At 54.0% G+C, this 57,671-nt stretch carries 52 protein-coding genes and 1 pseudogene (2 of these 53 only partly in view); 31 read left to right on the forward strand and 22 right to left on the reverse strand.

The features are described from left to right. From bcsC to H7R58_RS01380, 4 genes are all read left to right on the forward strand, one after another. Positions 1 to 432, forward strand: the end of a protein-coding gene (bcsC, locus tag H7R58_RS01365; RefSeq protein WP_182929858.1) for a cellulose synthase complex outer membrane protein BcsC. Its footprint begins 2,865 nt before the window's first position; 432 of the gene's 3,297 nt are visible here — the last part of the coding sequence; its start codon lies beyond the left edge, outside the window; it ends in the stop codon at positions 430 to 432. Positions 433 to 578: 146 nt separating this feature from the next. Beyond that, positions 579 to 2,588, forward strand: a complete 2,010-nt coding sequence (gene hmsP, locus H7R58_RS01370) for a biofilm formation regulator HmsP (protein ID WP_182934575.1) — start codon at positions 579 to 581, stop codon at positions 2,586 to 2,588. Positions 2,589 to 2,739: 151 nt separating this feature from the next. Further along, complete coding sequence (locus H7R58_RS01375) at positions 2,740 to 4,026, forward strand: dicarboxylate/amino acid:cation symporter (protein WP_182929860.1); 1,287 nt, start codon at positions 2,740 to 2,742, stop codon at positions 4,024 to 4,026. Positions 4,027 to 4,253: 227 nt separating this feature from the next. Then, a complete protein-coding gene (locus H7R58_RS01380; RefSeq protein WP_182929861.1) occupies positions 4,254 to 5,744 on the forward strand; it encodes a M16 family metallopeptidase in 1,491 nt (496 codons plus the stop codon). A gap of 131 nt (positions 5,745 to 5,875) precedes the next feature. On the opposite strand, the gene H7R58_RS01385 is transcribed toward H7R58_RS01380, so the two are convergent. Further along, positions 5,876 to 6,805 (reverse strand): 2-dehydro-3-deoxygluconokinase, encoded by a 930-nt coding sequence (locus tag H7R58_RS01385; RefSeq protein ID WP_182929862.1) that lies wholly within the window; start codon positions 6,803 to 6,805, stop codon positions 5,876 to 5,878. A gap of 227 nt (positions 6,806 to 7,032) precedes the next feature. Here H7R58_RS01385 and pdeH point away from each other — a divergent pair, with 227 nt between their 5' ends. Next, on the forward strand, positions 7,033 to 7,806 hold the full coding sequence (gene pdeH / locus H7R58_RS01390) for a cyclic-guanylate-specific phosphodiesterase (protein ID WP_182934576.1): 774 nt from the start codon (positions 7,033 to 7,035) through the stop codon (positions 7,804 to 7,806). A 37-nt stretch (positions 7,807 to 7,843) separates the two neighbouring features. Here pdeH and H7R58_RS01395 read toward each other — a convergent pair whose 3' ends face one another. The 3 genes and pseudogenes from H7R58_RS01395 to H7R58_RS01405 all read right to left on the reverse strand — a co-directional run bounded on the left by H7R58_RS01395 (position 7,844) and on the right by H7R58_RS01405 (position 11,456). Further along, a complete protein-coding gene (locus H7R58_RS01395) occupies positions 7,844 to 9,166 on the reverse strand; it encodes an MFS transporter (RefSeq protein ID WP_106925038.1) in 1,323 nt (440 codons plus the stop codon). A 257-nt stretch (positions 9,167 to 9,423) separates the two neighbouring features. After that, positions 9,424 to 10,371, reverse strand: a pseudogene (yhjD, locus tag H7R58_RS01400) (inner membrane protein YhjD); the annotation flags it as partial. A gap of 185 nt (positions 10,372 to 10,556) precedes the next feature. Continuing rightward, the gene (locus H7R58_RS01405; RefSeq protein WP_182929863.1) at positions 10,557 to 11,456 is read right to left on the reverse strand and encodes a LysR family transcriptional regulator; all 900 of its coding nucleotides are present in this window, start codon (positions 11,454 to 11,456) and stop codon (positions 10,557 to 10,559) included. A 119-nt stretch (positions 11,457 to 11,575) separates the two neighbouring features. On the opposite strand from H7R58_RS01405, the gene H7R58_RS01410 reads away from it, so the two are divergent. Together H7R58_RS01410 and H7R58_RS01415 are read left to right on the forward strand one after the other, a co-directional pair. After that, complete coding sequence (locus H7R58_RS01410; RefSeq protein ID WP_106925040.1) at positions 11,576 to 12,334, forward strand: SDR family NAD(P)-dependent oxidoreductase; 759 nt, start codon at positions 11,576 to 11,578, stop codon at positions 12,332 to 12,334. A gap of 348 nt (positions 12,335 to 12,682) precedes the next feature. Then, positions 12,683 to 13,309 carry a response regulator transcription factor gene (locus tag H7R58_RS01415; protein ID WP_182929864.1) on the forward strand — a complete coding sequence of 209 codons (627 nt, stop codon included), beginning with the start codon at positions 12,683 to 12,685 and terminating at the stop codon, positions 13,307 to 13,309. On the opposite strand, the gene H7R58_RS01420 is transcribed toward H7R58_RS01415, so the two are convergent. Together H7R58_RS01420 and H7R58_RS01425 are read right to left on the reverse strand one after the other, a co-directional pair. Beyond that, entirely contained in the window at positions 13,286 to 13,729 is a 444-nt protein-coding gene (locus H7R58_RS01420) for a lysozyme (protein ID WP_106925042.1), read from the reverse strand. The two genes, H7R58_RS01415 and H7R58_RS01420, sit on opposite strands and share 24 nt — an antisense overlap. 53 nt (positions 13,730 to 13,782) lie before the next feature. Beyond that, complete coding sequence (locus H7R58_RS01425) at positions 13,783 to 14,328, reverse strand: GNAT family N-acetyltransferase (protein WP_106925043.1); 546 nt, start codon at positions 14,326 to 14,328, stop codon at positions 13,783 to 13,785. 136 nt (positions 14,329 to 14,464) lie between these two features. On the opposite strand from H7R58_RS01425, the gene H7R58_RS01430 reads away from it, so the two are divergent. Continuing rightward, on the forward strand, positions 14,465 to 16,057 hold the full coding sequence (locus tag H7R58_RS01430) for an STY4199 family HEPN domain-containing protein (RefSeq protein WP_182929865.1): 1,593 nt from the start codon (positions 14,465 to 14,467) through the stop codon (positions 16,055 to 16,057). A gap of 32 nt (positions 16,058 to 16,089) precedes the next feature. On the opposite strand, the gene H7R58_RS01435 is transcribed toward H7R58_RS01430, so the two are convergent. The 5 genes from H7R58_RS01435 to H7R58_RS01455 all read right to left on the reverse strand — a co-directional run bounded on the left by H7R58_RS01435 (position 16,090) and on the right by H7R58_RS01455 (position 20,907). Continuing rightward, positions 16,090 to 16,977, reverse strand: a complete 888-nt coding sequence (locus tag H7R58_RS01435; RefSeq protein ID WP_106925045.1) for a bestrophin family protein — start codon at positions 16,975 to 16,977, stop codon at positions 16,090 to 16,092. A gap of 4 nt (positions 16,978 to 16,981) precedes the next feature. Next, complete coding sequence (locus tag H7R58_RS01440; protein ID WP_106925046.1) at positions 16,982 to 17,401, reverse strand: hypothetical protein; 420 nt, start codon at positions 17,399 to 17,401, stop codon at positions 16,982 to 16,984. Between the two features lie 55 nt (positions 17,402 to 17,456). Continuing rightward, positions 17,457 to 18,344 (reverse strand): LysR family transcriptional regulator, encoded by an 888-nt coding sequence (locus tag H7R58_RS01445; RefSeq protein WP_182929866.1) that lies wholly within the window; start codon positions 18,342 to 18,344, stop codon positions 17,457 to 17,459. Positions 18,345 to 18,743: 399 nt separating this feature from the next. Then, positions 18,744 to 19,829, reverse strand: coding sequence for a YncE family protein (locus H7R58_RS01450; protein WP_182929867.1), 1,086 nt, complete (start codon positions 19,827 to 19,829; stop codon positions 18,744 to 18,746). Between the two features lie 133 nt (positions 19,830 to 19,962). Then, entirely contained in the window at positions 19,963 to 20,907 is a 945-nt protein-coding gene (locus H7R58_RS01455) for a LysR family transcriptional regulator (RefSeq protein WP_182934577.1), read from the reverse strand. A gap of 118 nt (positions 20,908 to 21,025) precedes the next feature. Between H7R58_RS01455 and H7R58_RS01460 the strand changes: the two genes are divergently transcribed. Then, entirely contained in the window at positions 21,026 to 21,766 is a 741-nt protein-coding gene (locus tag H7R58_RS01460; protein WP_182929869.1) for a MipA/OmpV family protein, read from the forward strand. Between the two features lie 106 nt (positions 21,767 to 21,872). Here the strand turns inward: H7R58_RS01460 and gorA are convergent, their stop codons facing one another. Together gorA and H7R58_RS01470 are read right to left on the reverse strand one after the other, a co-directional pair. Then, positions 21,873 to 23,225 (reverse strand): glutathione-disulfide reductase, encoded by a 1,353-nt coding sequence (gorA, locus tag H7R58_RS01465; RefSeq protein ID WP_182929870.1) that lies wholly within the window; start codon positions 23,223 to 23,225, stop codon positions 21,873 to 21,875. Positions 23,226 to 23,330: 105 nt separating this feature from the next. Next, complete coding sequence (locus tag H7R58_RS01470; RefSeq protein ID WP_106925052.1) at positions 23,331 to 24,173, reverse strand: 23S rRNA (adenine(2030)-N(6))-methyltransferase RlmJ; 843 nt, start codon at positions 24,171 to 24,173, stop codon at positions 23,331 to 23,333. Positions 24,174 to 24,366: 193 nt separating this feature from the next. Between H7R58_RS01470 and prlC the strand changes: the two genes are divergently transcribed. Both prlC and rsmJ read left to right on the forward strand, forming a co-directional pair. After that, on the forward strand, positions 24,367 to 26,409 hold the full coding sequence (gene prlC / locus H7R58_RS01475; protein WP_106925053.1) for an oligopeptidase A: 2,043 nt from the start codon (positions 24,367 to 24,369) through the stop codon (positions 26,407 to 26,409). An 8-nt stretch (positions 26,410 to 26,417) separates the two neighbouring features. Further along, the gene (rsmJ, locus tag H7R58_RS01480; protein ID WP_106925054.1) at positions 26,418 to 27,167 is read left to right on the forward strand and encodes a 16S rRNA (guanine(1516)-N(2))-methyltransferase RsmJ; all 750 of its coding nucleotides are present in this window, start codon (positions 26,418 to 26,420) and stop codon (positions 27,165 to 27,167) included. 106 nt (positions 27,168 to 27,273) lie between these two features. On the opposite strand, the gene H7R58_RS01485 is transcribed toward rsmJ, so the two are convergent. Continuing rightward, a complete protein-coding gene (locus H7R58_RS01485) occupies positions 27,274 to 28,473 on the reverse strand; it encodes an NAD(P)/FAD-dependent oxidoreductase (protein WP_182929871.1) in 1,200 nt (399 codons plus the stop codon). A 232-nt stretch (positions 28,474 to 28,705) separates the two neighbouring features. Here H7R58_RS01485 and H7R58_RS01490 point away from each other — a divergent pair, with 232 nt between their 5' ends. Further along, a complete protein-coding gene (locus H7R58_RS01490; RefSeq protein ID WP_106925056.1) occupies positions 28,706 to 29,215 on the forward strand; it encodes an RrF2 family transcriptional regulator in 510 nt (169 codons plus the stop codon). Positions 29,216 to 29,259: 44 nt separating this feature from the next. On the opposite strand, the gene uspA is transcribed toward H7R58_RS01490, so the two are convergent. Continuing rightward, a complete protein-coding gene (gene uspA / locus H7R58_RS01495; RefSeq protein WP_106925057.1) occupies positions 29,260 to 29,697 on the reverse strand; it encodes a universal stress protein UspA in 438 nt (145 codons plus the stop codon). Between the two features lie 380 nt (positions 29,698 to 30,077). On the opposite strand from uspA, the gene uspB reads away from it, so the two are divergent. Next, positions 30,078 to 30,413: a universal stress protein UspB gene (gene uspB, locus H7R58_RS01500; RefSeq protein WP_035894834.1), complete on the forward strand. Its 336-nt coding sequence runs from the start codon at positions 30,078 to 30,080 to the stop codon at positions 30,411 to 30,413. A gap of 61 nt (positions 30,414 to 30,474) precedes the next feature. Here uspB and pitA read toward each other — a convergent pair whose 3' ends face one another. Beyond that, complete coding sequence (gene pitA, locus H7R58_RS01505) at positions 30,475 to 31,962, reverse strand: inorganic phosphate transporter PitA (RefSeq protein ID WP_106925058.1); 1,488 nt, start codon at positions 31,960 to 31,962, stop codon at positions 30,475 to 30,477. A 230-nt stretch (positions 31,963 to 32,192) separates the two neighbouring features. Here pitA and H7R58_RS01510 point away from each other — a divergent pair, with 230 nt between their 5' ends. Further along, positions 32,193 to 33,395, forward strand: coding sequence for a BaiN/RdsA family NAD(P)/FAD-dependent oxidoreductase (locus tag H7R58_RS01510; RefSeq protein WP_182929872.1), 1,203 nt, complete (start codon positions 32,193 to 32,195; stop codon positions 33,393 to 33,395). A gap of 213 nt (positions 33,396 to 33,608) precedes the next feature. On the opposite strand, the gene H7R58_RS01515 is transcribed toward H7R58_RS01510, so the two are convergent. Together H7R58_RS01515 and H7R58_RS01520 are read right to left on the reverse strand one after the other, a co-directional pair. After that, positions 33,609 to 34,640: an IS630-like element ISEc33 family transposase gene (locus tag H7R58_RS01515; protein WP_001395480.1), complete on the reverse strand. Its 1,032-nt coding sequence runs from the start codon at positions 34,638 to 34,640 to the stop codon at positions 33,609 to 33,611. Positions 34,641 to 34,988: 348 nt separating this feature from the next. Beyond that, the gene (locus tag H7R58_RS01520) at positions 34,989 to 35,438 is read right to left on the reverse strand and encodes a copper resistance protein (RefSeq protein ID WP_001023257.1); all 450 of its coding nucleotides are present in this window, start codon (positions 35,436 to 35,438) and stop codon (positions 34,989 to 34,991) included. A gap of 234 nt (positions 35,439 to 35,672) precedes the next feature. Between H7R58_RS01520 and pcoA the strand changes: the two genes are divergently transcribed. The 6 genes from pcoA to pcoS are packed head-to-tail and all read left to right on the forward strand — an operon-like array spanning position 35,673 to position 41,872. Further along, positions 35,673 to 37,490, forward strand: coding sequence for a multicopper oxidase PcoA (gene pcoA / locus H7R58_RS01525; protein WP_044865869.1), 1,818 nt, complete (start codon positions 35,673 to 35,675; stop codon positions 37,488 to 37,490). Between the two features lie 5 nt (positions 37,491 to 37,495). Beyond that, complete coding sequence (pcoB, locus tag H7R58_RS01530; protein ID WP_074133539.1) at positions 37,496 to 38,386, forward strand: copper resistance outer membrane transporter PcoB; 891 nt, start codon at positions 37,496 to 37,498, stop codon at positions 38,384 to 38,386. Positions 38,387 to 38,425: 39 nt separating this feature from the next. Next, the gene (gene pcoC, locus H7R58_RS01535) at positions 38,426 to 38,806 is read left to right on the forward strand and encodes a copper resistance system metallochaperone PcoC (protein ID WP_000025662.1); all 381 of its coding nucleotides are present in this window, start codon (positions 38,426 to 38,428) and stop codon (positions 38,804 to 38,806) included. Positions 38,807 to 38,861: 55 nt separating this feature from the next. Beyond that, the gene (gene pcoD, locus H7R58_RS01540; protein WP_320108689.1) at positions 38,862 to 39,740 is read left to right on the forward strand and encodes a copper resistance inner membrane protein PcoD; all 879 of its coding nucleotides are present in this window, start codon (positions 38,862 to 38,864) and stop codon (positions 39,738 to 39,740) included. Between the two features lie 54 nt (positions 39,741 to 39,794). After that, entirely contained in the window at positions 39,795 to 40,475 is a 681-nt protein-coding gene (gene pcoR, locus H7R58_RS01545; protein ID WP_001188930.1) for a copper response regulator transcription factor PcoR, read from the forward strand. After that, positions 40,472 to 41,872 carry a copper resistance membrane spanning protein PcoS gene (gene pcoS, locus H7R58_RS01550; protein ID WP_064673678.1) on the forward strand — a complete coding sequence of 467 codons (1,401 nt, stop codon included), beginning with the start codon at positions 40,472 to 40,474 and terminating at the stop codon, positions 41,870 to 41,872. The genes pcoR and pcoS overlap by 4 nt, the downstream gene beginning before the upstream one ends. Positions 41,873 to 42,006: 134 nt before the next feature. On the opposite strand, the gene H7R58_RS01555 is transcribed toward pcoS, so the two are convergent. Next, a protein-coding gene (locus tag H7R58_RS01555) for an IS3 family transposase (protein WP_094333936.1) occupies positions 42,007 to 43,235 on the reverse strand; the annotation gives its coding sequence in 2 pieces (ribosomal slippage) (positions 42,007 to 42,920 and positions 42,920 to 43,235; 1,230 coding nt in all). A gap of 240 nt (positions 43,236 to 43,475) precedes the next feature. On the opposite strand from H7R58_RS01555, the gene tnpA reads away from it, so the two are divergent. Further along, the gene (gene tnpA / locus H7R58_RS01560) at positions 43,476 to 43,895 is read left to right on the forward strand and encodes an IS66-like element accessory protein TnpA (protein WP_182934578.1); all 420 of its coding nucleotides are present in this window, start codon (positions 43,476 to 43,478) and stop codon (positions 43,893 to 43,895) included. On the opposite strand, the gene H7R58_RS01565 is transcribed toward tnpA, so the two are convergent. Continuing rightward, positions 43,882 to 44,993, reverse strand: a protein-coding gene (locus H7R58_RS01565; RefSeq protein WP_110198830.1) for an IS3 family transposase whose coding sequence is annotated in 2 segments (ribosomal slippage) — positions 43,882 to 44,732 and positions 44,732 to 44,993 — 1,113 coding nt in all. Because the reading frame shifts where the segments join, the coding sequence is not laid out codon by codon here. The genes tnpA and H7R58_RS01565 overlap by 14 nt on opposite strands. A gap of 88 nt (positions 44,994 to 45,081) precedes the next feature. Here H7R58_RS01565 and tnpB point away from each other — a divergent pair. The 3 genes from tnpB (at position 45,082) to H7R58_RS01580 (ending at position 47,526) form a co-directional block, all read left to right on the forward strand. Then, entirely contained in the window at positions 45,082 to 45,429 is a 348-nt protein-coding gene (gene tnpB / locus H7R58_RS01570) for an IS66 family insertion sequence element accessory protein TnpB (protein ID WP_000612626.1), read from the forward strand. 48 nt (positions 45,430 to 45,477) lie between these two features. Next, positions 45,478 to 47,016 (forward strand): IS66 family transposase, encoded by a 1,539-nt coding sequence (gene tnpC / locus H7R58_RS01575; RefSeq protein ID WP_115074996.1) that lies wholly within the window; start codon positions 45,478 to 45,480, stop codon positions 47,014 to 47,016. A gap of 75 nt (positions 47,017 to 47,091) precedes the next feature. Beyond that, the gene (locus tag H7R58_RS01580) at positions 47,092 to 47,526 is read left to right on the forward strand and encodes a hypothetical protein (RefSeq protein WP_000723070.1); all 435 of its coding nucleotides are present in this window, start codon (positions 47,092 to 47,094) and stop codon (positions 47,524 to 47,526) included. Positions 47,527 to 47,783: 257 nt separating this feature from the next. Here the strand turns inward: H7R58_RS01580 and H7R58_RS01585 are convergent, their stop codons facing one another. After that, positions 47,784 to 48,905: a nickel/cobalt efflux protein RcnA gene (locus tag H7R58_RS01585; protein WP_023331513.1), complete on the reverse strand. Its 1,122-nt coding sequence runs from the start codon at positions 48,903 to 48,905 to the stop codon at positions 47,784 to 47,786. Between the two features lie 122 nt (positions 48,906 to 49,027). Here H7R58_RS01585 and rcnR point away from each other — a divergent pair, with 122 nt between their 5' ends. After that, entirely contained in the window at positions 49,028 to 49,300 is a 273-nt protein-coding gene (rcnR, locus tag H7R58_RS01590; RefSeq protein WP_000019951.1) for a Ni(II)/Co(II)-binding transcriptional repressor RcnR, read from the forward strand. Positions 49,301 to 49,724: 424 nt separating this feature from the next. Here the strand turns inward: rcnR and H7R58_RS01595 are convergent, their stop codons facing one another. Beyond that, a complete protein-coding gene (locus H7R58_RS01595) occupies positions 49,725 to 50,591 on the reverse strand; it encodes a LysR family transcriptional regulator (protein WP_106925186.1) in 867 nt (288 codons plus the stop codon). A 99-nt stretch (positions 50,592 to 50,690) separates the two neighbouring features. Between H7R58_RS01595 and H7R58_RS01600 the strand changes: the two genes are divergently transcribed. From H7R58_RS01600 to arnT, 6 genes are all read left to right on the forward strand, one after another. Beyond that, complete coding sequence (locus H7R58_RS01600; protein ID WP_106925060.1) at positions 50,691 to 51,197, forward strand: phenolic acid decarboxylase; 507 nt, start codon at positions 50,691 to 50,693, stop codon at positions 51,195 to 51,197. Between the two features lie 384 nt (positions 51,198 to 51,581). Continuing rightward, positions 51,582 to 52,721 carry a UDP-4-amino-4-deoxy-L-arabinose aminotransferase gene (gene arnB / locus H7R58_RS01605; RefSeq protein WP_182929876.1) on the forward strand — a complete coding sequence of 380 codons (1,140 nt, stop codon included), beginning with the start codon at positions 51,582 to 51,584 and terminating at the stop codon, positions 52,719 to 52,721. A 1-nt stretch (position 52,722) separates the two neighbouring features. Beyond that, positions 52,723 to 53,703, forward strand: coding sequence for an undecaprenyl-phosphate 4-deoxy-4-formamido-L-arabinose transferase (gene arnC, locus H7R58_RS01610; protein ID WP_106925062.1), 981 nt, complete (start codon positions 52,723 to 52,725; stop codon positions 53,701 to 53,703). Beyond that, on the forward strand, positions 53,703 to 55,688 hold the full coding sequence (arnA, locus tag H7R58_RS01615; protein ID WP_182929877.1) for a bifunctional UDP-4-amino-4-deoxy-L-arabinose formyltransferase/UDP-glucuronic acid oxidase ArnA: 1,986 nt from the start codon (positions 53,703 to 53,705) through the stop codon (positions 55,686 to 55,688). The genes arnC and arnA overlap by 1 nt, the downstream gene beginning before the upstream one ends. After that, complete coding sequence (arnD, locus tag H7R58_RS01620) at positions 55,685 to 56,587, forward strand: 4-deoxy-4-formamido-L-arabinose-phosphoundecaprenol deformylase (protein ID WP_182929878.1); 903 nt, start codon at positions 55,685 to 55,687, stop codon at positions 56,585 to 56,587. Before arnA ends, arnD begins: the two co-directional genes overlap by 4 nt. Then, positions 56,584 to 57,671 carry the 5' portion of a lipid IV(A) 4-amino-4-deoxy-L-arabinosyltransferase gene (gene arnT / locus H7R58_RS01625; RefSeq protein WP_106925065.1) on the forward strand. 568 nt of this gene lie beyond the right edge of the window, so 1,088 of the gene's 1,656 nt are visible here — the first part of the coding sequence; its start codon is at positions 56,584 to 56,586; the stop codon falls past the right edge of the window. The genes arnD and arnT overlap by 4 nt, the downstream gene beginning before the upstream one ends.

Consider the following 57,671-nt stretch of genomic DNA (forward strand, 5'->3'; position numbering starts at 1 on the left):
AGCGGTTATACGTTAGGTCAGGGCGGTTACTACAGTCCGCAGGAGTACGTTTCCTTCGCCGTGCCGATAAACTGGCGTCAGCGTACGGAAAACTGGTCGTGGGAGCTGGGCGGTTCCGTCTCCTGGTCGCATTCGCGTACCCGTACTGAACCGCGTTATCCGCTGATGAATCTGATACCTTCGCAGTGGCAGGAAGATGCCAGCGATGACGTCAACCACGGCGGCAGCAGCCAGGGCTATGGCTATACCGCGCGGGCGATTATCGAACGTCGCGTGACGTCCAACTGGTTTATCGGCGCCGGCGTGGATATTCAGCAGGCGAAAGACTACACCCCAAGCCATGCGTTGCTGTACGTCCGTTACTCTGCCGCAGGCTGGCAGGGTGACCTCGATATGCCGCCCCAGCCGCTTGTGCCTTACGCCGACTGGTAATTCGTCTACCCGGATTAGGTATTCGTCTTATATAACCCGGCATCACGCCGGGTTATAATTATTGCGCCGGAGTCCATTTTGACTTTGGCGCCAGCCTCGTTATTCTCAATGCCTGAGCAATACGTTCGTACCTGTGGAGAGCTCTTTTGCGCGTCAGCCGTTCACTTACTATAAAACAAATGGCCATGGTAGCTGTGGTTACCATGTTGTTTTTATTTATTTTTTGCTTCATTTTACTGTTCCACTTTGTGCAGCAGGATCGCTATAACACGGCCACGCAGTTAGAGAGTATCGCGCGCTCCGTACGCCAGCCCCTGTCGGCTGCCATTCTTAAGGCTGATATTCCCGAAGCCGAAGCCATTCTTGGCCGTATTCAGCCGTCGGGTATTGTCAGCCGGGCGGATGTCGTCCTGCCCAACCAGTTTCAGGCGCTGCGCATGAGCTTTATTCCGGAGCGTCCCGTGCCGGTGAACATCACGCGAATTTTCGAGCTGCCGGTGCAGATTTCGCTGCCGCTCTATTCGCTGGAACGCCCGGCAAATCCGCAGCCCTTGGCGTATCTGGTGCTTCAGGCTGACTCCTGGCGCATGTATAAGTTTGTGATGAGCGCCCTGGCAACGATAGTGACTGCTTACTTCCTTTTAGTTCTGATCCTCACCGTTGCGCTGACCTGGTGCATCAACAGGCTGATCGTCAGGCCGCTGCGCAGCATTGCCTATGAAATTCACGATTTGCCGGGGGCCGATCGTATCGGGCACCAGCTCGCGCTGCCGCGCCTGCACCATGACGATGAGATCGGTACGCTGGTACGCAGCTATAACCGCAACCAGCAGGCGCTGTTGCGCCAGTATGACGAGCTGAGCAGTCAGTCAACGCGATTCCCGATCTCGGATCTGCCGAATAAAGCCTTCTTGCTGGGGCTGCTGGAGCAGAGTCTGGCACGCAAATCACCGGTTGCGCTGCTGGCCATCGCCTGCGAAACGTTGCAGGACACCGCTGGCGTGTTGAAAGAGGCGCAGCGCGAGATGCTGCTGCTGACGCTGGCTGAGAAAATTAAGCAGGTGATCACCCCACGTATGGTGTTGGCACAGGTCAGCGGCTACGATTTTGCGATTCTGGCCTACGGCATCAAAGAACCGTGGCATGCAATTACGTTAGGTCAGCAAGTGCTCACTACCATAAATGAACGGTTGCCGCTGCAGGGCATTCAGCTACGCCCGAGCGCCAGCATTGGTATTGCCATGTACAACGACGGCCTGACGGCGGAGCAACTCTATCGCCGCTCGCTTTCCGCCGCCTTTACCGCGCGGCGCAAGGGGAAGAATCAGATTGAATTCTTCGACCCGGAACAGATGGCCAATGCGCAGAAACGGCTCACCGAAGAGAGCGATATTCTGACGGCGCTCGATAACCAGCGGTTTTCTCTCTGGCTTCAGCCGCAGGTTGAAACGGCCACCGGTAAAGTCTGTAGCGCCGAGGTGCTGCTGCGCCAGCGCCAGCCGGACGGCAGCTGGGCGCTGCCGAACGATTTGATTGATAGCATTGAATCCTGCGGGCTGATGGTTACCGTTGGTCACTGGGTGCTGGAAGAAGCCTGTCGTCAGCTGGCGGTATGGCAATCGCGCGGGATTATGCTGCCGCTGTCGGTGAATATTTCTGCTTTGCAGCTGCTGCATCACGATATGGTGTCCGACATGCTGGCGCTGCTTAACCGCTACCGCATCGCGCCGGGCACTCTGGTACTGGAAGTGACCGAGAGCCGCCGCATTGACGATCCGAAAGCAGCGGTCGCTATTCTGCGTCCGTTACGCAATGCCGGAGTACGCATTGCGTTGGATGATTTCGGCATGGGTTATGCCGGGCTGCGTCAGCTCCAGCATATGAAGTCGGTTCCGGTCGACATCCTGAAAATTGATAAAATCTTTATTGATACGCTGCCGGAGGACGCCAGCATGGTCGCGGCCATCATCCAGCTGGGGCGCAGCCTTAACCTGAGAATGGTTGCTGAAGGCGTTGAAAACGAAGAACAATATGCCTGGCTGCGTGCCGCAGATGTCGATGTCCTACAGGGATTCTTATTTGCCCGCGCGGTGCCGATGGAGGTGTTTGAGCAGGATTATCTGGGCCAGGAGAAATCACTGCTGCCGAGCGACTGAAGATTGTGATTGTGCGTGTCAGCTCAAAGATTTAACAATTAAGTATCAAATAAACGTACAAATATTTCGATTATGTTTCTTGGATGTTATTTTGTGCGCACAGGCGAAAATAAACCCTACTTTTCCTGTGTCTATAGCTTAAGGACATCCTATGAAAACCTCTTTCTTCAAAAGCCTCTATTTCCAGGTGCTGACCGCGATAGTGATCGGTGTGCTGCTCGGTCACTACTACCCGGAAATTGGCGCGCAAATGAAACCGCTCGGCGATGCCTTCGTCAAACTGATTAAAATGATTATCGCGCCGGTTATCTTTTGTACCGTGGTGACCGGGATCGCTGGCATGGAAAGCATGAAGGCGGTGGGCCGTACCGGTGCGGTGGCGCTGCTGTATTTTGAAGTGGTCAGTACTATTGCTCTGATTATTGGCCTGGTGATTGTTAACGTGATTCAGCCCGGTGCTGGCATGAACGTTGATCCGTCGACGTTGGATGCAAAAGCGGTGGCAATGTACGCGGAACAGGCGAAAGATCAGGGAATTATCGCTTTCCTGATGGACGTTATCCCGTCAAGCGTCATCGGCGCGTTTGCCAGCGGTAACATCCTGCAGGTGCTGCTGTTCGCGGTGATGTTTGGTTTTGCGCTGCACCGTCTGGGCAGTAAAGGTCAGCTGATTTTCAACGTGATTGAAAGCTTCTCACAGGTGATCTTCGGCATTATCAACATGATTATGCGCCTTGCGCCGATTGGTGCCTTCGGCGCCATGGCCTTCACCATCGGGAAGTACGGGGTGGGTACGCTGGTGCAACTGGGGCAGCTGATTATCTGTTTCTACATCACCTGTATCCTGTTTGTGGTCGTGGTACTGGGCTCTATTGCCCGGGCGACGGGCTTCAGCATTTTCAAATTTATCCGCTACATCAAAGAAGAGCTGCTGATTGTGCTGGGGACCTCGTCTTCGGAATCGGCGCTGCCGCGTATGCTCGATAAGATGGAGAAGCTGGGCTGCCGCAAGTCGGTGGTGGGGCTGGTTATTCCAACCGGCTATTCGTTTAACCTCGATGGCACTTCGATTTATCTGACGATGGCGGCGGTGTTTATCGCCCAGGCGACCAACAGCCACATGGATATCTTCCACCAGGTGACGCTGCTGGTGGTGCTGCTGTTGTCTTCAAAAGGCGCGGCGGGCGTTACCGGCAGCGGCTTTATCGTACTGGCGGCCACCATTTCGGCGGTAGGGCATTTGCCGGTGGCGGGTCTGGCGCTGATTCTGGGGATTGACCGCTTTATGTCTGAAGCGCGTGCGCTGACCAACCTGATTGGTAACGGCGTGGCGACCATCGTCGTTGCCAAGCGCGTGAAGCAGCTTGATGCGAAACAGATGGACGACGTGCTCAATAACCGTCCGACCGCGAACAAATCGCACGAATTATCCTCTTAATCCCTCCTGTTACGCCCGTACTCCCTTGCTGGAGTGCGGGCTCCTGCGCATAATTAGGCGGCGTCATTGATTGGCCGTGATAGCCTGGGGCTGTCGCGCATTTTATTTTTATCAGCCATGTGACGTTTTCGCGATCGTGTGGTCTAACTGACGTATTTACTTCATTATTTTAGGCAATCGCCGCGTGCGGTTGCCTTTGTAACCAGGAACGTTCATCAGGGGTTCACATGCAGGGCACAAAAATTCGACTTTTAGCCGGTGGTTTGCTGATGATGGCAGCAGCCAGCTATGTGCAGGCAGAAACGCTCCAGCCGGACCCGGCCTGGCAACAAGGTACGCTGCCTAACGGCTTCCAGTGGCAGGTTCTGGCCACGCCGCAGCGCCCGAGTGACCGTGTCGAAATCCGGCTCTCGGTTGATATTGGCTCGCTTAATGAAAGCGCGCAGCAAATTGGCTACAGCCACCTTATTCCTCGTATCGCGCTGACGCAAAGCGGCGGTTTGCCAACCATGCAGGCGCGTTCTCTGTGGCAGCAGAGCATTGACCCAAAGCGCCCGCTGCCGCCGGCGATTGTTTCGTATGATTACACCCGTTTTAACCTGAGCTTGCCTAACAGCCGCAGCGACCTGCAAAAAGAGGCGCTGAACTGGCTGTCCAGTTCGCTGGGTAAGCTCGAGATCGACCAGAAAACCGTCAGCTACGCGCTGGGCGTGCAGGATATGGTGGCAACCTGGCCGCAGGATACCAAAGAAGGCTGGTGGCGCTATCGCCTGAAAGGCTCCACCATGCTGGGGCACGATCCGGCTGAGCCGCTGAAAATGCCGGTGGATGCCAAACAGGTCGCGGAGTTTTACCAGAAATGGTACACCCCGGACGCGATGACGCTGATCGTGGTGGGTAACGTCGACAGCCGTGCAACCATCGAGCAAATCAGCAAAGCCTTCGGCGGGCTGAAGGGCAAACGCGAAACGCCGGCGGCCGTGCCGACGCTGTCGCCGCTGCGCCCGGAAGCGGTCAGCATTATGACCAATGCCGTGCGCCAGGACCGTCTCTCGATTATGTGGGATGCGCCGTGGCAACCGATTCGTGAGTCGGCAGCGCTGCTGCGCTACTGGCGCGCAGACCTGGCCCGCGAGGCGCTGTTCTGGCACGTTCAGCAGAAGCTGAGCCGCACTAACATGAAGGATATCGGCCTCGGCTTTGACTGCCGCGTGCTGTACCTGCGTGCGCAGTGCGGTATTAATCTCGATTCTCCGGGTGAAAAACTGGAAGGCAATCTGGGGCTGGTGGCGCGCGAGCTGGCTGAGGTCCGTGAGAACGGCCTGCCGGAAGATGAGTTTGATGCGCTGGTGGCGCAGAAAAAGCTGGAGCTGCAAAAGCTGTTTACGACCTACGCGCGTATGGATACCGACGTGCTGATTAGCCAGCGTATGCGTTCGCTGCAAAATCAGGTGGTGGATATCGCGCCGGAGCAGTACCAGAAGCTGCGTCAGAGCTTCCTTGACTCGCTGACGCTGGAGATGCTGAATCAGGATCTTCGCCAGCAGCTGTCGCAGGATATGGCGCTGATTTTACAGCAGCCGACGGGTGAGCCCGAGTTCAATATGAAGGATCTACAGAGCACCTGGAACAAGATCATGCTGGCCATCAAACCGGAAGGCGGGGCGGTGACGGAGGATAGCCACCTGGATGTGACGGATATTCCGCCGGCGCAGTGAGCACGCGGTATCCCCTCACCCTAACCCTCTCCCCAAAGGGGAGAGGGAACCGAGCGTGCAAATTCCTGGCACTCCCTCCAGACGAAAAAAAACCTCTCCCAACCGGAAGAGGTTTTTTTATACCCGAAACCTTAAGCAGGCATCGCGTCGCGTGGAATAATCGCTCCGCGGTGCTGGATCACGGTACTCGCCGTCAGGTGACCGCGTTTTGCCGCCGCAGCGGCATCGCCGCCGGTCAGACGCACGGACAGGTAGCCCGCACTGAAGGAGTCGCCAGCGGCGGTGGTGTCGACGACTTTCTCTTTCGGCAGCTTAACTGCCGGGACATCGACCAGCGCTTCGCCCTTGATGGCGACCAGGCATGAATCTGCACCGCGTTTCACGACGACTTCACTCACCCCAGCGGCGTGCGTGCGGGCAATCACTTCTTCTACCGGCTTCTCGCCCCACAGCGCGTCTTCATCGTCGAGGGTCAGGAAAGCGATATCGGTGCATTGCAGCATCTGCTGGTAAACCTGCTGGGTCTCTTCTTTGCTAGCCCACAGACGCGGACGGTAGTTGTTGTCGAAGATAACCTTACCGCCGTTGGCGCGGCACTGTTTCAACAGCGCCAGCAGCTTGTCACGGCTGAACGGGCTGAGGATCGCCAGGCTGATGCCGCTCAGATACAGGTAGTCAAAGTTCGCCAGCTGCTCGCAGATAGCGGCAGACTGCTCGCTCTCCAGCCAGAATTTGGCGGCTGCTTCGTTACGCCAGTAGTAGAAGGTGCGCTCGCCGGTGTCATCGGTCTCGATGTAGTACAGGCCCGGCATACGGTCATTCATGCGTTGAATCAGGTCAGTTTTAACGTTTTCTGCCTGCCAGGCGTCCATCATCTGCTGGCTGAAAGTGTCGGTACCCAGCGCGGTGACGTAGCTGACGCTGAGTTCTGCAGGGGAGACCTGACGCGCAATATAGACGGACGTATTTAAGGTGTCGCCGCCAAAGCCGCGGTTAACTTGTGCGCCCTTCTCGGACAGTTCAATCATGCATTCGCCAATCACGGCAATTTTTTTAGACATAGTCATCAACCTGATTCGGTAAATTTTTCGTAGTGTGCGCTGTGGCTAATCGGTGGTCAACTATATTAAAACAACGTTCCATTATTTTTTTTGAGCTAGCGCGTATTACGACGTATTTGTCATCGTCTACGAAAAATAAAATGGCGACATTGAACATAAAGTTCTCAATCGGCACGCCGATAACCTAAACACCAGACCCTCTGACCCTCTATTCACAGGAAGCTTAAATGACGTTAAAGCAGGTGAGCCAGCGGGCGAGAGTTCCTGATGCGGAGCGAGAAAGCCTCGAGCAGCTGCGTTATTGGCAAGAGTGTGAGCGCGTCTATACCTACCAGCCTATCTACTCCACCCAAGGCCGCCTGATGGCGATCGAAGTGCTAACGATAGTGACCCATCCCTCTCAACCGCAAAAGCGTATTGCCCCGGATCGTTACTTTGCCGCCGTCTCTATCGGCCAGCGGATCCACGTCATCAAAGAACAGGTGGCGATGCTGGCAAAAAAGAAACACTTTTTTGTGCAGAACAAGGTGCTGGCGTCGGTTAACGTCGACGCGCCGACGCTGTTGGAAATGCGCCAGGACAGGATCCTGAGAACGATGATTGAAACGCTGCCGTGGCTGCGTTTTGAGCTGGTTGAACATATGCCGCTGCCGCAGGACTCAACGGTTGCGTCGCTGTGCGAATTCGGCCCGCTGTGGCTGGATGACTTTGGTACCGGGATGGCGAACTTCTCGGCGCTCAATGAGGTGCGCTACGACTATATCAAGGTGGCGCGCGATCTGTTCATCATGCTGCGCAAAACCCCGGAAGGTCGCAAGTTGTTTATCCTGCTGCTGGAGCTGATGAACCGCTACTGCGAAGGCGTTATCGTTGAAGGCGTTGAAACACTGGAGGAGTGGCGAGAAGTTCAGCAATCGCCGGCGCATGCGGCACAGGGCTATTTTCTGTCCCGGCCGGTGCCGATGTCGACACTGGACACGCTGATGATTGATTTAGGATGACGCTGGCCCACGCCGTCGTAGGCCAGCGGAGAGGTGCTTACAGGGATTCGTGACGCGTTTCGTGCGTCAACAGCAGTGCGATTAAGGTCAGTGCCGCCATGGCGGCCAGATACACACCCACGTAGAACAATCCGTAGTTGCTTTGCAGCCAGGCCGCGATATACGGTGCCACGGATGCGCCCAGAATAGACGACACGTTGTAGGAGAAGGAGGCTCCGGTATAACGGACTTCTGTCGGGAACAGCTCCGGCAGCAGCGCCCCCATAGGACCAAAGGTCAGACCCATCAGGCTCAAGCCCACCAGCAGATACAGCATAATCAGCGCCGGATTACCGGAGCCCAGCAGCGGCTGGAAGAGGCACAGGGCAAAGAGGATGATCAGGCTGGTGATGACGATCATGCTTGGGCGACGGCCAAATCGGTCCGCCAGCAGGCCTGCAATCGGCACCATCACGCCAAAACCAATCACCGCCAGCATCAGCATCCACAGAACTTCGTTACGCGGCAGCCCCAGACCGTTCGGTGCGGCAGCCGTACTGTAGGTCATTGAATAGACGGTCATAATATAGAACAGCGTATAGGTCGCCAGCATGATGAAGGTGCCGAGTACGGTCACGCGGACATGTTTGCTGAGCAGCGTGCCCATCGGCACTTTGACCTGTTTCCCGGCGGCGGCCACTTTGGCAAACACCGGCGTTTCGTGCAGCGATACGCGTACGTACAGGCCGATGAGCACCAGCACCGCAGAGAAGATAAACGGCACGCGCCAGCCCCAGGACATGAACTGCTCGTCGGTCAGCAGCCATGAAAGCAGCAGGAAGGTCCCGTTGGCGAAGAAGAAGCCGATTGGCGCACCCAGTTGAGGGAATGAGCCGTATAGTGCGCGCTTACGCGCCGGGGCATTTTCGGTGGCCAGCAGCGCCGCGCCGCCCCATTCACCGCCCAGCCCCAGGCCCTGACCAAAACGCGCCAGCGCCAGCAGTACCGGTGCCAGGATGCCGATGGTTTCATAACTCGGCAGCAGGCCGATCGCCACGGTTGAAATGCCCATGGTCAGCAGCGAGGCAACCAGCGTGACTTTACGCCCCACGCGATCGCCGAAATGGCCGAATAGCGCGGAGCCAATAGGGCGAGCGACGAAGGCGATAGCGAACGTTGCCAGCGATTGCAGCGTTGCCGCCGTCGGATCGCCCTGCGGGAAGAAGATATGGGGGAATACGATTACCGCTGCGGTAGCGTAGATATAGAAGTCGAAGAACTCAATGGCAGTGCCGATGAGTGAAGCGACGACGACCTTATTACGCGAGTTAACCGGTACGGTGGCCTGTTCGTTGTCGAGTGTTGTGCTGGTCATAGTGATTTCTAATATTTATAGCGAACGAAAGGCCATATTAGACATAGCAAAAGCGACATTTCAATCTGTAACAGGATTGTAAAATGGCGTATAACGGGCGAAAAAGTGGATAATTTTTATACCGGGAATTTAGCATCCATGAAATGCTTCACATTTTTTATAACTTGGATGATAAAACTGGTTTTTGGTTAAATAAAAGTTACTAACTGGATTTATATGCTAAAACGAAGCGCTGGACTGAAATTTTCAGCCCAGCGGCGCCGTTAACGCTGGGGTTTTCCCGGCATGCGCGGGTCGTCTTTGTATTCGGCGGTGGCAATCCATGCGGCGCAGAATAAGGTCAGGCGGGCGAAGAAGTAGAAGAAGGCCATCAGCCCCAGTACCGAGCCAAACGCCGCGCCGGAGGGGGATTTCACCAGCGTCGGCAGCGTCCAGGTCATGATGATTTTAATCACCTCAAAGCCGATGGCGGCGATAAAGGTGCCGCGAAGCAGTGCTTTTTTTCGCGGCCGATGGCGCGGCAGACGCCAGAAAATCCAGAAGAACAGCAGGTAGTTGGCGAAAATAGAGATGGCCAGGCCAATCAGTCGCCAGGCGGGCTTTAGCCACTCGATGCTGTCGAGATACAGCGCAGAGATAATCATCTGCTGGGCGGATCCGGCGACGGAGGTAATCGACAGCGTGACGATCAGCGCAATCAGCAGACCAATCAGCGAAATAAAGTCGCGCACGTATTTAAGCCAAATCGCTTCCTGATCCTGCGGCGTACGCTCCCAGACGTCGCGCGACTGCGCGCGGATAGCTTCGCGCAGGTTGCCCATCCAGTTAATGCCCGAATAAAGGGCAATGCCCAGCCCGACCAGCCCGACGGTTGTGCGCTGCTGTACGGCGGTGTTGATCGTGCTTTTTAACGTAGCCGCCATCGTCGGATCGCTCACGTTGTTGAGGATCTTATCGAAGATATCCTGCAACAGCGTCGGGTGCGAGGCGAGGATAAAACCGGCAGCGGCAAACGACACCATCAGAATCGGAATCATCGATAGGAACGAGAAGTAGGTGATTGCCGCGCCAAACTGGTTGCCCATGCGGTCATTAAAGCGTTCGGCGGCGCGGAGCAGGTGGGCGATAACCGGGTTGCGCTGAACTTTTTGCGCCGTGCTGGTGACGGTATCCAGCGCTTTGCTGGCCTTTTGCTGTAGACGTTTGTCGTTGTTTTCCGACGTCATCAGGAAGAATGTCCTTTTTATTGCGTTTACTTAAGTATAGAGGGTTCCCCGACGTCGGTGCGTGCACGGCTCGTTCGGCTCGCCTGGTGGCGCTTCGCTTATCATGCCTACGCTGGCGCATTACGGGGTTGTAGACCGGATAAGGCGTTTACGCCGCCATCCGGAAAAGCTCAATCAACATAGTCTCGCAGCACCTCGGTTAACCATTCCATTAACAGATGTACCCGGCGCGACAAATTGCGGCGGTGCGGGTAGAGCAGCGATACGGGCATTGGCTCTGCCCGATACTGCGGCAGTATCTCGATCAGCTTACCGCCGTGCAGCGCCTCGCGTACGCCGACGCGCGGTACCTGGATAATCCCCAGCCCCGCCAGGCAGGCGGCATGATAGGTCTCGGTGCTGTTCACCGTCAGTACGCCGCCGGTTTTGACCCACTGGCTGCCGTTATCTCTTGCCACTTCAAAGCCCTGCGGCCGCATGCCGAGATTTACCGCATAGTGTACCAGCGCATGGCTGCTGAGATCTTCCAGTGATTCAGGATAACCGAAGCGGGCAAGGTACGACGGGCTGGCGCAGTTAATGACGGTGAGTTTTCCCAGCGGGCGGGCGATAAGCCCGGAGTCTTTCAGCGCTCCGACGCGCACCACGCAGTCAAAACCTTCACGGATGACATCCACCAGGCGATCGCTGCTGCTGAGCTCCAGCTCAATGCCCGGATAGTGCTGTAAAAAATCTGGCAGCCGGGGGATGACGACATTGCGCGCAATGGCAACCGGCATATCCACCCGCAGACGTCCGCTAACGCTGCTGGGGTCGGTCTGGAACAGGCTGTCCAGCTCCTCCAGGTTGCTCAACAGATCTTTGGCGCGCTCAAAGTAGACCATACCGTCCTGGGTCAGCAGCACGCGCCGGGTGGTGCGGTGCAGCAGGCGGCTGCCCAGATGGTTTTCCAGCGCCTGAATCTGCCGCGATACGCTACCTTTAGGAAGGCCCAGGGTCTCTGCCGCGCGTGAAAAACTCTCCAGCTCTGCCACGCGGATGAACAGCTGCATTGCGTGAATTTTATCCATCAGGATGACCTATTGTTGTCGTAATTGAGACAGTGAAGCGCAATTTTGGGCATTTATTGTTTTTTTATCACCTAATAAGCTTGTTCTCAACGTACACACCACCTGAAATGAGGTTTCCTATGAACCAGCGTATTGCGATTGTGACCGGCGGCAGCCGCGGATTGGGAAAAAATGCGGTGCTGAAGCTCGCCGCACAGGGCACGGATATTATTTTTACCTACCACAGCCAGCGCGATGCTGCGCTACAGGTCGTCGCCGAAGTGGAGCAAATGGGCGCGAAAGCGGCGGCATTACAGCTGAACGTCAGCGATACCGCAGACTTTTCTCACTTTGCCCAACAGGTTAAAGAACAGCTCCGGCAGGTATGGGGACGCGAGACGTTTGATTATTTAGTGAACAACGCCGGTATCGGCCTGTACGCCCCGTTTGCCGAGACGTCGGAAGCCATGTTTGATGAGTTGATGAACATCCACTTTAAGGGGCCGTTTTTCCTGACTCAGCAACTGCTACCGCTGATGGCCGACGGTGGGCGAATTCTTAACGTTTCGACCGGCCTGGCGCGCTTTGCTCTGCCGGGGTATGCGGCCTATGCGTCGATGAAAGGGGCGATGGAGGTACTGACCCGCTATCAGGCGAAAGAGTTGGGGGCGCGCGGAATCTCGGTGAACAGTATCGCGCCGGGCGCGATTGAAACCGACTTCGGCGGCGGGCGTCTGCGTGATAACGAAGAACTCAACAAATACGTCGCCTCGCAAACGGCGCTGGGACGCGCCGGTTTGCCGGATGATATTGGTGGTGCAATTGCCGCGCTGTTGAGCGATAACCTACGCTGGATGACTGCGCAGCGGATTGAAGTTTCGGGCGGCATGTTCCTGTAAACGGTCACAGGCCCTGTTATCGGGCTAGCTGAACGAATTGTGCTGAAATAAGTCTGAAACCGGATTTATTTCAGCCTCCGGCTTTTATTTGCCCGGCTACTCGCTATATTCCTCAAAATTAATATTCATTCCTTGTCCTTGCTTTAATCTTTTCCTTAGTTCAGATGTAATGAGCTATATGAATGTATGCTTGCAAAGCAAGGGTTGTAAGCATTCATAATCGTAATGTTTAGATTACTCAATATCTACGTAGAATGCCCCAGGCCAAACGGCGAGTTCTTATTTTATACCGCGAGGATTACTCTTTCGGCCAATAAGACGCGTTGATTTTTCTATGGGGAAAGCGTTATGCAGGTAGTCATGTTTGACAGGCAGTCAATATTTATTCATGGAATGAAAATTAGCTTACAGGAACATATTCCGGGAATTGATATTTTCGCCGTCAGCCAGGCCGATGACCTGTGGCGGCAACTGCTGCAGAATCCGGATGCGCTGCTCATCCTTGACGGCGAGATGGACCAAGATTTCTGTCAGTGGCTGTTAAAAGAGAAGTTCCAGCAGTTTCCGGAATCGAAAGGTATCATCATTGTTAATGAATACCGCCAGGCATGGCTCAGCAATATGCTGGCGTTGAATGTGCAGGCTATTATTCCGCGCGACGCCAGCGTGGAAGTGTTTGTGCAGACGATAAAAAGCGTGCTGCGCGGCTTAATTTGCCTGCCGGGCGACTGGCAGGTGAATGAAGAACAAACCCGGCAGGGGCTATATCATTTAAGCCAGCGCCAGCGGGAAATATTAATTTTGCTGGCGAACGGTGAAACCAATAAACAGATTAGCCGAACCCTGAATATCAGCGCCGGTACGGTAAAAGCGCATCTTGAGTCGCTATACCGCCGGCTGGATGTGAAAAACCGCACCCAGGCGGCGATGATGCTCAACCATTGTCAGGATTTACCACCGGGCTGTCTGGAATAACACAGCTTCAGCCTGGCGCTGTACAGCCAGGCTGGTTTTCCGCTCGCCTTCTTGCTGCCAGGCTACCCGCGCCGCGTGAAAATCCCGTCGCTGGATAGCCTGTACGATGGCCGAACGCACGATGCCTTCTGGCCCGAGGCTGAAGGCCAGCGACAGCAGCGCATCGAACTGATGCTGCGCCAGCGGCGCGTCGATGCACTGGCAAAGCCGCTGCCGATAGGCTTCCACATCCTGCAGGAACAGCGCTTCGGCCTGCGAGCAGGTTAAGCGTGTGTCGAAACGCTCCTGGTCGCGAATAAGATGCCCGTAGCCGATCAGCCACATCCCTTCCGCGTCCCGATACTTTTCCAGCGAAAGCCCCTGAAAGCGCTTAATCAATGCCAGCCCCTGTGCGCTGGGCGTGGTGATGCCTGTGAACATGAAGCCCTCTCTTCTGGTGAAGAAAGGAGTGTAAAAGAGTCGTGCGCCCCCGACTATTGGCCGGATGACGGTGAACTATCATATTCGTGACTGAGTAGGCCAAACAGCCAGTCGTTGCGCCACTCACCGGCAAGGAAATAGCTTTCTCGTAGCTCGCCCTCCAGACGGAAACCAAGCCTTTCCAGCGTGCGGCGGGAGGCGATATTGCCCGCCGTCACCGTGGCGGTCAGGCGGCGTATACCGCCCGTACTGAAAGCGAAATCGCACACCGCGCGCAGCGATTCGCTGCCGTAGCCTTTGCCCTGCGCGACCGGTGCAAATAAAAAGCCGACTTCTGCGCAGTCGACGTCGCGATGGATATAGCCGGTAATGCCCAGCGGCACGTTCTGCGCGTCGCGCACCAGCAGACACAGCCAGTGCGTATCGCCGGGGGACCAGTGGGGCAGTCGGGCGTCAAAGGCGGCGCGGATCTCCTGCTCGCGGCGATCGTCTGCCACGAAGCGCATCACCTGACGGTCCTGCTGCAGAGAGAGGAAGAAAGGCCAGTCGCTGTCGACAAGCGGAGTGCAGACTAATCGTTTCGTGGTGAGCGCGGTCATAATTTCACATTCTCATGGAGGGGGCAGGACTGCTAATTTGCCTGATTTGGTCTATGGTGTAACGACAAAAATAACAAAAAAACAACATATTAATCCAAAGGCGAAATGGCCTTGCTGTTGGTTAAGGAACGTGAAGATGTCGACGTCATCGCGTCAGGTTGCTCAGCACTTCGAACATTGCTTGAGCATCATTCGTCAGGCCTCCATTGAAATACTCACACTGCTTAAGCTTCGCGTGACGGAAGGCAAAGATCCCCGCTGGTTTCTGGAACAGTTAGACCAGGCACGGATGAACCTTGGCGGCTGGGGCGCGGTGGCCCGACAGCTGCGTATTAACGACAGCCAGCTGAGCGAATTTATGCTGCAACTTCGCCATCTGCAACAGGGCATTCCCTCCTACGAACACGGGCAGGGGGCCACGGAAAATCAGCTGATTGCCGCGCTGCGTTTTGTCGTGACGTTAGAGCACATCAAACGGCAGCAGCCGCTGCTGATGTATAACACGGGCTATGACGACGATGCCGAACAGCTTCAGGAACATGCGCTGCGCCAGATTCGTACTATCGAGCTGACGCTGCGCGGCCTGGTGGTTCAGGCCTGGCCCGACGAAGCGCATTTGCACAATGCGTTAAAGTCGCTGTTTGGCCCGCAGGCCTGCGCCCGCTGGTCCTCTCGTAGCCCGTCGGGCGAGAGCCTGGGCGGCATGACTTTCGGTGAGGTGGCGCTGCTGATTGTCGATAAAAAGGTGTTCTCTCGCCATTACGCCGCGCTGTTTAACTATGCGACGGCGCTGACTTTTCTGGTTGAGCAGCGCGTAACGCTGCATCTGTTTCTTGATGATATCCGCCGCATGCGCAATTCTGCGCTGGCCCGTCATTCGCTGAGTGAAATGGAATGCCTGCTGTTGGATCTTTATGCCCAGCAGATCACCGCGCCGGTGCAGCGAGCCTATGAACAGGGGCGCATCCGCGTTAACCCGACAAGTTTAATGGCTGCCGGTGGCGGTGAGGTTCAGCAATTCTGGGCTCGGGCGCAGGACTACGTACACGCTTATGGGCCGGATACGCGGCCGATCCCAGACAGTATTGAGCGCGAGTTACACCAGCCGCGACGGCATTCTGATGTGCGTGAACGGATGATCGCGGTGACGCTGTGGTGTGCAGTGGGGGTCACGGTGCTGGGAATGACGCTGGGGGCGATTGGGTTGCTGACGGCGTTGCCGGAACCGGAGCCAACGCAGCCGCTAGCGGTCGCCAGCGCAGCGATCGTCGCCGAGCCGCTCGCAGCGGTCTCTCCTCGGGAAATACTGGCCCGCCGCGGTATTCTCTGGGACAGCAACGCCCTGCGTTCGGCTATCGATAGCAACAATATCGAAGTGGCCGAACTGTTTTTACGCGGCGGCATGAACTGGCAGGTGTCATGGACCGAGCTGGCCATGTCCGCAGGGCACGAGACAGTGCTGAATTTGCTGCTGCGTTATCGGCGCCAGATGAATGAGCCGAAGCCGTGTCGACGCTTTATCAACACGCTGACCCACGAGCTGTCTCAGGGCGCGCCGCTGAATACGGTACGAAAATCCTATCTGCAGGCTTTTTGCACCACGCCGGCGGTAGTGGCCCGCCAGCGGCTGGCAGTGGATAACGCGCAGCGACGTAGCAAGGCGACGGGCGATGCCGAGAGTAAAAAATGGCTGAGGATACAGAAGGCGATTTACGAGGTCATTCGTTAACCGGAGTTACGCGACGTCGTCGCGTAACGCACTTACAGCAGGCGATAGTTTGCGTCCGGTTTCATTTTCGGCGGGATGAGTCCGTCATGCAGCATCTCCCGCAGATCTATCTCGATGGCATTACAAATGGCGCTGAGCGGCAGATCGTTATCTTCGGTACCGAAAGGGTCCTCCAGCTCGGTGGCAATTGCGTCGAGCGCCAGCAGCGCGTAGGTAGTGAAGATGGAGAATAGCAGCGTCAAAAAACCGAAGTCATGAATCAGCAGCAGCGGATAGATCGCGCAGAAGATGCCTATCGTACGATGCAGAAGCAGCGAATACGCGTAGGGGATTGGCGTGTTGCTAATGCGCTCGCAGCCGCCCTGAATGGTCCCCATCTGATTGAGATAGTGGTTAAAGTTGCGGTACACCAGTTCGTTTGGCCGGTGCTGATAAAGCCATAGCCCGATATTTTGCAGTAGCGCGTTGCAGGGGGTGGTGAGCTGCTGATAGCCCAGCATGCGGGAAACCGGCACCGGGCCGTGGCGCAGCCTGGACTTTAGCGTGATGCAGTAAGTCACGACCAAATCCAGCAGTTCTTTCTTATCCTTCGTACTTGCCGTCGTGGTATTGATTGCTTCCCGCATCAGCGAGCGGCTGACGATCAGCAGGTCGCCCCACAGTTTACGGGCTTCCCAGTAACGCAGCCACGCGGTGTTGTTGCGAAATCCAAGAAACACTGAGATGGATATTGAGATGCCGATAAAATAGAACGAGCTTTCTTTGGCAATAATGCCGTGCAGATGCAGCAGCGGCAGTAAGTACAGATAGGCAATATTGAGTACGATAAAGAAACAAAGCTGCGGAGCGATTTTTCTCATGATGGAACCGCGCCATGAGAACAGTTTGCGCAACCAGCTTTGCTCCGGCCTGACGATCATGGTTTTATGCCTTCTCGGGTGATAGCGCTAAAATGGTGTCGTACACTACCTGAAGGCGTTCCAGATAGTGCTCGAAGACCTTCACTTTATCCTGTACCGGGATATGCCGATCGAGATGACCGTGGACGTCAATGCAGGCCGGCTGCAAATCGATGCGTCCCAGCTCCTCGGATTCCACTTCGAACCGAATCTGAATTTCACCAAAAACGCGTGAACGAATGATATTGATGTTCACGCCGTTAAAGACATTTACGCACAGGCGGCCTTTTTCGCTGGGCTGAATATGATGATGGTATACCCGGCCGGTTGCGGTGATTTGAGTGATAAGCTCCATGGAATAGGTATTCCAGTATTTATCCATTTTAATTTGCTGGTTGAAAATCAGTAGCGATTTTTCTTCCAAAGAGAGAGAGGTTGTTGTCATTTTTGTTACTTATTCAATTTGATGGGTGGAATATGTGATGCAGTGGCATCGATTTTTATATGACGTTATGAATAACGTCATATTGGGTGATAAAGTTAATATAGTCGCGTAGTACTGCGGGATTATGCGTTTTGCTCTGATAAATCATCCACAGATCTATTTTTTGCACAGCCCATTGTGGCAATAACGTGACCAGTTGGCCACTTTGCAAATAAGGCTTAATAATATACTCCGGGAGGATAGCGATGCCGGTTCCCTGAAGCGCCTGCTGCAGAATGTAGGTCAGGTTGTCGCTGGTATGCCGTAGTGGCATGATGAGCTCATAGGATTCATCGTTCCGGAACAGCGAGATGCTTTTCCAGGTACGATGGGTAATGAGATCGCCGCGTTGAAGCGCTTCCGGACGCGAGATATCGCGCTGCGCCAGATACGCTGGCGTACAGACAATGAAGCGGCTAAAGGTCCCAAGGTGGCGCCCAATACAGGTATCATCCGATGGCTTACCGATTCGGTAGGCAACGTCAAATTCACCCCCAACCGAGCCGTAAAAGGAGTCGGCGGTAATCAGCTGAAGCTCAATATCCGAGTGCGTCTGCAAAAACTGATGGTGTACTGCGGGTAAAATGCTGGCCATAAATCCAGGTGGCGCAATGATTTTCAGCTTCCCGCCCGTTCGCTTTTGCAGCGCCTGTACCGTTTTATCACCGCGGATGCTGGCATCTACAACCTCATGGCAGTAGGCCAGATAGCGCTCGCCGTCCGCGGTGAGTGAAATCTTACGAGTGGTGCGATTGAGCAGACGCAGATTGAGATACTCCTCAAGGGCACTGATTCTCTGGCTGATACGTGATTTGGTCATGCCCAGTTCAGCGGCGGTCTTGGTAAATGAACCGTTTTTTACCAGCAGCGCAAAAAGCGCCATATCCTGAACGTGCTTGAGCATAACCTGACCTTAATGTATGACAGCGCGAAATTATACGTAGGGGTAATATCCCTGTATATACCGTATTGTTTAATTCAGAAAGTTGAATTGTTTAATTTTCTGCGCTCACAAAATAACATACTTCGGATATGGGTAGGGTGGGTATGTAGCATAAAAAATAAAGTAGTAGATGAGTGCTCATTATGGGTTATAAATATAATCATTGGTGGTTATATTTTTTTAAGTTTATGATTAATCGCAGCGGTAGGAATAAGAAAATAGTATAAAAATAAAGTGGTTAATTGTCCTGCGGGTAAAAAACTGCATTATTCTCAGGGTTAGGTGGGGACAGCGGTGATAAACGGCGGTGAGGATACCGAGGGCGGAAAACCTGCACGCCTGATGACGTGCAGGTTAGGGTTAATCCAGAGCGATCCGCACGATGCTATCCGGCCCTTTCGTTGAGTGATCTTTGTTGAAATCCTGCTTAAGCGTCACGTACAGCGCGCTGCCGTCGTCTGAAAGCAGCAGGCTATTCGGGCGCGTAGCGAAATCCCAGCTCTGCTTCACGCTATAGTCGGTAGCATCCAGACGCAGCACCTTTTTCGCCTCGCGCTGGCTGATGAAAATCGCGTTGCGTTTCGCATCGAACTTAATACCGAGCGCATCGCCGGCAATACGCTTAATGACTTTGCCTGTGCGCTCATCAAAGACCAGCGTCGTTTTACCCTGCGAATCGTCGGTCACGAACAAACGGCCGGTTTTGGGGTCTTCCGCCATATTCAGCAGCAGGTAATCTTTGCCATCGCCCGGCGTCCAGCGCTGTTCAATCTTGTTGTTTTGCGGGTTAATAACCAGCACTTCGCCGCTGCCGTTGGTTGCATAAATGCGCTGGGTGACCGGTGAGAAAATAATACCGGTAACCCATTTACCTGCATTATCAATAGTGGCTTTCAGGGTCATGGTTTTGGCATCGACGACCGAAATAGAACCCGGATCGGCCACGCGGCCAATGAACAACATACCCTTATGGAACAGAACTTCACGCGCCCCGGCCGGATGACCCTCTTTCCCTTTGCCGCCGAGGATCAGACGCTGGAGCACTTTACCGCTTTTAGCGTCCACTTTTGACACACCGCCGTCCAGTGAATTGGTTACGTAGAACGTTTTGCCGTCATCATCGACCGCCATGCCGAAATTCTTGAGGTCGGTGTGAGTTATGCCGGTGGTTGCGAGGGTGGTCGGGTCCAGACGATAAATCACGCCGCCGTTGGTCTCTTTAAAGCTCTGGGCGCTGGCTACGTAAAGCGCGTGGTCTGCCGGGAATAGCGCCATTTCATACAGGCCATCGCCCAGTTCACGCTGTGTGACAGAAGACGTCGTTTTTAGCGTGCCAGCAGTGTTGCCAGGCTGCGTATTTTCGGCGGCTACGGGCAGGGCGGGCACGGTAAAAGCGGTGATGAGCGCGGCGCAGAGCACCGTTTTACGCAGACTGAACGATACCATTCTCAACTCCATCATAAGATAAGCGTTTCCCGAAACTGAGGTCGGGATAGTTTTAATAAGAATGAGAATAGTAATCATTTATATGAAATGAGCAAACTTTTGCTGCGTTTGCCGAGGTGTTTTTTTGCTGACGCTAGGGCTGCTGGGTTTGCGCCACCTGACGGCGAAGCTCAGCCAACACCTCATCCAGGATGTACTGTACTCGCCAGGGCTGGTACTCACGCTTGCGGTAGATGACCACCAGGTCCAGCCACCATTCATACTGTTGGGCAAAGCAGGGTGCGAGACGACCGGATTCGATATCGGCCTGTACGCTACTCTTTGGCGCAAAGACGATCCCCAGATCGTTACGCGCCAATTCAAGCGCTGACTGGGTATTGTCGCAAATGTAGTTACCCTCAACGCGAAAATCACGGTATGCCTCGCTGCCGGCTAGCCCAAAGCGCCAGATATTGGCCTCGTCGATCATCATGGAATCCATCAGAATACAGGAGTGCTGTGCCAACTCGTCCGGCGAACTCATTGGATGTTGTGTCAGATAGCGAGGGCTGGCATACGCGCTGAGGACATATTTGGTGATATAGTTGGCGACCAGCGATTCATTTTTAGGCTGTACGCAGGAAATCAAAATATCACAATCATCAGGAAAATCAGAGCCCTCATATAAAGACTTTCGTTCCAGGTTAAATGTTTTTAAATATAAATTAATATTGCCGATATCTTTTATTTTATTGACAACGTTACGAGCCAGGTAAGCGTTAATCATCGTCGGTGCATAAACCGTGACCCGACCTTTTTTTTCATGCTTATAGTCAGCGATGAAATTATTTAGCTGGGTTTCTTTTTCCAGCAGTTCGTTGACATAGGGGATCAGCGCCTCGCCAAAACGGGTTAGCGACAGTTTGCGGGAACTGCGTTCAAAAATCTTCAGGCCAATTTTAGATTCTACATCAGCGAGATACTTGCTTACGTTGCCCTGGGCCATGCCCAGCGCAGTGGCGGCGTGGCTGACGTTCTCGCTGGCAGCAATCACCGATATTATTTTCAATTCTTGCGGCTTAATCTGGAGTTTCTTCATTGCCTGGCTCTATATATAAATTGATATAGTTCTATATAAATATTGCGATTGCAGCAATACAAATACAAATATTATCATATTTTCTATCAGGATATGATAGTAGGTTGGAAGAACGGGAATGTCAATTAAGCACAGCGCGCTGCTACTTTTGTTAGCGCCATTTATGTCCAATGTTGTGGCATCAGAATTATCCGTTGGTGCCGGAGTTATTTATAATGAATCACCCTGGCGTGGATATAATGAAAATACTCATGCGGTGCCTATCGTAAATTATGAAGGTGATTCTTTTTATATTCGGCAGACCACATTAGGCTACGCGCTCTTTAAAACCCCACGTGATGAAGTCAGCCTGACCGCTTCCTGGATGCCGCTTACCTTTGACCCGTCGGATAACGACGATAGCGCCATGAAGCAGCTGGATAAGCGTCACAGTACCGCCATGGCGGGCATGGCATGGTATCACCATGAAAAGTGGGGCAGCCTGAAGCTGTCGGCGGCGGCGGATGTTCTGGACAACAGCGATGGCTGGGTTGGCGAGCTGTCCTGGTTCCGCGTATTGCCGGTGGGCAAGCTGTCGGTGATTCCCGCGGCGGGTGTCTATTATTACGATGACCGCTTTAACCGCTACTACTATGGCGTGTCGGGCGCAGAGTCCCGGCGTAGCGGCTTAGCGACGTGGTCGCCAGCGGAGAGCTGGATGCCGTACGTAGGCCTGACGGTGAAATATCCGCTGACCCGTAGCCTGATTCTGATGGCGAATGCGACCTATAGCGTGCTGCCCAATGAAATTAAAAACAGCCCGATGGTCGACCGCGATGACAGCTTTACCCTGTTGACCGGCATCAGCTGGCGGTTCTGATTGCCGGATGGCGGCGTAAACGCCTTATTCGGCCTACCGCTCGCCGGATCACCGGCATAAAAAAGCCAGACCGAAGTCTGGCTCTTTTTCATCTAGGCGGCCCGCGTTAACGCATGGTCACGAACTCTTCCGCAGCCGTTGGGTGAATAGCAACGGTGTTGTCGAAGTCTTTCTTGGTTGCGCCCATCTTCAGTGCAACCGCGAAGCCTTGCAGCATTTCATCCATCCCGAAACCAATGCCGTGAATACCGACAATTTTCTCTTCCGGGCCCACGCAGACCAGCTTCATACGGCAAGGCTGGCGATGCGACGTTACAGCGGTATACATGGCGGTGAAGGAGGATTTGTACACCTTCACGGCGTCGTCGCCGTACTGTTCACGCGCCTGCGGCTCGGTCAGACCGACGGTGCCGATAGGCGGATGGCTGAAGACCACGGTCGGAATGTTGCTGTAGTCGAGATGCTCGTCCGGCTTGTTGTTGAACAAGCGCTCTGACAGACGACGGCCTGCGGCGACCGCCACCGGCGTTAGCTCAACCGCGCCGGTGTTATCGCCCACAGCATAAATGCCAGGTACGTTGGTATTCTGGAACTTATCAACGACGATGTAGCCTTTATCGTTGGTTTTTACGCCGGTTGCTGCCAGATTGAAATCGTCGGTCGCCGGTTCGCGGCCAATCGCCCAGATCAGGCAATCAACGGTCTGGCTACGGCCATCTTCCAGTTCCAGCGTCAGGCTGCCGTCGGCATTTTTGACCACGGCTTTTGGAACGGCGTCGGTGTGCAGCTGCGGGCCTTCGGCGTTCATCACTTCCACCAGCGTATCGACAATCAACGGGTCGAAGCTGCGCAGCGGCGCGTGTTTACGCACGAACAGGTGGGTTTCTGCGCCCAGGCCATTAATCACGCCAGCCAGTTCAACGGCGATATAGCCGGCACCGACTACCGCGACGCGTTTCGGCAGCGCTGGTAGTTCGAAGAACCCATTGGAGTCGATACCGTACTCAACGCCCGGAATATTCGGGTGGCTCGGACGGCCGCCGGTTGCGATCAGGATATGATCGGCGGTGATCGTTTCGCCGTTCACTTCAATGGTTTTCGCATCGACGAAGCGCGCAAAGCCTTTAATGACATCGACCTTATTTTTGCCCAACACGTTGTCATAGGAGGTATGGATACGGTCAATGTACGCGGTGCGGCTGGCAATCAGCTTATCCCAGTCGAAATGATTAATGGTGGTATCGAAACCGTAGTCCGGGCCATACAGATGAATCGCTTCGCGAATCTGCGCGGCATGCCACATCACTTTTTTCGGTACGCAGCCGACGTTCACGCAGGTACCGCCCAGATCTTTGGCTTCAATCAGCGCGCACTTCTGGCCGTACATGGCCGCACGGTTAATCGAGGCGATACCGCCGCTGCCGCCGCCGATGGCGATGTAATCGTAATGTTTGGTCATGGCCGCTCCTCAAACGTTCAATGTCGAGCGGGTGAGCGTCATGCTCCCCGCCAAAATACTCGCGATTGTATACCTGAAACTGATAGGTTCCACCGATGCCTGTGATTACTCCGGCACAATCCAGTTCACCAGCGTGTGGCCGATACCCGCAGGCACCAGCTTAGCGTGCAGCCACGGCAGCACGTTGTTCATCTGCGCTTCCAGTTTCCACGGCGGGTTGATGACGATCATGCCGGAAGCGGTCATACCACGCTGGTCGCTGTCAGGGCGCACCGCCAGCTCAATTTGCAGGATCTTGCGAATGCCGGTTTCTTCCAGATCGTGGATCATGCGCTTAATCTGCTGGCGCAGCACCACCGGATACCACAGCGCGTAGGTGCCGGTCGCAAAGCGCTTGTGCCCTTCAACGATGCCGCTCACGACCGCCTGATAGTCGTTTTTGATTTCGTACGGCGGGTCGATAAGAACCAGACCACGACGGGAAACCGGCGGCAGCTTCGCTTTCAGTTGCTGATAGCCGTCCGCCCGCTCGACGCGCGCGCGGCTGTCTTTCTGGAATTCTGAGCGCAGCAGCGGGAAGTCGCTTGGGTGCAGCTCGGTCATTTGCAGGCTGTCCTGCTCGCGCAGCAGCTGGCGGGCAATCAGCGGTGAACCCGGGTAGTAGCGCAGCTGGCCGCTGCGGTTGAAATGCTCAACCACGGAAATATAGGGCTCCAGCTCGGTTGGCAGGTCATCCTGCTGCCAGATGCGGGCGATCCCTTCCAGATATTCACCGGTCTTTTCGGCGTGCTCGCCGCTCAGCTGATAGCGGCCGGCACCGGCGTGAGTATCCAGATAGAGAAACGGTTTTTCTTTCTCTTTCAGCGACTCGATGATCAGACTCTGAACGGTGTGTTTTAGGACGTCGGCATGGTTGCCTGCGTGAAAGCTATGGCGATAACTGAGCATGGATACGGATATTCCGGGAAGTAAACAAGATAGCCGATAGTTTACCGCAGATCCGCCAGGATTGCCGCCCTCGTCCATCGAGAGCGGAACATCCTGCCCTGACGTTGAAATTCAGCCAACTATCCCCCATTCTAGATCCATAGCTAAAGCGCCGTTGAGCGCTTCATTTCTTTCTTAGACCAGGACTGCGCATATGACCAATCCATTACTGACGCCCTTCGAACTGCCGCCGTTTTCCCAAATTCAGCCTGAGCATGTTGTTCCCGCCGTGACCAAAGCGTTGAACGATTGCCGTGAAAACGTGGAACGCGTCGTGGCGCAGGGTGCGCCGTACACCTGGGAAAATCTCTGCCAGCCGCTGGCCGAAGTGGACGACGTGCTGGGACGTATTTTTTCGCCGGTCAGCCATCTGAATTCGGTGAAAAACAGCCCGGAACTGCGCGAAGCCTACGAACAAACGCTGCCGCTGCTGTCTGAATACAGCACCTGGGTTGGCCAACATGAAGGCCTGTATAAGGCCTACCGCGACCTGCGGGACGGCGACACCTATGCCACCCTGAGCGTGGCGCAGAAAAAAGCGGTCGACAACGCGCTGCGCGATTTTGAGCTGTCCGGTATCGGCCTGCCGAAAGAGAAGCAGCAGCGCTATGGCGAAATCGCCACCCGCCTGTCCGAGCTGGGGAACCTGTATAGCAATAACGTGCTGGATGCCACGATGGGCTGGACGAAGCTAGTCACCGATGAAGCCGAGCTGGCAGGTATGCCGGAAAGCGCGCTGGCGGCGGCGAAGGCTCAGGCGGAAGCCAAAGAGCAGCAGGGCTACCTGCTGACGCTCGATATCCCGAGCTATCTGCCGGTGATGACCTACTGCGACAACCAGGCGCTGCGTGAAGAGCTGTATCGCGCCTATTCCACCCGCGCCTCTGACCAGGGGCCGAACGCCGGTAAGTGGGATAACACGCCGGTGATGGAAGAGATCCTCGCCCTGCGTCACGAACTGGCGCAGCTGCTGGGCTTTGAAAGCTACGCCTTTAAATCACTGGCCACCAAAATGGCAGAGAATCCGCAGCAGGTGCTCGATTTCTTAACCGATCTGGCGAAACGCGCCCGCCCGCAGGGTGAAAAAGAGCTGGCCCAGCTGCGTGCCTTTGCGAAAGCCGAGTTTGGCGTTGATGAGCTTCAGCCGTGGGACATCGCCTACTACAGCGAAAAACAGAAACAGCACCTCTACAGCATCAGCGACGAGCAGCTGCGCCCGTACTTCCCGGAAAACAAAGCCGTTAACGGCCTGTTTGAAGTGGTTAAACGAATTTATGGCATTACCGCGAAAGAACGTACCGACGTGGACGTCTGGAACCCGGAAGTCCGTTTCTTCGAGCTGTATGACGAAAACAACGCGCTGCGCGGCAGCTTCTACCTCGACCTGTATGCCCGTGAACATAAACGCGGCGGGGCGTGGATGGATGACTGCGTCGGCCAGATGCGTAAAACCGACGGCACGCTGCAAAAGCCGGTTGCCTATCTCACCTGCAACTTTAACCGTCCGGTGAACGGCAAACCCGCGCTGTTTACCCACGATGAAGTGATTACCCTGTTCCACGAGTTCGGTCATGGTCTGCACCATATGCTGACCCGTATCGAAACTGCCGGTGTTTCCGGTATTAATGGGGTACCGTGGGATGCGGTCGAACTGCCGAGCCAGTTTATGGAAAACTGGTGCTGGGAGCCGGAGGCGCTGGCGTTTATCTCCGGTCACTATGAAACCGGCGAACCGCTGCCGAAGGCGCTGCTGGATAAAATGCTGGCGGCGAAAAACTATCAGGCGGCGCTGTTTATTCTGCGTCAGCTGGAGTTTGGTCTGTTCGACTTCCGCCTGCATGCGGAGTACAACCCGGAGCAGGGGGCGAAAGTCCTTGAAACGCTGGCTGAAATTAAGAAACAGGTCGCCGTGGTGCCTGGCCCTACCTGGGGTCGTTTCCCACACGCCTTCAGCCACATCTTTGCCGGTGGCTATGCCGCGGGTTACTACAGCTACCTGTGGGCCGACGTGCTGGCGGCGGATGCGTTCTCCCGCTTCGAAGAAGAGGGGATTTTCAACCGTGAAACCGGTCAGTCGTTCCTCGATAACATTCTGACCCGCGGTGGTTCTGAAGAACCGATGGCGTTGTTCAAACGCTTCCGCGGTCGTGAACCTCAGCTCGACGCCATGCTGGCGCATTACGGTATCAAGGGCTGATCGTTCGCGTGAAAATTTGTTTACTTGATGAAACGGGCGCCGGAGACGGCGCCTTATCTGTTCTGGCTGCCCGCTGGGGTCTGGAACATGACGAAGACAACCTGATGGCGCTGGTGATGACGCCGGAACACCTTGAGCTGCGCAAACGCGATGAACCTAAGCTCGGCGGCATTTTCGTCGATTTCGTTGGCGGCGCGATGGCGCACCGGCGCAAATTTGGCGGGGGGCGTGGCGAAGCGGTGGCGAAGGCGGTCGGTATTAAAGGCGATTACCTGCCGGACGTGGTCGATGCGACCGCCGGGCTGGGACGCGATGCGTTCGTGCTGGCCTCGGTGGGCTGTCGCGTGCGGATGCTGGAACGCAACCCGGTGGTTGCCGCCCTGCTCGACGATGGTCTGGCGCGCGGTTACGCCGATGCGGAAATTGGCTCTTGGTTACAGGAACGTTTGCAGTTAATTCACGCCTCAAGCCTGACGGCGTTAACCGATATCACGCCACGCCCGCAGGTGGTGTATCTCGATCCGATGTTCCCGCATAAGCAGAAAAGCGCGCTGGTGAAGAAAGAGATGCGCGTGTTTCAGTCGCTGGTGGGGCCGGATCTCGACGCCGATGGGCTGCTGGAACCGGCACGTCAATTGGCCACTAAACGCGTGGTGGTGAAGCGTCCGGACTACGCGCCGCCGCTGGCCGACGTGGCAACGCCGAATGCGGTGGTGACCAAAGGGCATCGGTTTGATATTTATGCGGGGACGGCCTAGGCCAGATGGTGAGCTATAGTGCCCGATGGCGCTACGCTTATCGGGCCTACAGTTCGGTGCCGCCAGTAGGCCGGATAAGGCGTTAGCCGCCATCCGGCATCACGGGTTAAACAAACGGAGCATAAGGGTCGGCAACCTCAAACGCTGCCGCACGCTCCGCCTTCGGCGGATAAATCAGTTCGCTCACAATGGATACCTTCAGCTTCTTCGCTTCTGCGCGCGTCAGTTTCACCTGCTGATCCCATCCTTCGGTATATACCGCGCCCCACGCGCCGAGATCCAGACAGGTGACGTACATCTCCTGACGATACGGCAGCGGTGCCACGTTCAGCAGGCTGGCGGCAGCGTTGTTACCGGCGAATTTACCCAGCAGAATGGCGTGCTGGCAGGTCATCAGCGCATGGTTGCCTTTGTCATCGGTGGCGGCGTAAGCCACGTCGCCGGTGGCGTAGATATCCTCATGGCCCACCACCTGCAGATTGGCATTGACATGCAGACGGCCCTGACGATCGCGCGGAGCATCAATCTGCGCGGTCAGGCCGTTAGCCTGTACGCCGACGGTCCAGATAACCGTCTGGGACGCAATTACCTGGCCATCTTTCAGCGTCACGCCTGAGGCGTCCACGCGCTCGACTTCAGCGTTGATCTTCCATTCTACGCCCAGTTCGGCGGAGGCTTCGATGATCACATCGCGCAGTGCTTTACTCCAGCGCCCGCCCGGCTGTGCGCCGCGTTCAACTACGACTACTCTAGTCTTAGCATCGGCACCCAGAATCTTACGCAGACGGCCCGGTAGCTCCAGCGCCATTTCAATGCCGGTAAAGCCGCCGCCGCAAACGACCACGGTATTGCGGGCATCGCTCTCTGGCTGCTGCGCCAGATCGTTAATGTGTTGCTCCAGAACGGTTGCGCTCTCCAACTGGTCAAGATCGAACGCGTGCTCGGCGGCACCGGCGACGATATCACGGTTGACCTGGCTGCCGCTGGCGAGAACCAGACGATCGTAATGATGCAGGTGGTTTTCACCGCTGGCGTCTTTCCAGCTCACTTCTTTGGATCCTGGCAGGATCTGCTCGACGTGCCCTTGCAGGAAGCGTACGCCGGTGACATCGAACAGAGACTGCAGCGGCGCGACCAGCGTCTGGACCGCATTTTCGTAAAAGCGCGGGCGTACGCGCAGCTCCGGCTGCGGCGCAATGACCGTGATATCAATAGGTTGCTGGTTTTTATCCGCCAGACGTGCGGCGCTGAGTGCTGCCCACATACCGGCAAAGCCAGCGCCGACGATCAGAATTTGTTTTTGCATTACGGTTATCTCACGGGTCACGTTGATTTATTGACTCGGATTTTATTTGTCGTAGTTTAGAAAAGCAATCGGATTTAGATCCTTTTCTCGAGCCTGACGAGTTATTTGGGTATATGTATATGATAAGTATATAATTAAATTATTTGTGTTCGAGAGATTAAGCGCGGTGTCTGGATTGCATGGCGTGAAAAAGATACAATCAACTCAGATTCATTTTGGCTGAGATAAGAGCATGGCATTCTACAGTTCCGGGGTTGAGTACGGCATTCATAGTCTGATGTGTATGGTGGATGGCAAAGGCGACGCCCGTGATATGAGCGTGCGCGAAATCGCCGAACTGCAGCGAGTGCCCTACGACTACCTGGCTAAAATCTTTACCCGCCTGTCGAAGGCTGGGCTGGTGCGCAGCAGCGAAGGGAAGGGCGGTGGCTTCCAGCTGGCAAAACCGGCTGAAGACATTACCGTGCTGGACGTGGCCAACGCCATTGACGGCGATAAACGCATTTTTGAATGCCGTGAGATCCGTCAGCGGCTGGCGGTGTTTGATGAGCAGCCGCCGGAGTGGGCATGCGAAGGCATTTGCGGCGTACGTTCGGTGATGGATATGGCGCAGCAGCGGATGGAAGAGGCGCTAGGCCAGCATACGATTCTCGATCTGGCGCGTAAGATGTACCGCAAAGCGCCGGACACCTTCGTGGTAGAAGTGCAGGAGTGGATTGCCGGGCGGAAAGGCGAGAAATAAAAACGCCTGCTTGCGCAGGCGTTTCACGATGCTCAACGCGAGATTTATTCTTCTTCGTCGTCGCGCAGCGGAACGATCAGCATATCGACGTGGACGGTGTTGATCAGCTGACGTGCGGACGACATCAGCTTGCTCCAGAAGTCCTGATGATGGCCGCACACCACCAGGTCCATGTCGTATTTCTTAATCGCATCAACCAGCACCTGGCCCAGATCGCCGCTGCCGCTCAGGGTCTCGGTGATAGGATAGCCAGCGTTGGTGGACAGCTCACTCAGCGCGTGGTGGGTCTCTTCGGAGATGCGTTTCTGCATATCGCCCAGATTGACGTCGATAAGCCCGGTATAGAGATCGGAATAGTTCACGTCAACGTGGATCAACGAGACTTTTGCATTGTAGGGGCGAGCCATTGAAACCGCTTTTTCCACCAGCACTTTGCTTTCCGGTGAAAGGTCGACCGCGATCAGAATGTGTTTGTAAGCCATAGTGTTACTCCTTCCATAAAGTTGTCGATGACTGTGGACCAGACAGCCCATGCGCTGTCCCTTGCCCGCGTCCTGCGTGCTAAACGCGCGGGATTTGCCCTTAAAGACCTAATTGTAGAAGATATTTCTACCTTATAGCGGCCTTGGGGCGCCGTCAATGCATCCGGTTCGCCAATTAGTTAAACAAATTTTTCCTGCTTACGTATTGATAACGATTAACCTTGTGGTAAAAAATTTAACTGATCTCCTACACTATTTAATGAGCCGATCGGATTAATTAACGTGATCCGAATCTCATTCTTTTTCTATTGGTGTGGGTGGGTTATTGGGGAGCGGTATGTCCTGCGGAGTCTCCGAGGACTGGTCGCCGGGGAGGCGTTATGATCAGCACGATTGCGCTGTTTTGGGCCCTGTGTGTCGTATGTGTAGTTAATATGGCACGTTACTTCTCATCGTTGCGTGCGTTATTGGTTGTGCTACGCGGTTGTGATCCCTTGCTTTATCAGTATGTTGACGGCGGTGGCTTTTTTACTTCGCACGGTCAACCGGGTAAACAAATGCGCCTGGTCTGGTATATCTACGGGCAGCGATACCGCGATCATCATGATGATGAGTTTATTCGCCGCTGTGAACGGGTTCGTCGCCAGTTTATTTTAACCAGTTCGCTATGCGGGCTGGTGGTGATTAGCTTGATTGCCCTGATGATTTGGCACTAAGTAAAAAAAAACGGGCCAGTTTCCTGACCCGTTTTCTGTTTACTGCGACTGTGCGTAGCGTTTAGATAAGCTTGAGCGACAGCCAGTAGAGCACGCCGGACAGCAGGATAGAAGCTGGCAGCGTAAAGACCCAGGCCATCAGGATGTTCGTCACGGTTTTTCTTTGCAGACCGCCACCGTCAACCACCATGGTACCCGCCACGGAGGAGGACAGCACGTGGGTGGTGGATACCGGCATGCCGGTATAGCTTGCCAGACCGATGGAGACCGCAGATGTCATCTGTGCCGCCATGCCTTGGGCATAGGTCATGCCTTTCTTACCGATTTTCTCGCCGATGGTGGTCGCGACGCGACGCCAGCCGATCATCGTACCCACACCCAGCGCCAGCGCGACGGCCATAATAATCCAGATAGGCGCGTACTCGATGGTGCTCAGCATGTCCGTTTTCAGTTTCTTCAGCAGACGCTGATCGTCAGCGTTCACGTCCGGCATCTTCGCCACTTTATCCGTGGTGTCAGAGATGCAGAGCATGATACGACGCAGCTGGCCGCGCTGTTCCACGGAAAGAGTGTCATAGCTCTCAACGTTGGTCAGCATGGCTTTCGCACGGTCAAGCGCGTTGATGGTGTTCGCCGGATGGCAGTGGAATTCCACGGCGGCCTCGGCTTCCGGGGTTAGCGGCTCAGCGCTGTTCGCCACTTTCAGCAACAGCTCTGGGCGCTGCTGGAAGAAGGTTTCAACGTTGTTGACCGCATCGCGGGTACGGGTGATTTCGTAGCCGGACGCGTTCATGTTAACCACGAAACCCGCCGGTGCGACGCCAATCAGTACCAGCATGACCAGGCCAATGCCTTTCTGACCGTCGTTTGCGCCATGGGAGAATGCCACGCCAATCGCGGAAAGAATCAGGGCAATACGCGTCCAGAACGGCGGCTTTTTCTTACCGTCTTTCTTTTCACGCTCGGCAGGCGTCAGGTGGATACGGGCGCGTTTTTTGGTTCCGCTCCAGTAGCGACGCAGCAGGAAAATCAGGCCACCGGCCACGACCAGACCCACAATGGGCGAAATGATCAACGAGCCGAAAATATTAATGACTTTCGGAATGTTGAGCGCATCGACCACCGATGTGCCGGTCATCAGCGCATTGGTTAAACCAATACCGATAATCGCGCCAATCAGCGTGTGGGAGCTGGAAGCTGGCAGACCGAAATACCAGGTGCCAAGGTTCCATATAATGGCCGCCAGCAGCATGGAGAAGACCATGGCCAGGCCGTGTGCGGAGCCCATATTAAGCAGCAGGTCCGTTGGCAGCATATGCACAATCGCATAGGCAACGCTCAGACCGCCCAACAGGACGCCGAGGAAGTTAAAGATCGCCGCCATCGCAACGGCAAGCTGCGAACGCATAGCGCGGGTATAAATTACGGTAGCAACTGCATTCGCGGTATCGTGGAAGCCGTTAATCGCTTCGTAGAACAGAACGAACATCAGTGCCAGAACTAACAACAGCCCGGTGTGTAAATCCAGGCCTGCAAACAAATGTAACATAGGACGTTACGCCATTTTGAGGACATGAACGCGCGGCATTATCAGGGACATTGGCGGCGCGGGCAAAGTGAAATCTCTACTTTTTTTGATATTTATCCGTATTCGTTAAAAGGTTGAAAATAATTATTTCTGATGTATCAATCAGATAAGTCGGGTTTGTCGAGATTCCACTGGTATGACAACAATGAAAAATTTACACTTCCCGACAATACCTATGTTGAGGATAGTGCGTGGAAAGGTTTGATGCCATTGTAGTGGGTGCCGGAGCGGCGGGAATGTTTTGTGCAGCCATGGCGGGGCAGGCTGGCCGCCGCGTTTTGCTGTTGGATAACGGCAAAAAACCGGGGCGTAAAATCCTGATGTCCGGCGGTGGTCGCTGTAATTTTACTAACCTTTATGTCGAGCCCGCGGCCTATCTCAGTCAAAACCCGCATTTTTGCAAATCTGCTCTCGCGCGCTACACCCAATGGGACTTTATCGATTTGGTCGGCAAGCACGGTATTGCCTGGCATGAGAAGACCCTCGGGCAGCTGTTTTGCGATGATTCCGCGGAACAGATTGTTGCGATGCTGGTGGCTGAATGTGCAAAGGGTAACGTGACGACGCGCCTGCGCAGTGAAATTCTCAGCGTGGCCCGTGATGATGCCGGTTACACGCTAACGCTGAATGGCGACATGGTGGCGGCAGATAAGCTGGTGATCGCCAGCGGCGGCCTATCGATGCCGGGCCTCGGGGCATCGCCTTTCGGCTATAAAATTGCCGAGCAGTTTGGTCTGAAGGTCCTGCCGACCCGCGCCGGACTGGTACCGTTCACCCTGCATAAGCCAATGCTGGAACAGTTCCAGGTTCTGTCCGGCGTCTCCGTACCGTCGGTGATAACCGCTGAGGACGGTACGGTATTCCGCGAAAGCCTGCTTTTCACCCACCGCGGCCTGTCCGGCCCGGCAGTGCTGCAAATCTCCAGCTATTGGCAGGCCGGTGAGTTTGTCAGCATTAATCTGCTTCCGGACGTGGATCTGAGCACCTTTATTGATGAACAGCGCGCGGCGCACCCGAACCAAAGTCTGAAAAATACGCTGGCGATACTGTTGCCGAAGCGTCTGGTTGAGTGCCTGCAACAGCTTGGGCAAATTCCGGACGTTACGCTTAAACAGCTGAACGTGCGTGAGCAGCAGACGCTGGTAGATACCCTGACCTGCTGGCGCGTGCAGCCTAACGGCACCGAAGGCTATCGTACGGCGGAGGTGACCCTTGGCGGCGTTGATACTCACGAATTGTCGTCGCGCACCATGGAGGCGAAGAAAGCACCGGGCCTGTATTTTATTGGCGAAGTGATGGATGTGACCGGCTGGCTGGGCGGTTATAACTTCCAGTGGGCGTGGTCCAGCGCCTGGGCGTGCGCGCAGGCGCTGGCCGATGTCCGAAGACAATAAAGTTGTACACAAAGCACTAAAGTTGTAACCATTCTCAAAAAACGACGCTAATGTTGTATACTTACTGAATGTGTGGTTATAGGGTTGGAGACTATAAAATGCACATATAGGTACGTATCAATGTCGTTTTTTGGGTACGATCATGGGTAGGGGTAGGCGTCTCAAATCCTATTTGGATTATGAAAATGCGCTAAATAGCTGCGCCTAATACCGCTACACTTTTGCCTGACCATGTTTTCCTCCGGGGAATGGGCTGGCGGTTTCCATAAAATGGCGGACCTTTTTCAGTAACTGCCACATTGAGCGGCACTGATGATTACGGGTTATCGTGTCATGAAGTGCCTGCCATAGCCGTTCCACATGATTCACCCACGGCGAGTAAACCGGCTGGTAAATTACCCTGAACTTGGGATTTGCTTTCAACCAGCGCTGTGTTTCGCGGCTTTTATGGATAATGTAGTTATCAACGATCAGCGTGATTGTTTTCGCCCGCCGGTAAGTGGCTTTCAGGTGCTTCAGCAGAGCGATAAACAGCGCTGAACTTTTGCTGTTGCCGCCCACGTAGCTGACTTTACCCGTGCCACTGTGCAGTGCGCCGGCCAGATAGTATTTTTCGTTCTGCCCCGGCGTCACTACCCGTTTCTGCTGTCCGCGCAACTGCCAGTCCGCACCGATTTTAGGATTAAGGTGGATATCCACTTCATCTTCATAAAATACCGGATGCTCTGCGCTGCATTCATCCAGCGCTTTGTGGATTACCGCCATCTTTTCATCTTTATGTGGGTCACGGATACGCAGAGTTGGCGCGGCCCTGCGCCATACAAGCCCCGCAGATGGCAACCAGCGGCGAACGGTTCCTGCATGTAACTGGCAACCGGTTATCTCATTGATTTTTATTGCCAGTAATTCGGTGCTCCAGCGTGAACGTTGATAACCAAAATCGCCGGGAGAATGCTTTATCAGCTCACGTAACAGGGTGCAGATATGTTCAAAAGGCCAGCGTCGGGAGCGCCCTGCGGGTAAGGATTTCAGGCCTTCAATACCTGAGTGCGTAAACCAGTTAATCCAGCGACCAACGGATGAACGGGCACAACAGAGAGTTCTGGCAACATCGCTGACCCGTTCACCCCGATGAAGCATCAGCATGGCCGTGAGTCTGCGGGCATGATTTTTATCACGCGTTTTATGAATAGCTTTCTGCATCAGGCGTCGTTCGCCACGGGGTATTGGTACTATGATCGGCATCGCTCAGTCCGGTTGGTGATTTTGGTTGGTTTGGCGATTGATCAGATCGCACAATCCGGGCTGAGTTCCCTTTCAGTGATCTACTATTCCGCGCAGCTATTTAGGGGTTTTCAGGAGGCGTGTCATCTGTCAGTTAATCGGGAGCACCGTTGATGGTCGTCATTTTTGTAACATATCTTGTTTCCCGTTTGCTCCTGAAGCTCTGGGAACTGTATGACCAGCCCGACGGTGATGATTAACGGGACTGAAACAGGTTACGGCAGAGCAATATGGGGCTCATGTCCTGCTACGTAACCCGTCAGTAAAGCCCTGCTGCGCACCTGACGCTAAGCACTAACCCGCCTGCAGTTACCTGGTCGAATACAGCCCGCGAAGCTTTCTTGCCTGCGTCTGATGTGCTTCCGCACCGGCATTATTGACCTGCTCATGCACGAGAGCGGCTTTTTCTCCGGCATTCAGTTCGTTAAAAGAAGAAGACGAGGTCTTTGAATTTGCATCACTGCCGGACAGCATTTTTTTATGTTCCTCAATCATTTTCTGATGCGCATAGGACGCGCTGTTGTTCATAAATGAATGAGCAACAATGGCCCTTTCATGTTCATTCATTTCAGAGAATGAGGGCGTGTTGTTTTTATTAACCCTGTCCGGTAAGTTTTCATGCGTCGAGGAATTCACATGACTGACGGCTGAGGCATTATTAACAAATCGATGTGCTTCATGGGCAATATCACTGGACTGAGCAAAAGCTGCCCCACAAAATAAAGCTGTAAACGCAGTGGTCGTGATTAATATATTCATGTGTAATTACCTTCTGAGGTACATAAAAGATGTCCTTATGATCATATATAAAAATAATCAACCTGTGGGGAAGATGACGTAAATGTAATACAGCTATGTACATTACACGATTGTAATGAATTTGTTTCTTAAGGTGTGCTAGCTTCATTTCATTGTAAGTGGATGAACCAGTAATTTAATTTAAATCGGTTCTCGAATTCTGTCAGTAACCATACTTTAAATAAGGGAATGCGCATGCTGTTGAAAACGTCTCGACGAACTTTCCTGAAGGGGTTAACCCTCTCTGGCGTAGCCGGAAGTCTTGGCGTATGGAGTTTCAATGCGCGTTCCAGTCTGAGCCTGCCAGTTGCCGCATCCCTGCAGGGTACTCAGTTTGACCTGACCATTGGTGAAACGGCCGTCAATATCACGGGCAGTGAGCGTCAGGCCAAAACAATCAATGGAGGCCTGCCGGGGCCCGTTCTTCGCTGGAAAGAAGGTGACACCATTACCCTGAAGGTCAAAAACCGTCTTAATGAACAGACGTCCATTCACTGGCACGGCATTATTCTTCCGGCCAATATGGATGGTGTTCCGGGGCTGAGTTTTATGGGCATAGAGCCTGATGATACCTACGTTTACACCTTTAAGGTTAAGCAGAACGGGACTTACTGGTACCACAGCCATTCCGGTCTGCAGGAACAGGAGGGGGTATACGGTGCCATTATCATCGATGCCAGGGAGCCAGAACCGTTTGCTTACGATCGTGAGCATGTGGTCATGTTGTCTGACTGGACCGATGAAAATCCTCACAGCCTGCTGAAAAAATTAAAAAAACAGTCGGATTACTACAATTTCAATAAACCAACCGTTGGCTCTTTTTTCCGCGACGTGAATACCAGGGGGCTGTCAGCCACCATTGCCGATCGGAAAATGTGGGCTGAAATGAAAATGAATCCGACTGACCTCGCGGATGTCAGTGGCTACACCTACACCTATCTCATGAACGGGCAGGCCCCGCTGAAAAACTGGACCGGACTGTTCCGTCCCGGTGAAAAGATACGCTTACGGTTTATCAACGGCTCGGCAATGACCTATTTCGATATCCGTATCCCCGGGCTGAAAATGACGGTCGTGGCTGCAGATGGCCAGTATGTAAACCCGGTTACCGTTGACGAATTCAGGATTGCCGTTGCCGAAACCTATGATGTCATTGTGGAGCCTCAGGGTGAGGCCTATACCATCTTCGCACAATCCATGGACAGGACCGGTTACGCTCGAGGGACACTGGCCACGAGAGAGGGGTTAAGTGCTGCCGTTCCCCCCCTCGATCCCCGTCCTCTGTTGACCATGGAAGATATGGGTATGGGGGGAATGGGACATGATATGGCAGGAATGGACCACAGCCAGATGGGAGGCATGGATAACAGCGGAGAGATGATGTCTATGGACGGTGCTGACCTTCCGGATAGCGGGACATCCTCCGCGCCCATGGATCACAGCAGCATGGCCGGTATGGATCATTCCCAGATGGCCGGAATGCCGGGTATGCAAAGTCATCCTGCGTCAGAAACGGATAACCCACTGGTTGATATGCAGGCGATGAGCGTCTCTCCGAAATTAAATGATCCGGGTATTGGTCTTCGAAATAACGGAAGAAAGGTTCTCACGTACGCGGATTTGAAAAGCCGCTTTGAGGATCCTGACGGACGTGAACCTGGCCGTACCATAGAACTGCATTTAACCGGCCACATGGAAAAGTTTGCCTGGTCATTTAACGGAATCAAGTTTTCAGATGCCGCACCGGTGCTGCTGAAATACGGTGAGCGGCTCAGGATCACGCTGATCAACGATACCATGATGACTCACCCCATTCACCTGCATGGTATGTGGAGCGATCTGGAAGATGAAAACGGTAATTTCATGGTTCGTAAACACACAATAGATGTTCCCCCTGGTACAAAACGCAGTTACAGAGTGACAGCAGATGCGCTTGGCCGCTGGGCGTATCACTGCCATTTGCTCTATCACATGGAAATGGGAATGTTTCGTGAAGTCCGGGTGGAGGAATGATGCGAATGAAGAGAAATTTGAAGGCCATACCTGTTCTGGTCGCCGGTTTGTTTACCTCACCGCTTTCTATTGCGGCGGGCTCCGTCTCTGCAGATCCCCACGCCGGGCACGACATGTCTGCCATGCAGATGCCAGCAGATGAGAATTTCACTGAGATGACGTCAATGGAGCCCATTGTAACTGAGAGCAGAACGCCAATTCCGCCTGTTACCGATGCCGACCGGAAGGCTGCATTCGGCAATTTACAGGGGCATGCGATTCACGACAGTGCGATTAATTATCTGGTTCTGCTGGATCAACTGGAATGGCAACGGTCGGATAACACCAACAATTTCAGCTGGAGTGTTAACAGCTGGATTGGAGGCGACACAGATCGGATTTGGCTAAAGAGTGAAGGTGAACGAAGCAATGGGGAAACGGAGGCGGCTGAAGCGCAGTTACTCTGGGGACATGCGGTTGGCCCATGGTGGGATTTGGTTGCGGGTGTCAGGCAGGATTTCAGACCTGCTTCTGCCCGGACCTGGGCTGCTGTCGGTTTTCAGGGGCTGGCACTCTATAATTTTGAGTCTGAAATTACGGGTTTTGTCAGTAATGGCGGAAAAGCAGCCCTTCGTCTGGGAGGAGAATACGACGTTTTACTGACTAACCGGCTCATACTCCAGCCATCCTATGAGGTGAATTTCTACAGTCAGGATGATGAATCGCGGGGTCGCGGCAGGGGACTGACTGACACAGAGCTGGGGCTCCGGCTGCGCTATGAAATACGCCGTGAGTTTGCACCCTATATAGGCGTTTCCTGGAATCAACTTTACGGGAAAACATCCGATATGGCGAAAAGAGAAGGTGAGAAAGACCATCAGGTAGTATTCCTGGCGGGAGCCAGAATCTGGTTTTAACGCACTGATATAAAACACTCAACTAAACAGGTAAATAAAATGTCGATTTTAAATAAAGCCATTCTTACAGGTGGCCTCGTTATGGGCGTTGCTTTCTCTGCTATGGCCCATCCGGAATTAAAAAGCTCTGTGCCACAGGCTGATTCAGCCGTAGCGGCCCCGGAAAAGATTCAGCTTAATTTCTCGGAAAATCTGACCGTGAAATTCTCAGGTGCAAAATTAACGATGACGGGTATGAAAGGCATGTCATCACATTCTCCGATGCCGGTCGCGGCAAAAGTGGCGCCAGGCGCTGACCCTAAATCGATGGTCATTATTCCGCGAGAGCCTTTACCCGCTGGCACTTATCGTGTTGACTGGCGCGCGGTTTCTTCAGATACGCACCCTATTACCGGTAATTACACCTTTACAGTGAAGTAATATTATGAACGACCTGATTATGATTGTTATTCGTTTTCTTATTTATCTGGATTTGATGGTAATATTTGGATTGCCATTTTTTCAGATATATGGAATAAGCGGTGTCAGACATGAAACCTATAACCTGACTAATTTCAGGTCGTTTATAACCTTTGCTGTTGTTACAGGCATCATTCTTACTGGCATTAATATGCTCCTGGTATCTAATGCCATGAGTGGAGTAACTGACCTCAGAGAATTATCCATCCATGTTATCGAGATGGTGATAGAAGAAACTGATGTGGGTATTAGCTGGATTGTCAGGCTCTGTGCCCTGTTTACCACACTCGGTGCTTTGTTCCTTTACACTAATAAGAGAGTATTGTCCTGCCTGCTGATGACGATGAGTGGGGGCGTGGCGCTGGCTACACTTGCCTGGGGAGGACACGCCGTTATGCATGACGGTCTGCATTACTATCTCCATTTACTGAGCGATCTGACCCATCTCGGTGCTGCAGGTGCCTGGACAGGTGCTCTGGTTGCATTTGCTATCCTGCTGATGCGCAGAAACGAGCATAATGCACAGAGCGTCATTGTGATATCTGACTCCCTGGCACAATTTGCCACGGCAGGAACGGTGATTGTTGTAGCCCTGATCCTGAGTGCGCTGGTCAACTATCTGTATATTGCTGAGGGTAACTTAACTCCCTTATTCAACAGTTCCTGGGGGAGGATATTGCTTGCCAAGACGGCTCTGTTTGTTCTGATGCTTCTTCTGGCTGCAGCAAACCGGTTTCACCTGGGTCCCCGGCTTGAAGTTATGGTCAGGGAAGGGAATTATGATCGCAGCGTTGCCCTGATGCGAAACAGCATCCTGACAGAATTCGTTGTTGCGATTATCATTCTGGGCGCCGTAGCGTGGCTCGGAATGCTTGCTCCGTCTCAGGTCAGCTAGGGGACAGCCAAAGCTCATGCGTGAGATTTTTACTTTCATATCAGCGAGCTAACCATGCAGCGTATTTTAATCGTTGAAGACGAACAAAAAACAGGTCGTTACCTGCAGCAGGGACTGGTTGAGGAAGGCTATCAGGCCGATCTCTTTAATAATGGCCGCGATGGTCTCGGGGCCGCGTCGAAGGGACAGTATGATTTGATAATACTGGACGTGATGCTGCCTTTCCTCGACGGGTGGCAAATCATCAGCGCACTGAGGGAGTCCGGGCACGAAGAACCGGTCCTGTTTTTAACCGCAAAGGACAACGTGCGGGACAAAGTGAAAGGACTGGAGCTTGGCGCAGATGACTACCTGATTAAGCCCTTTGATTTTACGGAGCTGGTTGCACGTGTAAGAACCCTGCTGCGCCGGGCACGCTCGCAGGCCGCAACAGTCTGCACCATCGCCGATATGACCGTTGATATGGTGCGCCGGACCGTGATCCGTTCGGGGAAGAAGATCCATCTCACCGGTAAAGAATACGTTCTGCTTGAGTTGCTGCTGCAACGCACCGGAGAAGTGTTACCCAGGAGTCTTATCTCGTCCCTGGTCTGGAACATGAATTTTGACAGTGATACGAATGTGATTGATGTCGCCGTGAGACGTCTGAGAAGTAAAATTGATGATGACTTTGAGCCAAAACTGATCCATACCGTTCGCGGTGCCGGATATGTCCTGGAGATCAGAGAAGAGTGAGGTTCAAAATTTCCCTGACCACACGCCTGAGCCTGATTTTTTCTGCGGTGATGCTTACGGTATGGTGGTTATCAAGTTTTATCCTGATTAGCACCCTTAATGGCTATTTCGATAATCAGGACCGCGATTTTCTGACAGGTAAACTTCAGCTCACCGAAGAGTTTCTTAAAACAGAGACGTTCCGGAACAAAACGGATATTAAGTCATTATCAGAAAAAATAAACGATGCGATGGTAGGGCACAATGGTTTATTCATTTCTATAAAAAACATGGAAAATGAAAAAATTGTTGAACTCTATGCCAAAAATTCTGTTGTTCCAGCGGTCCTGCTTAATAAGTCGGGTGATATTCTCGACTATATGATCCAGACGGAAGAAAATAACACCGTGTACCGCAGTATCTCGCGGCGGGTTGCCGTGACGCCGGAACAGGGTAAAAGCAAACATGTCATCATTACGGTTGCCACGGATACTGGGTATCACACCCTGTTTATGGATAAGCTCAGTACCTGGCTGTTCTGGTTCAATATCGGTCTGGTCTTTATTTCTATTTTTCTGGGCTGGCTGACCACACGTATTGGTCTGAAACCGCTACGGGAAATGACCAGTCTGGCTTCCTCCATGACCGTACACAGCCTGGATCAGCGTCTTAATCCCGATTTGGCTCCGCCGGAAATTTCTGAGACCATGCAGGAGTTCAATAACATGTTCGATCGCCTGGAGGGGTCATTCCGGAAACTGTCAGATTTCTCGTCTGACATCGCGCATGAGCTGCGCACACCGGTCAGTAATCTGATGATGCAGACGCAGTTTGCACTGGCTAAGGAAAGGGATGTTTCGCATTACCGCGAAATCTTATTCGCTAACCTGGAAGAACTGAAAAGGTTGTCACGAATGACCAGTGATATGCTTTTTCTGGCACGTTCAGAGCATGGTCTGCTGCAGCTGGATAAACATGATGTGGATCTGGCCGCCGAACTGAATGAATTACGTGAGCTGTTCGAGCCTCTGGCAGACGAAACAGGAAAGACAATCACCGTTGAAGGAGAGGGCGTTGTTGCCGGAGACAGCGATATGCTGCGACGTGCTTTCAGTAACCTGCTTTCCAATGCAATCAAGTATTCTCCCGATAACACCTGTACAGCGATACACCTTGAGCGTGACAGTGACTGTGTGAACGTGATGATTACGAATACGATGTCCGGCCAGGTTCCCGCTAATCTGGAACGTTTGTTTGATCGGTTCTATCGAGCTGATTCATCAAGGGTCCACAACACGGAAGGCGCGGGGCTGGGATTATCAATTACAAGGTCGATCATTCATGCTCATGGCGGCGAGCTGTCAGCAGAACAGCAGGGGCGGGAAATTGTGTTCAAAGTGCGCCTGTTAATGGATTAATCCCGTTCTTCAGGAGAAACCTGGAAGGTGACAAAATTGTCATCATTCAGTCACGCGATAAACAGAGGCGGTTTTTTATAATCATACATAAATCAGGAGCAGAGTGATAACGCAATCGCCTGGTGGATTGGCCCCTATATTTCCAGACACTTTTTATCGCTTAACCCATTACTGGTTCGCCGCCGCAGATATTCCCGTGGAGAACGATATCCCAGTGCACTGTGCGGATGCCATTCGTTGTAATGTTCGAAGGCCTCCGCAAGGTTCTTTGCCGCTGTTAACCCGTCAGGTTTTGGCATGATGCTGATGTAGTCGCGCTTCATCGTTTTCACGAAGCTCTCCGCCATTCCGTTGCTTTCTGGACTACGTACCGCCGTATGTTTTGGCTCCAGTCCTACCATTCTGGCGAACTGACGCGTCTGATGAGAACGGTAGGCTGAACCGTTGTCTGTCAGCCACTCAACGGGGGATGTCGGCAGCCTGTTACCGAAGCGACGCTCTACTGCACCCAGCATGACGTCCTGCACGGTTTCACTGTCATATCCACCGGTACTTGCCGCCCAGTGAAGTGCCTCGCGATCGCAACAGTCCAGCGCGAACGTGACCCGCAGTTTTTCACCGTTATCACAGCTGAACTCGAAGCCGTCGGAGCACCACCGCTGGTTACTTTCTCCAACGGCCACTTTCCCTCTATGCGCCCGCTTCGAGGGCGGTATTGCCGGTTTACGCTCAAGCAGCAGCGCATTCTGACGCATGATGCGGTATACGCGTTTGGCATTGATCACCGCCATGTCGTCAGTTTCTGATTGTCTGCGCAGCAGTGCCCATACACGACGATAACCATAGGTGGGCAGATCGTCGATAACGGTATGGATACGAGCCAGCGCTTCAGTATCATCAGGCTTGCGCTTGCACCGACGATCCTGCCAGCCCTTCGACCGACGGGCCATGGCATGCAGTTGCGCACGTGAGACCCGGAGGCAACGACTGACAAGGCTTATTCGCCATCCTCCGGCAACAAGGGCACGTGCGCTATCCACTTTTTTTGTCGGCCATATTCAACGGCTTCTTTCAGCAGCTCGTTTTCCATGGTTTTTTTGCCCAGCAGGCGCTGTAACTCTTTAATTTGCTTCATTGCAGATGCCAGCTCCGACGCGGGTACAACCTGTTCACCTGCGGCAACCGCAGTGAGACTGCCTTCCTGATATTGCTTACGCCACAGGAACAGCTGACTGGCAGCAACGCCATGCTGACGGGCGACCAGCGACACGGTCATGCCGGGCTCAAAGCTCTGCTGAACAATGGCGATTTTTTCCTGAACGCTGCGCCGTCTGCGCTTCTCTGGACCTAGAACATCAATCATTCGGACTCCAACGACTAGTCTAAAACTAGTATTAAGACTATCACTAATTTAAGTGATACCAACTGTCTGGAGATTCATGGGGCCAGTCTACCTGGTTCCTGGAGTGATGAATAACCCGCCCTGAGATCAAATGCTTTCTCTGTTATAAGCCGTTGATTGGTAAGCGTCGTCTCAGCACCGTCTGGCAGATCCTGATATTCCTGAGAGGATAGTGGACACCAAATATGGTGGACGCTATCCATGAAATCATTAACCGCAGTGCGTAAAAAAAGCCCTAATTATCCCGTTGAGTTCAAAATCAAAATGGTTGAACTCTCGCATCGACCAGAGATCTCCGTAGCGCAACTCGCTCGTGAGCATGGGATCAACGATAATTTGCTGTTCAAGTGGCGCCAGTACTGGCGCGAAGGAAAACTACGTCCTCCTTCAACAACAGAAAACAACGTGCCTGAGCTGCTCCCGATAACACTTGATACCGAAGATGTTGTCCCTGCAACCTCCCCCCGGTCACAACCTGTAGCTGCTGCGGCACCTGAATCACTCAATATCAGCTGTGAAGTGACGTTCCGGCACGGATCACTCCGTCTGAATGGTGCCATCAGCGAAAATATCCTGAACCTGCTGATACGGGGTAATCATCCCATTTTTAATGGACGTTAGAAGTAGAAGGTTGCGTTATTAAAGCCTGCTTGTATTTCGGTGGTATGCCACCAATTGCTTTGTTTGGTCGTTCATTGTTGTAAAACCAAAGCCATTCTGTCGCATGCTCTTGTACCTCGGCAATACTGCTGAATAAATATTGGTTGAGCCAGTCGTAGCGAACTGTACGGTTATACCGCTCCACATAGGCATTCTGCTGCGGGTTGCCAGGCTGGATAAACTTCAGCTCAACATCATGTTTTGCTGCCCACTCCGCCAGTAAAGCACTGATGTATTCAGGACCATTGTCACTGCGAATTTGTCTGGGCTTGCCGCGCCATTCAATCACTTGATTGAGAGTGCGGACAACACGCTCAGCTGGCAGCGAGAAGTCGACCTCAATCGCCAATCCTTCGCGGTTAAAATCATCAATGATATTAAGCAGTCTGAAGCTGCGGCCATCCTCGAGCTGGTCATGCATAAAGTCCATAGACCAGCACTGATTTATCGACTCCGGCACCACTAATGCATCAGGCACATCACGTTTTAAGCGCCTCTTCGGCTTGATCCGCAGATTAAGTTCCAGCTCACGGTAAATCCTAAGCACCCGTTTATGGTTCCAACCAAAGCGTTTCACATTGCGTAAAAAGTAAAAGCACATTCCAAAACCCCAGCTGCGGTGAGCCTCAGTTAACCGAAGCAGCCAGTCGGCGATTTGAGCATTCTCATCACTGAGTTTGGCCTGATAGCGGTAACAGGTTTCGCTCAGCCCAAATAGACCACATGCAAACTTGATGGTAATGGAATGGTTTTGCACCGCCTTTTGCGCCAACTCCCGTCGGCGCGACGGCTTTACCACTTTTTTTCGATAGCCTCTTTGAGGATTTCGGCTTTGAGCCGCTCTTCGGCATACATCTTTTTCAGTCGGGCATTTTCGGCTTCCAGCTCTTTCAGGCGCGCCATCATTGACGCATCCATCCCGCCAAACTTAGCTCGCCATTTGTAAAAGGTGGCTGAACTCATGCCATGCTCACGACACAGCTCAGGAACAGGTGCTCCAGCTTCGGCTTGTTTTAAAATCGCCAGAATTTGGCTGTCACTAAATTTTGATGTTTTCATATGCAGAATCTCCTGCGTTTATCGTACGAGAAAATTCTACTTTTAGCGTCTGTTAATTTACGGGATGATTACCACGGGAGCTCAAACGTTGATCCCATTACCATCAGGGACAAAGATCTGGCTGGTCGCTGGCATCACCGATATGAGAAACGGCTTCAACGGCCTGGCGGCAAAGGTGCAGACGACGCTGAAAGACGATCCGATGTCAGGTCACGTTTTTATCTTCCGTGGGCGTAATGGCAGTCAGGTAAAGCTCCTCTGGTCTACCGGCGATGGACTGTGTCTGCTGACCAAACGGCTGGAGCGCGGCCGCTTCGCCTGGCCGTCAGCCCGGGATGGCAAAGTGTTCCTCACACCGGCACAGCTGGCGATGCTCCTTGAAGGTATCGACTGGCGGCAGCCTAAAAGACTGCTTACGTCACTGACTATGTTGTAGGCCTCTTTATCCTGGTCGACGCTGAATGAGCCTGGTAATATACCCGGTATGAACAGCTTACTTCCTGACGATATCGATGAACTGAAACGTCTCCTTGCCGAACAGGAGGCGCTGAACCGTGCCCTTCTGGAAAAGCTGAACGAGCGTGAACGCGAAATAGATCACCTGCAGGCGCAACTGGATAAGCTGCGCCGGATGAACTTCGGCAGCCGCTCCGAAAAAGTCTCCCGCCGTATCGCGCAGATGGAAGCCGACCTTAAGCAGTTGCAGAAAGAAAGCGATACCCTTACCGGCCGGGTGGATGACCCGGCCGTGCAGCGCCCGCTGCGGCAGACCCGTACCCGCAAACCGTTCCCTGAATCACTTCCCCGTGACGAAAAACGGCTGCTGCCGGCAGCGTCATGCTGCCCGGAATGTGGTGGTGCGCTGAGTTACCTGGGTGAAGATGCCGCCGAACAGCTGGAGCTGATGCGCAGCGCCTTCCGGGTTATCCGGACAGTACGTGAAAAGCATGCCTGTACTCAGTGCGATGCCATCGTGCAGGCCCCCGCGCCTTCACGTCCCATCGAGCGGGGTATCGCCGGACCGGGGCTGCTGGCCCGCGTGCTGAGTTCAAAGTATGCAGAACATACCCCGCTGTACCGGCAGTCAGAAATATACAGCCGCCAGGGTGTGGAGCTGAGCCGCTCACTGCTGTCGGGCTGGGTGGATGCATGCTGCCGGCTGCTGTCACCGCTGGAAGAGGCGCTTCAGGGCTATGTCCTGACCGACGGTAAACTCCATGCCGATGACACCCCGGTCCAGGTGCTGCTGCCGGGCAATAAGAAGACGAAGACCGGGCGGTTGTGGACGTATGTTCGTGATGACCGCAACGCTGGATCAGCAGTCGCGCCGGCGGTGTGGTTCGCTTACAGCCCGGACAGAAAAGGCATCCACCCTCAGACCCATCTTGCAGGGTTCAGTGGTGTGCTGCAGGCCGATGCGTACGCCGGGTTCAACGAGCTGTACCGCGATGGCCAGATAACGGAAGCCGCCTGCTGGGCTCACGCCCGCCGTAAAATCCACGATGTGCACGTCCGCACACCGTCGGCGCTGACGGATGAAGCCCTGAAGCGTATCGGCGAGCTGTATGCCGTTGAAGCGGAGATAAGGGGAATGCCGGCGAAGCGACGCCTTGCAGAACGTCAGCAAAAAGCTAAACCGCGGCTGAAATCCCTGGAAAGCTGGCTGCGTGAAAAGGTGAAAACGCTGTCGCGACACTCAGAACTGGCGAAAGCGTTCACGTACGTACTGAACCAGTGGCCGGCGCTGGCTTACTATACTGACGACGGCTGGGCCGAGGCAGATAACAACATAGCTGAGAATGCGCTACGGATGGTCAGCCTGGGCCGCAAAAACTACCTGTTCTTCGGTTCGGATCATGGAGGAGAGCGGGGAGCGCTGCTGTACAGCCTGATCGGGACATGCAAACTGAACGGAGTGGAGCCAGAAAGCTACCTCCGTCACGTCCTTAACGTCATAGCGGACTGGCCGATAAACCGGGTCAGCGAACTACTCCCCTGGCGCGTAGCACTGTCAATTGAATAACGCATCCCCGTCAATACGGTTCTCGCTGCACGCTTACGTTGATTGTTTGGGTATGAAAACACCGGAGACCCAACCATGAAAAAGATCCTTGTATCATTTGTTGCCATTATGGCTGTCGCTTCATCCGCCATGGCTGCAGAGACAATGAACATGCATGACCAGGTAAATAATGCCCAGGCACCCGCCCATCAGATGCAGTCAACCTCTGAAAAAAGCGCTGTTCAGGGAGACAGTATGACAATGATGGATATGAGCGGACACGATCAGGCTGCAATGTCCCATGAAATGATGCAAAACGGCAACGCTTCTGCCCACCAGGACATGGCGGAGATGCATAAAAAAATGATGAAAGGCAAACCAGGGGCCACCAACGAATCAGCAACGTCATTTTCAGAAATGAACGAGCATGAAAAAGCCGCTGTTGTGCACGAGAAGGCGAATAATGGTCAGTCTTCCGTTATTCATCAGCAGCAGGCTGAAAAGCATCGCAGCCAGATCACCCAGAATTAACCCGCAGCTCCACTTGTTAGACCCTCATTTGACGCCGAAGTCACTGGCTTACGCTCCCATTCGGGAGCGTTTTTTTTATTCTTTCATTTATCATTGAGTCTTATGGGAATGGATTTAATCAGTTACTTAATCCCTGCCTCAGCAACAAGTCCCGGAAAGAGCAGCTTTATATTCCGGGTTTTTCTGCTCATAACCTCAACGGTGGCGCTTAGGATGTACTTTGTAAGTACCCAGAGTGTGTGTCATCAGTACCGGTGTTAATGCACCAGCCCATTCCAGCCATGTATACCCATGTAAATCCCAACAGCAGCAATCAGGGCGCTTGAAATATAGGGGGCTCTTCTGGCGATGGTATTGAAGCCACTCCAGCGTTTGGCGACCTGACGAACGCTGATCGCCGCACCCACTCCAACCGTTACGAGGGTCAATGCCAGGCCGATACTGAAACAAACAACCAGTGTGGCACCCAGCGTAAGCGCTTTAAGCTGAAGGCAGATCAACAATACAGTTATAGCTGCCGGGCAAGGGATAAGCCCTCCTGTCAGTCCAAATATCAGGATTTGCCCGTTGGTTACTTCTTTCCCGTCGAAGCGGCGTTTTATGTCATTGGCATGAGCCAGTTCGTGAGCGTCCTGATACTCTTTCGAATTCACATCCAGCCCATCAAGCTCAGAGTGGTCATGGTCATGGTCATGGTCGTGTTCAGCGAACGCCACATCATAGTCATGGACATGACCACGATGTCCCAGAGACAGACGTACGTTGAAACTGTGAGGCTCAGGGATGGGAGATGTTGACTCCAGATAATCACCATGATCAACAAATTCAAAAGTCTGAGAGATCGTACTGTTTTCCCGAAGTGTGGTTAATGAGATATCTTCAGAAGCCCATCTTTGGCCACTAAGAGTGCGTAGCCGCCAGTGGGGAAGTTGTCCTTCTTCAAAAATGGACAGTTCAACTTTTCCATGGCCAGTATCGATCAACCTTGTTTCGTCATGGTGATGATGTTCATTCTCCTGCATTCCCTCCAGCCAGTTTTTCTCACCGCTCCAGGTTCGCCAGAACATCCAAAAAGCCGTACCAAGGATGATCACTGAAGAGACCATCTGTAGCCAGGGTTCGGCTGATTCTGCGGTAAATTTATTACTGATATACATCCCTCCAAAAGCAATCAGCCATACGACTGCAGTGTGCGACAATGTTGCCGCGACACCCAGCATCACGGCCTGACGTACGGTGCCTTTTATAGCAATGATGAATGCTGCCATCATTGTTTTGGAGTGCCCGGGCTCCAGTCCATGAAGCGCGCCAAGCAGAATGGCGCTGGGGATGAAAAACCATGCGTTGCCTTGCTGAAGAAGTGTCGTAAATTCGTTCATGAGAATCATTCTTGGTTATTAAGTGTAGGCCGGATTCTACTCCCCCCCAGTAAAATATACTACCCCCCAGTAGAATAACGCTGGTATAGTTACATAAAATATCCAGGAGAGTGAGAGCCCACATGTCACATACCATCCGCGATAAACAAAAACTGAAAGCACGTACAAGCAAGATCCAGGGGCAGGTTGCTGCGCTGAAAAAAATGCTTGATGAACCTCACGAATGTGCCGCTGTACTGCAACAAATAGCCGCCATACGTGGTGCCGTGAATGGTTTATTGCGTGAAGTGATTAAAGGACATTTGACTGAACATATTGTTCATGAAAGTGAAGAACAGAAACGAGAAGAAGACCTGGACGTTGTGCTGAAGGTTCTGGATTCTTACATCAAGTGACAGTTTGGCTAAAAGCCCTGAGCATTAATTTATCTAAATAACACGTTATCAAGTGACGGTTTTGGGCTGTTTGTAGCGGCATAGTGAGTTTGTTTAATCAATGAGCTTTAAGATGCCCCCCTTCATGCAAGGCAACGCGTACATTTCTGGTACATCTACTTCCCTTACTTTGCTCAGGGCAACCCACATTGTTAAAGCCTCTACTCGCTGACCATCAAAATCACCCAACGTCAGATAATGGAAAAAAATTTTGGATGACATTTTGAAACGTGTCCTCTGCTGTGAACGTCGAGAGATGCTACGCGAGAAAGGAGATGACCTACTTAGTATCCTGTTAAGTAGGTCTATCTGAAGAAGTAGACAACTTTAAAGTCTTTTTCATGTTAAAGGAGACAACTTTAATGTCTGTGTACAGCCGAATAAACTACTTCTCCTGCTGGTTAAACAGCGCCAGCAGCGTTTCCACCTGTTCGTCGAGCGGCGCTAAATCGCGTTTGACGATCAGGTGCAGCGGCGTCGCGCGACGCCCGCCGTGGCTGAGCGGCAGCGGTTTTAATAGCCCCTGCGCCAGCGCCGTCTGAATTCGCTCTTCCGGCAGCCAGCCGTACCCTACCTGATACATCACGGCGTCAATCGCCGCGTCAATCGTCGAGAAGGTCCACGCATCGCGCGTGTCCTGGCGGCTGCCGTCGCTATCGGCCATACGGATGAGCGGCCACGGGCGCAGCTGCTCTTCGCTCAGTGGCCCTTCCTGCTGGGCGAGGGGGTGATCGCGGTGGGCGACCGCGATAAAGTCAATATTCATTAGCCACTCGCCGCGCCCGGTTATGTCCTGACGGCGGGTGAGGACCATGACATCGGCCTCGGTCAGTACGAGGTCGCTATCGCCGGCGTTCTCCAGCACTTCAGTCAGGCGGACCTGGGTTTGCGGATAGCGTTGCTGGAACTGGCGCAGGATGGCGAACAGCCGCTCGCGGGGAAAAATACTGTCGACCACCAGATCCAGCCGGGTGCGCATCCCGTCGCGCAGCGTTAAGGCGCGGCTTTCTACCCAGGCGAAAGCCTTAAGCAGCGGCTTCACCTGGCCCAGCAGCAGTTCACCTGCCGGGGTAAGCACCGCGCGACGCCCCTCAGGCACCAGCAGCGCCACGCCGAGGCGCTCTTGCAGTAGCGACAGGTTGTAGCTGACCGAGGACTGGCTACGATGCGTTTCTTCAGCTGCTCGCGCAAAGCTCCCCAGTTCAACTACCTTTTCAAGTATTGCCCACTGTTCAAGGGTCGTTTTATGCATAATTGATTTAAAATTTAGATGAATTTAATCCAAACATAGCGTTATTCATTTATTTTTTAAAGCAATATGATCTCTGCATCGAAACAAGGAGATTTAAAGATGAGCAACTTTGATAAACATGATTTGAGCGGCTTCGTTGGCAAACATCTGGTCTACACCTATGACAACGGCTGGAACTACGAAATTTACGTGAAAAACGAGCAGACCCTTGATTACCGCATCCATAGCGGCCTCGTGGCGAACCGTTGGGTGAAAGATCAGCGCGCCTACATCGTCCGCGTGGCCGAGAGCGTCTACAAAATTTCCTGGACCGAACCGACCGGGACGGACGTTAGCCTGATTGCGAACCTCGGCGACAAACTGTTCCATGGAACCATCTTCTTCCCGCGCTGGGTGATGAATAATCCGGAAAAAACCGTCTGCTTCCAGAACGACCACATCCCGCTGATGAACGCGTATCGTGATGAAGGCCCAGCGTATCCAACTGAAGTCATTGACGAATTTGCGACAATTACCTTCATTCGCGACTGTGGCGCAAATAATGATAGCGTGATCGACCGTGCGGCCAGCGAATTGCCAAAAGATTTCCCGGCAAATTTACGTTGAGTATTAATACGGTCACAACACCGTGTTTATTACACTAATATGCAACGAACGTTAAATCGTCGAGAGTATAAAGCCCTTGTTTAACGTGTGTTGAATCATGTGAGCAAACGCCCAGTTACGATGTAATCTGGGCGTTTTTTTACATTAAATCCGTGTCTGGATATATCCTCATAAACTATTGATTTCGTTTACCAATCATTTATTGCGTCCGCCGCTGTTACTTTCTTAATCTTATCCTAAGATAACATTGGTACTTTTACCGCCATCGAATGTTGTCGGTTTGAATATCACGTTTATCTATTCCTGTTTTAAACAAAAACAACGCTCGAATCATTTATTGATGAGGCAGGTTTGCTCATTTGAGTAATAGGGTAAGGAACATTCATGAGTGATTTTCTGCCGTTTTCCCGCCCTTCGATGGGCGAGGCGGAGTTCGCGGCGCTCAAGGAAGTGCTGCAATCCGGTTGGATCACCACCGGGCCCAAAAACCAGGCGCTGGAAGAGGCGTTCTGTGCGCTAACGGGTAACCGTTTTGCTATCGCCGTCAGCTCGGCAACCGGCGGTATGCACGTCACGCTCATGGCGCTGGGCATTGGCCCCGGCGATGAAGTCATCACCCCCTCCCAGACCTGGGTTTCTACGCTGAATATGATTGTCCTGCTGGGGGCGACCCCGGTGATGATCGATGTCGATCGTGACAACCTGATGGTGACCCCAGAGGCTATCGAAGCCGCCATTACGCCGCGTACCAAAGCCATTATCCCTGTGCACTACGCGGGCGCACCGGCCGATATCGACGGTATTCGTGCGGTTGCTGAACGTCACGGCATTCCGGTGATTGAAGACGCGGCGCACGCGGCGGGTACGTACTATAAAGGCCAGCATATCGGTGCACAGGGAACGGCGATTTTCTCCTTCCATGCCATCAAGAACATGACCTGCGCCGAGGGGGGGCTTATCGTCACCGACGACGAGCCGCTGGCGAACCGCATTCGCAGCCTGAAATTTCACGGCCTGGGCGTTGACGCCTACGATCGCCAGACCCACGGCCGCGCGCCGCAGGCAGAGGTGATAAGCCCCGGCTTCAAATATAACCTCGCCGACATTAACGCCGCGCTGGCGCTGGTGCAGCTAGGTAAGCTGGGCCAGGCCAACCAGCGCCGCAGCGAGATTGCTCAGCGCTACGTGCGTGAGCTGGCAGATACCCCGTTCCAGCCGCTGGCCGTGCCGAGCTGGCCGCATCTGCATGCCTGGCACCTGTTTATCATCCGCGTTGACGAACAGCGCTGCGGCATCAGCCGCGATGTGCTGATGGAACAGCTTAAGGCCCAGGGCATAGGCACCGGGCTGCATTTCCGCGCTGCCCATACGCAGAAATACTATCGCGAGCGTTTCCCTGAGGTGTCATTGCCTAATACCGAATGGAACAGCGCGCGCATTTGTTCACTCCCTCTTTTCCCGGATATGACCGATGACGACACAACGCGCGTTATTACGGCGCTCCGTCAGTTAGCGGAGCGCTAATATGTTTGAGTATCCATTAGTCAAAAAAGTCTCGGTAGTGATACCGGTCTACAACGAGCAGGACAGCCTGCCCGAGCTTATCCGCCGCACCGATGCGGCCTGCGCAACCTTAAACCGCGACTATGAAATTCTGCTGGTCGACGATGGCAGCAGCGATGACTCCGCGCGCATGTTGGTTGAGGCTGCAGAGGCGCCGGAAAGCCATATTGTGGCGGTGCTGCTTAACCGTAACTACGGCCAACACTCGGCGATTATGGCGGGCTTCAGCCACGTCACCGGCGACCTGATTATTACCCTGGATGCCGACCTGCAAAATCCACCGGAAGAGATCCCGCGGCTGGTGGAAAAAGCAGACGAAGGCTACGACGTTGTCGGCACCGTACGGCAGAATCGCCAGGACAGCATCTTCCGCAAAACCGCATCGAAGATGATTAACCGCCTGATTCAACGCACCACCGGCAAAGCGATGGGCGACTACGGTTGCATGCTGCGCGCCTATCGTCGGCATATCGTCGATGCCATGCTCAACTGCCACGAGCGCAGCACCTTTATTCCAATCCTGGCGAATACCTTCGCCCGCCGCGCCGTGGAGATCCCGGTGCTGCACGCCGAGCGCGAGTTCGGTGACTCAAAATACAGCTTTATGCGCCTGATTAACCTGATGTACGACCTGGTGACCTGTTTAACCACCACGCCGCTGCGTCTGTTAAGCGTGGTCGGCAGCGTTATCGCCGTACTCGGTTTTGCCTTCTCCATTCTGTTAGTGGTCCTGCGTCTGGCGCTGGGTCCGGAATGGGCGGGCGACGGTGTGTTCATGCTGTTCGCTATTCTGTTCATGTTTATCGGTGCCCAGTTTATCGGTATGGGCCTGCTCGGGGAGTATATCGGCCGCATTTACAACGACGTGCGTGCCCGTCCCCGTTACTTTATTCAACGTGTTGTACGCCAGGAAAGCCTGGTTTCTGAAGAGGAAAATCGTTAATGAAAGCTGTTGTATTTGCCTATCACGACATGGGTTGCACTGGTATTCAGGCACTGCTGGACGCCGGATACGACATCGAGGCGATCTTTACTCATCCGGACAACGCCGGTGAAAACAACTTCTTTGGCTCTGTAGCCCGTCTGGCGGCCGAGCAGGGAATCACCGTTTATGCGCCGGAAGACGTTAACCATCCGCTGTGGGTGGACCGTATCCGTGCGATGGCACCTGAAGTGATTTTCTCCTTCTACTACCGCAACCTGCTCAGCGACGAAATCCTGAATCTGGCACCAAAAGGCGCATTCAACCTGCACGGTTCGCTGCTGCCGAAATATCGTGGCCGCGCGCCGCTGAACTGGGTACTGGTGAACGGCGAGAAAGAGACGGGCGTTACGCTGCATCGCATGACCCACCGCGCCGACGCAGGTGATATCGTGGCTCAGCAGAGCGTGGCGATTGCCGATTCCGACGTGGCGCTGACGCTGCACCGCAAGCTGTGCGCGGCGTCGCAGACGCTGCTCGGCGATGCGCTGGCGAAAATTCGCAGCGGCCAGGTCGATGCACGTGCGCAGGATGACTCACAGGCGACCTACGTTGGGCGCCGTACTCCGGAAGATGGCCGCCTGGAATGGGAAAAACCGGCGCAGACGCTGCATAACCTGGTCCGCGCGGTGAGCGATCCGTGGCCGGGCGCGTTTGGTTTTGTCGGCACCAATAAATTTATCGTCTGGAAATCACGCGTGCGCACCGACATGCCGGCGGCGAAGCCGGGTACCGTGCTGTCGGTCTCTCCGCTGGTGATTGCCTGCGGTGAAGGCGCGCTGGAAATCGTTACCGGTCAAAGCGCCAACGGCGTTTACATGCAGGGCGCACAGCTGGCACCTGCGCTGGGCCTGGTGGCGGGCGCACTGCTCTCCAGCCGTCCGTTCACGGTCGTGAAGCGCCGTACCCGCGTACTGATCCTCGGCGTTAACGGGTTTATCGGTAACCACCTCACCGAGCGTCTGCTGGCGGACGACAACTACGAAATCTACGGTCTGGATATTGGCTCTGACGCTATCAGCCGCTTCCTCGACTGCCCGCGTTTCCACTTTGTGGAAGGTGATATCAGCATTCACTCAGAATGGATTGAGTATCACATTAAGAAATGCGACGTGGTGCTGCCGCTGGTTGCGATCGCCACGCCGATTGAGTACACCCGTAACCCGCTGCGCGTGTTCGAGCTGGACTTCGAAGAGAACCTGAAGATTATTCGCGACTGCGTGAAGTACAACAAACGCATCATCTTCCCGTCGACTTCCGAAGTGTACGGCATGTGTACGGATGCCAACTTTGATGAAGATACTTCCAACCTGGTGGTCGGTCCTATCAACAAACAGCGCTGGATCTACTCGGTTTCCAAACAGCTTCTGGACCGCGTTATTTGGGCCTATGGCGACAAAACGGGCCTCAAGTTTACGCTGTTCCGTCCGTTTAACTGGATGGGGCCGCGCCTTGATAACCTGAACGCTGCGCGTATCGGTAGCTCTCGTGCTATCACTCAGCTGATTCTTAACCTGGTAGAAGGTTCGCCGATCAAGCTGATCGAAGGCGGCAAGCAGAAGCGCTGCTTCACTGACATCAGCGACGGCATCGAAGCGCTGTTCCGCATTATTGAAAACAAAGACGGTCGCTGCGATGGGCAGATCATCAACATTGGTAACCCGGACAACGAAGCGAGCATCAAAGAGCTGGCCGAAATGCTGCTCGACTGCTTCGAACGTCACCCGCTGCGCGACCGCTTCCCGCCGTTTGCTGGCTTCCGTGAAGTGGAAAGCAGCGACTACTATGGCAAAGGTTACCAGGACGTTGAGCACCGTAAGCCGAGCATTCGCAACGCTAAACGCTACCTCGACTGGCAGCCGACGGTAGAGATGCAGCAAACGGTAGAAGAGACGCTGGACTTCTTCCTGCGCACAGTTGAACTGACGGACGAAAAACCATCATGAAAAAAGTAGGTTTGCGCGTTGATGTCGACACCTTTCGCGGAACGCGCGAAGGCGTGCCACGGCTGATGGCGGTGCTCAAAAAGCACCGCGTGCAGGCCAGCTTTTTCTTCAGCGTCGGGCCGGACAACATGGGGCGCCACTTGTGGCGCCTGGTAAAACCGAAGTTCTTGTGGAAGATGCTGCGCTCGCGCGCAGCATCGCTGTATGGCTGGGATATTCTGCTGGCCGGAACGGCGTGGCCAGGGCGGCGCATTGGTTCGGCTAACGCGGAGATCATCCGCAGCGTCGCGCAGGCGCATGAGGTCGGCCTGCATGCCTGGGATCACCACCGCTGGCAGCAGTGGAGCGGCATGTGGAATGAACAGCAGCTGGTGGATGAAATCGGCCGTGGGCTGAGCGAGCTGGAGGCCATTCTTGGCCGCCCGGTCTCCTGTTCGGCTGTTGCAGGCTGGCGCGCCGACCAGCGCGTGGTGAAAGCGAAAGAGTCGTTCGATTTTCTCTACAACAGCGACTGTCGCGGCACGCAGCCGTTCCTTCCTCAGCTCAGCAACGGCGATCTGGCTACCGTGCAGATCCCCGTTACGCTGCCCACTTGGGACGAAGTTGTCGGTAGCGTGGTGAGCGCAGAAGGTTTTAACCGCTGGCTGCTGGAACAAATTCGCAAGGACACGGGGACGCCGGTTTACACCATCCACGCTGAAGTGGAAGGCGGCGCCTACGCCGAGCAGTTTGACTATCTGCTGACCCTTGCGGCGCAGCAGGAAATTCGTTTTTGCCCGCTGGGCCAGCTTCTCCCGGAAGACTTCCGTCAGCTGCCGGTCGGGAAGGTGGTGCGCGGAGAAATCGCCGGTCGTGAAGGCTGGCTGGGCTGCCAACAACTGATGAGCTCTGATGTATGAAATCCCTTCGCTACGGTATTTCGTTAGCCGCACTGTTTGTTCTGTACTATCTGGTTCCGCTTAACTTCCGGCTGCTGTGGCAGCCGGACGAAACCCGCTATGCGGAAATCAGCCGCGAAATGCTGGCAACCGGCGATTGGGTGGTGCCGCACTTCCTGGGGCTGCGCTATTTTGAAAAGCCTATTGCCGGTTATTGGATTAACAGCATTGGCCAGTGGCTTTTCGGCCACAATAACTTTGCCGTGCGCTTTGGCGCCGTGTTTTCCATTACCGTCTCGGCGCTGCTGGTTGCCTGGCTGGCGTGGAAAATCTGGCAGGACAAAAAGGTGGCCGTGCTCTCGGGCGCGATCTTCCTGACCGCTTTCCTGGTTTACGGCATTGGCACTTACGCGGTGCTCGATCCGATGATCACCCTGTGGATGACGCTGGCGATGTGCAGCTTCTGGCTGGCCGCGCAGGCGAAAACCACCGCTGAACGCGCCTGGGGCTACGTGCTGCTGGGTATCGCCTGCGGCATGGGCGTGATGACCAAAGGTTTTCTGGCGCTGGCGGTGCCGGTGATTGGCGTACTGCCGTGGGTTATTGTGCAAAAGCGCTGGCGGGAAGTGCTGGTCTGGGGCTGGCTGTCGGTGCTGGTGTGTGTGCTGACGGTGCTGCCGTGGGGGCTGGCGATCGCTGCGCGCGAGGGCGACTTCTGGCGCTACTTCTTCTGGGTTGAGCATATTCAACGCTTCGCCCAGAGTGACGCGCAGCATAAAGCGCCGTTCTGGTACTACCTGCCGTTCCTGGTGGCTGGCAGCCTGCCGTGGCTGGCGCTGTTGCCCGGCGCGTTCAAGCGCGGCTGGCAAGAACGAGAAGGCCTGCGAGGGGCATTTTATCTGCTGGGTTGGGTGGTGATGCCGTTCCTGTTCTTTAGCATCGCCAAAGGTAAGCTGCCGACTTATATCCTGCCGTGCTTCGCGCCGCTGGCGATACTGATGGCGCGCTATGCGGTCGATGCCGCCAAAGTCGGCTCTCGGGCGCTGCGAATCAACGGGATCATCAACATCGTCTTTGGCGTGGTTGGCCTGGTGGCGGTGGCGGT

The organism is Klebsiella sp. WP4-W18-ESBL-05, assembly GCF_014169075.1.
Lineage (GTDB): Bacteria > Pseudomonadota > Gammaproteobacteria > Enterobacterales > Enterobacteriaceae > Kluyvera > Kluyvera ascorbata_B.

Coding starts and splice junctions, on each gene's coding strand:
- H7R58_RS01375 (WP_182929860.1), top strand. CDS start 2,740: ATGAAAACCTCTTTCTTCAAAAGCCTCTATTTCCAGGTGCTGACCGCG.
- H7R58_RS01380 (WP_182929861.1), top strand. CDS start 4,254: ATGCAGGGCACAAAAATTCGACTTTTAGCCGGTGGTTTGCTGATGATG.
- H7R58_RS01385 (WP_182929862.1), bottom strand. CDS start 6,805: ATGTCTAAAAAAATTGCCGTGATTGGCGAATGCATGATTGAACTGTCC.
- pdeH (WP_182934576.1), top strand. CDS start 7,033: ATGACGTTAAAGCAGGTGAGCCAGCGGGCGAGAGTTCCTGATGCGGAG.
- H7R58_RS01405 (WP_182929863.1), bottom strand. CDS start 11,456: ATGGATAAAATTCACGCAATGCAGCTGTTCATCCGCGTGGCAGAGCTG.
- H7R58_RS01410 (WP_106925040.1), top strand. CDS start 11,576: ATGAACCAGCGTATTGCGATTGTGACCGGCGGCAGCCGCGGATTGGGA.
- H7R58_RS01415 (WP_182929864.1), top strand. CDS start 12,683: ATGCAGGTAGTCATGTTTGACAGGCAGTCAATATTTATTCATGGAATG.
- H7R58_RS01420 (WP_106925042.1), bottom strand. CDS start 13,729: ATGTTCACAGGCATCACCACGCCCAGCGCACAGGGGCTGGCATTGATT.
- H7R58_RS01425 (WP_106925043.1), bottom strand. CDS start 14,328: ATGACCGCGCTCACCACGAAACGATTAGTCTGCACTCCGCTTGTCGAC.
- H7R58_RS01430 (WP_182929865.1), top strand. CDS start 14,465: ATGTCGACGTCATCGCGTCAGGTTGCTCAGCACTTCGAACATTGCTTG.
- H7R58_RS01435 (WP_106925045.1), bottom strand. CDS start 16,977: ATGATCGTCAGGCCGGAGCAAAGCTGGTTGCGCAAACTGTTCTCATGG.
- H7R58_RS01440 (WP_106925046.1), bottom strand. CDS start 17,401: ATGACAACAACCTCTCTCTCTTTGGAAGAAAAATCGCTACTGATTTTC.
- H7R58_RS01445 (WP_182929866.1), bottom strand. CDS start 18,344: ATGCTCAAGCACGTTCAGGATATGGCGCTTTTTGCGCTGCTGGTAAAA.
- H7R58_RS01450 (WP_182929867.1), bottom strand. CDS start 19,829: ATGGTATCGTTCAGTCTGCGTAAAACGGTGCTCTGCGCCGCGCTCATC.
- H7R58_RS01455 (WP_182934577.1), bottom strand. CDS start 20,907: ATGAAGAAACTCCAGATTAAGCCGCAAGAATTGAAAATAATATCGGTG.
- H7R58_RS01460 (WP_182929869.1), top strand. CDS start 21,026: ATGTCAATTAAGCACAGCGCGCTGCTACTTTTGTTAGCGCCATTTATG.
- gorA (WP_182929870.1), bottom strand. CDS start 23,225: ATGACCAAACATTACGATTACATCGCCATCGGCGGCGGCAGCGGCGGT.
- H7R58_RS01470 (WP_106925052.1), bottom strand. CDS start 24,173: ATGCTCAGTTATCGCCATAGCTTTCACGCAGGCAACCATGCCGACGTC.
- prlC (WP_106925053.1), top strand. CDS start 24,367: ATGACCAATCCATTACTGACGCCCTTCGAACTGCCGCCGTTTTCCCAA.
- H7R58_RS01485 (WP_182929871.1), bottom strand. CDS start 28,473: ATGCAAAAACAAATTCTGATCGTCGGCGCTGGCTTTGCCGGTATGTGG.
- H7R58_RS01490 (WP_106925056.1), top strand. CDS start 28,706: ATGGCATTCTACAGTTCCGGGGTTGAGTACGGCATTCATAGTCTGATG.
- uspA (WP_106925057.1), bottom strand. CDS start 29,697: ATGGCTTACAAACACATTCTGATCGCGGTCGACCTTTCACCGGAAAGC.
- uspB (WP_035894834.1), top strand. CDS start 30,078: ATGATCAGCACGATTGCGCTGTTTTGGGCCCTGTGTGTCGTATGTGTA.
- pitA (WP_106925058.1), bottom strand. CDS start 31,962: ATGTTACATTTGTTTGCAGGCCTGGATTTACACACCGGGCTGTTGTTA.
- H7R58_RS01515 (WP_001395480.1), bottom strand. CDS start 34,640: ATGCCGATCATAGTACCAATACCCCGTGGCGAACGACGCCTGATGCAG.
- H7R58_RS01520 (WP_001023257.1), bottom strand. CDS start 35,438: ATGAATATATTAATCACGACCACTGCGTTTACAGCTTTATTTTGTGGG.
- pcoA (WP_044865869.1), top strand. CDS start 35,673: ATGCTGTTGAAAACGTCTCGACGAACTTTCCTGAAGGGGTTAACCCTC.
- pcoB (WP_074133539.1), top strand. CDS start 37,496: ATGAAGAGAAATTTGAAGGCCATACCTGTTCTGGTCGCCGGTTTGTTT.
- pcoC (WP_000025662.1), top strand. CDS start 38,426: ATGTCGATTTTAAATAAAGCCATTCTTACAGGTGGCCTCGTTATGGGC.
- pcoD (WP_320108689.1), top strand. CDS start 38,862: ATGGTAATATTTGGATTGCCATTTTTTCAGATATATGGAATAAGCGGT.
- pcoR (WP_001188930.1), top strand. CDS start 39,795: ATGCAGCGTATTTTAATCGTTGAAGACGAACAAAAAACAGGTCGTTAC.
- tnpA (WP_182934578.1), top strand. CDS start 43,476: ATGAAATCATTAACCGCAGTGCGTAAAAAAAGCCCTAATTATCCCGTT.
- tnpC (WP_115074996.1), top strand. CDS start 45,478: ATGAACAGCTTACTTCCTGACGATATCGATGAACTGAAACGTCTCCTT.
- H7R58_RS01580 (WP_000723070.1), top strand. CDS start 47,092: ATGAAAAAGATCCTTGTATCATTTGTTGCCATTATGGCTGTCGCTTCA.
- H7R58_RS01585 (WP_023331513.1), bottom strand. CDS start 48,905: ATGAACGAATTTACGACACTTCTTCAGCAAGGCAACGCATGGTTTTTC.
- rcnR (WP_000019951.1), top strand. CDS start 49,028: ATGTCACATACCATCCGCGATAAACAAAAACTGAAAGCACGTACAAGC.
- H7R58_RS01595 (WP_106925186.1), bottom strand. CDS start 50,591: ATGCATAAAACGACCCTTGAACAGTGGGCAATACTTGAAAAGGTAGTT.
- H7R58_RS01600 (WP_106925060.1), top strand. CDS start 50,691: ATGAGCAACTTTGATAAACATGATTTGAGCGGCTTCGTTGGCAAACAT.
- arnB (WP_182929876.1), top strand. CDS start 51,582: ATGAGTGATTTTCTGCCGTTTTCCCGCCCTTCGATGGGCGAGGCGGAG.
- arnC (WP_106925062.1), top strand. CDS start 52,723: ATGTTTGAGTATCCATTAGTCAAAAAAGTCTCGGTAGTGATACCGGTC.
- arnA (WP_182929877.1), top strand. CDS start 53,703: ATGAAAGCTGTTGTATTTGCCTATCACGACATGGGTTGCACTGGTATT.
- arnD (WP_182929878.1), top strand. CDS start 55,685: ATGAAAAAAGTAGGTTTGCGCGTTGATGTCGACACCTTTCGCGGAACG.